The sequence below is a fragment of the Glycomyces luteolus genome (assembly GCF_027622875.1).
GTDB classification, from domain to species: domain Bacteria; phylum Actinomycetota; class Actinomycetes; order Mycobacteriales; family Micromonosporaceae; genus Glycomyces; species Glycomyces luteolus.
The window spans coordinates 150,593-207,148 of record NZ_JAPZVP010000009.1 but is presented as its reverse complement, the minus strand read 5'-3'; the positions used below and the strand labels follow the sequence as shown (position 1 = coordinate 207,148).

At 68.6% G+C, this 56,556-nt stretch carries 49 protein-coding genes, 3 tRNA genes and 1 pseudogene (1 of these 53 running past the window's edge); 10 read left to right on the top strand and 43 right to left on the bottom strand.

Annotated features, from left to right (window positions below; translation table 11 throughout):
* The 6 genes from O1R50_RS13565 to O1R50_RS13540 form a co-directional block, all read right to left on the bottom strand.
* On the bottom strand, positions 1-488 hold the 5' portion of the coding sequence (locus tag O1R50_RS13565; RefSeq protein WP_270110595.1) for an ABC transporter ATP-binding protein. It extends 436 nt beyond the left edge of the window; the window shows 488 of its 924 coding nt (coding positions 1-488); it begins with the start codon at positions 486-488; its stop codon lies beyond the left edge, outside the window.
* A 133-nt stretch (positions 489-621) separates the two neighbouring features.
* On the bottom strand, positions 622-1,650 hold the full coding sequence (locus tag O1R50_RS13560; protein WP_270110594.1) for an ABC transporter permease subunit: 1,029 nt from the start codon (positions 1,648-1,650) through the stop codon (positions 622-624).
* Positions 1,647-2,702, bottom strand: a complete 1,056-nt coding sequence (locus O1R50_RS13555; protein ID WP_270110593.1) for an ABC transporter permease — start codon at positions 2,700-2,702, stop codon at positions 1,647-1,649. Before O1R50_RS13555 ends, O1R50_RS13560 begins: the two co-directional genes overlap by 4 nt.
* Positions 2,699-4,219 carry a sugar ABC transporter ATP-binding protein gene (locus tag O1R50_RS13550; RefSeq protein WP_270110592.1) on the bottom strand — a complete coding sequence of 507 codons (1,521 nt, stop codon included), beginning with the start codon at positions 4,217-4,219 and terminating at the stop codon, positions 2,699-2,701. The genes O1R50_RS13555 and O1R50_RS13550 overlap by 4 nt, the downstream gene beginning before the upstream one ends.
* Positions 4,220-4,315: 96 nt before the next feature.
* Positions 4,316-5,302 (bottom strand): ABC transporter substrate-binding protein, encoded by a 987-nt coding sequence (locus tag O1R50_RS13545; protein ID WP_270110590.1) that lies wholly within the window; start codon positions 5,300-5,302, stop codon positions 4,316-4,318.
* A gap of 172 nt (positions 5,303-5,474) precedes the next feature.
* Positions 5,475-6,053, bottom strand: a complete 579-nt coding sequence (locus tag O1R50_RS13540) for a cob(I)yrinic acid a,c-diamide adenosyltransferase (protein ID WP_270110589.1) — start codon at positions 6,051-6,053, stop codon at positions 5,475-5,477.
* Between the two features lie 24 nt (positions 6,054-6,077).
* Here O1R50_RS13540 and O1R50_RS13535 point away from each other — a divergent pair.
* Positions 6,078-6,920, top strand: a pseudogene (locus O1R50_RS13535) (3-hydroxyacyl-CoA dehydrogenase family protein); the annotation flags it as partial.
* 74 nt (positions 6,921-6,994) lie between these two features.
* Here O1R50_RS13535 and O1R50_RS13530 read toward each other — a convergent pair.
* From O1R50_RS13530 to O1R50_RS13500, 7 genes are all read right to left on the bottom strand, one after another.
* Complete coding sequence (locus tag O1R50_RS13530; protein WP_270110588.1) at positions 6,995-7,417, bottom strand: MaoC/PaaZ C-terminal domain-containing protein; 423 nt, start codon at positions 7,415-7,417, stop codon at positions 6,995-6,997.
* Positions 7,414-7,782 (bottom strand): FAS1-like dehydratase domain-containing protein, encoded by a 369-nt coding sequence (locus tag O1R50_RS13525; protein ID WP_270110587.1) that lies wholly within the window; start codon positions 7,780-7,782, stop codon positions 7,414-7,416. Before O1R50_RS13525 ends, O1R50_RS13530 begins: the two co-directional genes overlap by 4 nt.
* A gap of 46 nt (positions 7,783-7,828) precedes the next feature.
* A complete protein-coding gene (rpmG, locus tag O1R50_RS13520) occupies positions 7,829-7,996 on the bottom strand; it encodes a 50S ribosomal protein L33 (protein WP_270110586.1) in 168 nt (55 codons plus the stop codon).
* 102 nt (positions 7,997-8,098) lie between these two features.
* A tRNA-Met gene (locus O1R50_RS13515) sits at positions 8,099-8,170 on the bottom strand.
* 69 nt (positions 8,171-8,239) lie between these two features.
* Positions 8,240-8,312, bottom strand: a tRNA-Thr gene (locus tag O1R50_RS13510).
* Positions 8,313-8,410: 98 nt separating this feature from the next.
* Positions 8,411-10,924 (bottom strand): putative bifunctional diguanylate cyclase/phosphodiesterase, encoded by a 2,514-nt coding sequence (locus tag O1R50_RS13505; RefSeq protein ID WP_270110585.1) that lies wholly within the window; start codon positions 10,922-10,924, stop codon positions 8,411-8,413.
* 37 nt (positions 10,925-10,961) lie between these two features.
* On the bottom strand, positions 10,962-11,195 hold the full coding sequence (locus O1R50_RS13500) for a hypothetical protein (protein ID WP_270110584.1): 234 nt from the start codon (positions 11,193-11,195) through the stop codon (positions 10,962-10,964).
* Between the two features lie 219 nt (positions 11,196-11,414).
* On the opposite strand from O1R50_RS13500, the gene O1R50_RS13495 reads away from it, so the two are divergent.
* Entirely contained in the window at positions 11,415-12,398 is a 984-nt protein-coding gene (locus tag O1R50_RS13495) for a biliverdin-producing heme oxygenase (protein ID WP_270110583.1), read from the top strand.
* 215 nt (positions 12,399-12,613) lie between these two features.
* Positions 12,614-13,393 carry a M23 family metallopeptidase gene (locus O1R50_RS13490; protein ID WP_270110582.1) on the top strand — a complete coding sequence of 260 codons (780 nt, stop codon included), beginning with the start codon at positions 12,614-12,616 and terminating at the stop codon, positions 13,391-13,393.
* Positions 13,394-13,501: 108 nt separating this feature from the next.
* Here O1R50_RS13490 and pcrA read toward each other — a convergent pair whose 3' ends face one another.
* The 4 genes from pcrA to O1R50_RS13470 all read right to left on the bottom strand — a co-directional run bounded on the left by pcrA (position 13,502) and on the right by O1R50_RS13470 (position 18,948).
* The gene (pcrA, locus tag O1R50_RS13485; protein WP_270110581.1) at positions 13,502-15,730 is read right to left on the bottom strand and encodes a DNA helicase PcrA; all 2,229 of its coding nucleotides are present in this window, start codon (positions 15,728-15,730) and stop codon (positions 13,502-13,504) included.
* Between the two features lie 54 nt (positions 15,731-15,784).
* Entirely contained in the window at positions 15,785-16,048 is a 264-nt protein-coding gene (locus O1R50_RS13480) for a chorismate mutase (protein ID WP_270110580.1), read from the bottom strand.
* A gap of 244 nt (positions 16,049-16,292) precedes the next feature.
* A complete protein-coding gene (locus tag O1R50_RS13475; RefSeq protein WP_270110579.1) occupies positions 16,293-17,405 on the bottom strand; it encodes a Cys-Gln thioester bond-forming surface protein in 1,113 nt (370 codons plus the stop codon).
* A 430-nt stretch (positions 17,406-17,835) separates the two neighbouring features.
* Complete coding sequence (locus tag O1R50_RS13470; protein WP_270110578.1) at positions 17,836-18,948, bottom strand: Cys-Gln thioester bond-forming surface protein; 1,113 nt, start codon at positions 18,946-18,948, stop codon at positions 17,836-17,838.
* A 238-nt stretch (positions 18,949-19,186) separates the two neighbouring features.
* Here O1R50_RS13470 and O1R50_RS13465 point away from each other — a divergent pair, with 238 nt between their 5' ends.
* Positions 19,187-20,437 (top strand): phosphatidylserine decarboxylase, encoded by a 1,251-nt coding sequence (locus tag O1R50_RS13465; RefSeq protein ID WP_270110576.1) that lies wholly within the window; start codon positions 19,187-19,189, stop codon positions 20,435-20,437.
* Positions 20,438-20,454: 17 nt separating this feature from the next.
* Here the strand turns inward: O1R50_RS13465 and O1R50_RS13460 are convergent, their stop codons facing one another.
* Together O1R50_RS13460 and guaA are read right to left on the bottom strand one after the other, a co-directional pair.
* Positions 20,455-21,372, bottom strand: coding sequence for an NUDIX hydrolase (locus O1R50_RS13460; RefSeq protein ID WP_270110575.1), 918 nt, complete (start codon positions 21,370-21,372; stop codon positions 20,455-20,457).
* Between the two features lie 31 nt (positions 21,373-21,403).
* Complete coding sequence (gene guaA / locus O1R50_RS13455; protein WP_270110574.1) at positions 21,404-22,948, bottom strand: glutamine-hydrolyzing GMP synthase; 1,545 nt, start codon at positions 22,946-22,948, stop codon at positions 21,404-21,406.
* 57 nt (positions 22,949-23,005) lie between these two features.
* Here guaA and O1R50_RS13450 point away from each other — a divergent pair, with 57 nt between their 5' ends.
* On the top strand, positions 23,006-25,084 hold the full coding sequence (locus tag O1R50_RS13450; RefSeq protein ID WP_270110573.1) for an FUSC family protein: 2,079 nt from the start codon (positions 23,006-23,008) through the stop codon (positions 25,082-25,084).
* On the opposite strand, the gene O1R50_RS13445 is transcribed toward O1R50_RS13450, so the two are convergent.
* The 3 genes from O1R50_RS13445 to O1R50_RS13435 form a co-directional block, all read right to left on the bottom strand.
* Entirely contained in the window at positions 25,081-25,377 is a 297-nt protein-coding gene (locus tag O1R50_RS13445) for a hypothetical protein (RefSeq protein ID WP_270110572.1), read from the bottom strand. The genes O1R50_RS13450 and O1R50_RS13445 overlap by 4 nt on opposite strands.
* 4 nt (positions 25,378-25,381) lie before the next feature.
* A complete protein-coding gene (locus tag O1R50_RS13440; protein WP_270110571.1) occupies positions 25,382-26,155 on the bottom strand; it encodes a Bax inhibitor-1/YccA family protein in 774 nt (257 codons plus the stop codon).
* A gap of 187 nt (positions 26,156-26,342) precedes the next feature.
* Complete coding sequence (locus O1R50_RS13435; RefSeq protein ID WP_270110570.1) at positions 26,343-28,073, bottom strand: bifunctional metallophosphatase/5'-nucleotidase; 1,731 nt, start codon at positions 28,071-28,073, stop codon at positions 26,343-26,345.
* A gap of 384 nt (positions 28,074-28,457) precedes the next feature.
* On the opposite strand from O1R50_RS13435, the gene O1R50_RS13430 reads away from it, so the two are divergent.
* On the top strand, positions 28,458-29,654 hold the full coding sequence (locus O1R50_RS13430; protein ID WP_270110569.1) for an acyl-CoA dehydrogenase family protein: 1,197 nt from the start codon (positions 28,458-28,460) through the stop codon (positions 29,652-29,654).
* A gap of 78 nt (positions 29,655-29,732) precedes the next feature.
* Here the strand turns inward: O1R50_RS13430 and O1R50_RS13425 are convergent, their stop codons facing one another.
* The 6 genes from O1R50_RS13425 to O1R50_RS13400 form a co-directional block, all read right to left on the bottom strand.
* Positions 29,733-30,326, bottom strand: a complete 594-nt coding sequence (locus O1R50_RS13425) for a GAF domain-containing protein (protein WP_270110568.1) — start codon at positions 30,324-30,326, stop codon at positions 29,733-29,735.
* Between the two features lie 11 nt (positions 30,327-30,337).
* Complete coding sequence (locus tag O1R50_RS13420) at positions 30,338-30,940, bottom strand: GTP-binding protein (protein ID WP_270110567.1); 603 nt, start codon at positions 30,938-30,940, stop codon at positions 30,338-30,340.
* The gene (locus O1R50_RS13415; RefSeq protein ID WP_270110566.1) at positions 30,918-31,289 is read right to left on the bottom strand and encodes a DUF742 domain-containing protein; all 372 of its coding nucleotides are present in this window, start codon (positions 31,287-31,289) and stop codon (positions 30,918-30,920) included. The genes O1R50_RS13420 and O1R50_RS13415 overlap by 23 nt, the downstream gene beginning before the upstream one ends.
* Positions 31,289-31,720 (bottom strand): roadblock/LC7 domain-containing protein, encoded by a 432-nt coding sequence (locus tag O1R50_RS13410; RefSeq protein WP_205324217.1) that lies wholly within the window; start codon positions 31,718-31,720, stop codon positions 31,289-31,291. Before O1R50_RS13410 ends, O1R50_RS13415 begins: the two co-directional genes overlap by 1 nt.
* A complete protein-coding gene (locus O1R50_RS13405) occupies positions 31,720-33,495 on the bottom strand; it encodes a sensor histidine kinase (protein WP_270110565.1) in 1,776 nt (591 codons plus the stop codon). The genes O1R50_RS13410 and O1R50_RS13405 overlap by 1 nt, the downstream gene beginning before the upstream one ends.
* Positions 33,496-33,866: 371 nt before the next feature.
* Positions 33,867-33,949 (bottom strand) — tRNA-Leu (locus O1R50_RS13400).
* A gap of 391 nt (positions 33,950-34,340) precedes the next feature.
* On the opposite strand from O1R50_RS13400, the gene O1R50_RS13395 reads away from it, so the two are divergent.
* The 3 genes from O1R50_RS13395 to O1R50_RS13385 all read left to right on the top strand — a co-directional run bounded on the left by O1R50_RS13395 (position 34,341) and on the right by O1R50_RS13385 (position 36,690).
* Complete coding sequence (locus O1R50_RS13395) at positions 34,341-34,847, top strand: hypothetical protein (protein ID WP_270110564.1); 507 nt, start codon at positions 34,341-34,343, stop codon at positions 34,845-34,847.
* Between the two features lie 20 nt (positions 34,848-34,867).
* Positions 34,868-36,169, top strand: a complete 1,302-nt coding sequence (locus O1R50_RS13390) for an HNH endonuclease signature motif containing protein (RefSeq protein WP_270110649.1) — start codon at positions 34,868-34,870, stop codon at positions 36,167-36,169.
* A gap of 149 nt (positions 36,170-36,318) precedes the next feature.
* Positions 36,319-36,690 carry a hypothetical protein gene (locus O1R50_RS13385; protein WP_270110563.1) on the top strand — a complete coding sequence of 124 codons (372 nt, stop codon included), beginning with the start codon at positions 36,319-36,321 and terminating at the stop codon, positions 36,688-36,690.
* Between the two features lie 32 nt (positions 36,691-36,722).
* Here the strand turns inward: O1R50_RS13385 and O1R50_RS13380 are convergent, their stop codons facing one another.
* The 14 genes from O1R50_RS13380 to O1R50_RS13315 form a co-directional block, all read right to left on the bottom strand.
* Entirely contained in the window at positions 36,723-37,241 is a 519-nt protein-coding gene (locus O1R50_RS13380) for a hypothetical protein (protein ID WP_270110562.1), read from the bottom strand.
* A 99-nt stretch (positions 37,242-37,340) separates the two neighbouring features.
* Entirely contained in the window at positions 37,341-38,375 is a 1,035-nt protein-coding gene (locus tag O1R50_RS13375) for an ABC transporter ATP-binding protein (RefSeq protein ID WP_270110647.1), read from the bottom strand.
* Positions 38,376-38,380: 5 nt separating this feature from the next.
* A complete protein-coding gene (locus tag O1R50_RS13370; RefSeq protein WP_270110561.1) occupies positions 38,381-39,523 on the bottom strand; it encodes an ABC transporter ATP-binding protein in 1,143 nt (380 codons plus the stop codon).
* Between the two features lie 2 nt (positions 39,524-39,525).
* Complete coding sequence (locus O1R50_RS13365; protein ID WP_270110560.1) at positions 39,526-40,437, bottom strand: ABC transporter permease; 912 nt, start codon at positions 40,435-40,437, stop codon at positions 39,526-39,528.
* Positions 40,430-41,455, bottom strand: a complete 1,026-nt coding sequence (locus tag O1R50_RS13360; RefSeq protein WP_270110559.1) for an ABC transporter permease — start codon at positions 41,453-41,455, stop codon at positions 40,430-40,432. The genes O1R50_RS13365 and O1R50_RS13360 overlap by 8 nt, the downstream gene beginning before the upstream one ends.
* A gap of 245 nt (positions 41,456-41,700) precedes the next feature.
* Positions 41,701-43,434, bottom strand: coding sequence for an ABC transporter family substrate-binding protein (locus O1R50_RS13355; RefSeq protein ID WP_270110558.1), 1,734 nt, complete (start codon positions 43,432-43,434; stop codon positions 41,701-41,703).
* 377 nt (positions 43,435-43,811) lie between these two features.
* Positions 43,812-45,512, bottom strand: a complete 1,701-nt coding sequence (locus O1R50_RS13350) for an ABC transporter substrate-binding protein (RefSeq protein WP_270110557.1) — start codon at positions 45,510-45,512, stop codon at positions 43,812-43,814.
* A 336-nt stretch (positions 45,513-45,848) separates the two neighbouring features.
* Complete coding sequence (locus O1R50_RS13345; RefSeq protein WP_270110555.1) at positions 45,849-47,570, bottom strand: ABC transporter substrate-binding protein; 1,722 nt, start codon at positions 47,568-47,570, stop codon at positions 45,849-45,851.
* Positions 47,571-47,808: 238 nt separating this feature from the next.
* A complete protein-coding gene (locus O1R50_RS13340) occupies positions 47,809-49,497 on the bottom strand; it encodes an ABC transporter family substrate-binding protein (RefSeq protein ID WP_270110554.1) in 1,689 nt (562 codons plus the stop codon).
* Between the two features lie 156 nt (positions 49,498-49,653).
* Positions 49,654-51,714, bottom strand: coding sequence for a HelD family protein (locus O1R50_RS13335; protein ID WP_270110553.1), 2,061 nt, complete (start codon positions 51,712-51,714; stop codon positions 49,654-49,656).
* A gap of 84 nt (positions 51,715-51,798) precedes the next feature.
* Positions 51,799-52,305: a histidine phosphatase family protein gene (locus O1R50_RS13330; protein WP_270110552.1), complete on the bottom strand. Its 507-nt coding sequence runs from the start codon at positions 52,303-52,305 to the stop codon at positions 51,799-51,801.
* A 175-nt stretch (positions 52,306-52,480) separates the two neighbouring features.
* Positions 52,481-52,771, bottom strand: coding sequence for a GNAT family N-acetyltransferase (locus O1R50_RS13325; protein ID WP_270110551.1), 291 nt, complete (start codon positions 52,769-52,771; stop codon positions 52,481-52,483).
* Between the two features lie 10 nt (positions 52,772-52,781).
* Positions 52,782-54,272: an MFS transporter gene (locus tag O1R50_RS13320; RefSeq protein WP_270110550.1), complete on the bottom strand. Its 1,491-nt coding sequence runs from the start codon at positions 54,270-54,272 to the stop codon at positions 52,782-52,784.
* Positions 54,259-54,915 (bottom strand): LppX_LprAFG lipoprotein, encoded by a 657-nt coding sequence (locus O1R50_RS13315; RefSeq protein WP_270110549.1) that lies wholly within the window; start codon positions 54,913-54,915, stop codon positions 54,259-54,261. The genes O1R50_RS13320 and O1R50_RS13315 overlap by 14 nt, the downstream gene beginning before the upstream one ends.
* Positions 54,916-55,119: 204 nt before the next feature.
* On the opposite strand from O1R50_RS13315, the gene O1R50_RS13310 reads away from it, so the two are divergent.
* Entirely contained in the window at positions 55,120-55,437 is a 318-nt protein-coding gene (locus tag O1R50_RS13310; RefSeq protein ID WP_270110548.1) for a DUF3817 domain-containing protein, read from the top strand.
* A gap of 65 nt (positions 55,438-55,502) precedes the next feature.
* Here O1R50_RS13310 and O1R50_RS13305 read toward each other — a convergent pair whose 3' ends face one another.
* Entirely contained in the window at positions 55,503-56,486 is a 984-nt protein-coding gene (locus tag O1R50_RS13305) for a glycoside hydrolase family 11 protein (RefSeq protein WP_270110547.1), read from the bottom strand.
* Between the last annotated feature and the right edge of the window lie 70 nt (positions 56,487-56,556).

The window sequence follows — 56,556 nt, the reverse complement described above, 5'->3', positions numbered from 1 at the left end:
AAGAGGAGCGCGGGGCGGCCGATGATGCCGAGGGCGACGTCGAGGCGGCGGCGCTGGCCGCCTGAGAGCGTCTGGACCCGCTGGGAGGCTTGGGCGGTGAGGCCGACCAGGTCGAGCAGTGCGTCGGCGTCCCAGGGGTCGGCGTACGGGAGGTAGTACTCGCCGAAGTGCCGGAGGAGGTCGCGGACCTTCCATTTGCCGTTGTCGCGCCATTCCTGGAGCACGATGCCGAGCCCGGCCCGCCAGGCCTCGCCGCCGTTGACGGGGTCGACGCCGAGGACGCGCACGTCGCCGCCGGAGCGGGCCCGGAAGCCTTCGAGGATCTCGATGGTGGTGGTCTTGCCGGCACCGTTGGGGCCGAGCAGGGCGGTGACGCCGCCGGGTTCGATCTCGAGGTCGAGCCCGGTGAGCACGTCCTTGTCGCCGTAGCGCATCCGCAGGTCGGATACGGCGATGGCGGGCCCGTCGCAAGCCGGGGGGTGTCCCATCTTCATCTCCGTCGCATGAGTTCATTCATTGATAGCACACATACTACATCTCGCCGCAGAACTCTGCCAATCCGTATAGCGACGAGGGCCGCCCACCATCGGTGAGCGGCCCTCGCGGTGCGGAGAGTGTTGCCTAGGTGCGCCGCTTCTCGCCCGAGCGGGCGAGCACGCGCTGCAGGAGGATGAAGGCGAGCAGGAGCACGCCCATCACGATCCGCGCCCACCACGAGGAGAGCCCCCCGTGGAAGGCGATGAGCGTGTTGAGCAGGCCCCAGACCATGACGCCGGCGACGGTGCCGAGCACGAACCCGGCGCCGCCGGTGAGCAGCGTCCCGCCGATGACCACGGCGGCGATCGCGTCGAGTTCGGCGCCGACGTTGGCGAGCGGGTTGGCGCTCTTGGTCGCGAACGCGGCCAGCACCCCCGCGAGGGAGGCGCAGAACCCGCTCACGGCGTATACGCCGATCTTGGTGCGCGCCACCGGAAGCCCCATGAGCAGCGCGGACTGCTCCGAGCCGCCGATGGCGTAGACGCCGCGCCCGAACCGGGTGTAGTGGAGGATCACGAACGCCACGATGACGACCGCGAACGCCACGAACGAGAGGTACGGCAGCCAGAAGCCGCCGTCGCGGACCTTTCCGCCGAACTCGACGTGGGTCATGCCCCACTGCCAGAAGTCGACCTCGCGCATGGAGACGTCGGTGTCGGAGATCTGGAGCGTCAGACCCCGGAAGAGGAAGAGCCCCACCAGGGTCGCGATGAACGGCTGCACGTTGAAGTAGTGGATGACCGCCCCGATGAGCAGCCCCCACAGCGTGCCGAAGGCCAGCACCAGCACCATCGCCAGCGGCGCCGAGATCCCCGCGTCCACGGTGAGCCACGCGCACGCCATCGTCGAGAAGGCCATCACCGAGCCCACGGAGAGGTCGATGCCCCCCGAGAGGATCACGAAGGTCATGCCGACGGCGATGACCAGCAGCGGCGCGTAGTCGATGAAGAGCCCGGCGATGACCTGGGCGCTGTCGAAGTTCTTGAAGTTGGCGATGCCGCCGAGGTACATCACGATCAGGAGCGCGACGGTGGCGCCGATCGGGATGTACTTGGTGAGGCCGTCGAACAGCGTCGAGCGCGCCGGGCGCTCGGTCAGTGTCTCGGTGGTCATTTGGCCGGGACCTCCTCGGCGGGCGCGGGCGCCGGCGCGGCGGCTTCCGGCTTCGGCTTGAACGGCTTCAGGATCCAGCCCCGGAACTCGGGGCTCTGCAGCAGCGCGACGGCGAAGACCACGATGGCCTTCGCGGTGAACTGCCACTGGCTCGAGAGGCCGACGTTGATGATGGTGTCCTCGAGCGTCCCGATGATCACGACGCCGATGGTGGTGCCCAGCAGGTAGAACCGGCCGCCGAGGAGCGCGGTGCCGCCGATGACCACGGCGAGGATCGCGTCGAGCTCGATCCACAGGCCGCCGTTGTTGGCGTCGGCGCTGCCGAGGTTGGCCGCGCCGATGAGCCCGGCGAGGCCGGCGCACAGCCCGCAGACGAGGTACACCAGGACGGTGATGCCCTTGGAGCGGATGCCCGCGAGGCGGCTCGCCTCGGGGTTGCCGCCGACCGATTCGAGCAGCAGGCCCAGGGCGGTCTTGCGGGTGAGCAGCGCGATCGCGACGAACACGAGCGCGGCGATCCAGATCGGCAGCGGGATCGTGAAGATCTCGCCGCGGCCGAGCTGCGTGAACGGGCTCGAGTCCTGGACCTTCGGGATCTGCCCGCCGGTGATGAGCTGGGCGATGCCGCGCCCGGCGATCATGAGGATCAGCGTGGCGACGATCGGCTGGATGCCGAAGTACGCCACCATGGTCCCGTTCCACGCGCCGATGACGGCGGTGACGACGAGCGCGAGGGCCACGGCGGAGAAGATGAGGCCCGCCGCGGACTGGTCCTCCTGGCCGATGATCATCTGGCAGGCGATGGCCGCGCCGATGGCGTACACGGCGCCGACCGAGAGGTCGATGCCCTTGGTGGCGATGACGAGCGTCATGCCGAGCGCGATCAGCATCAGCGGCGCGGAGCGGCGCAGGATGTTGACGAACGCGCCGCCGAGGCGGCCGTCGTTGACGCTCGGGATGATGAAGTCGATGCCGGTGGCGGCGATGTTGACGACGATGAGCGCCACCAGGATCAGGACCGGCCACATGAGGCGTTTCGCGTAGGAGTTCATCGCTCGCCGCCCTTCGCCACGATGGTGTCGACGATCTTCTCAGTGGTCATGTCGGCCTCGGATTCGAGCACGGCGATGAGGTCGCGGTCGCGCAGGACCGCGATCCGGTCGGACAGGCGCGTGACCTCGTCGAGTTCGGCGGAGACGAACAGGACCGCCATGCCATCGGCCGAGAGCTCGGCGACGAGCTTCTGGATGTCGGCCTTGGCGCCCACGTCGATGCCGCGCGTGGGCTCATCGAGGATGAGCAGCTTCGGTTCGATGAGCATCCAGCGGGCGAGCAGCACCTTCTGCTGGTTGCCGCCCGAGAGGTTCTTGACGGGCATGTCCGGGTTCGCGGGCCGGATGTCGAGTTTCTCGATGAACTCGGCGACGAGCTTGTCGCGGCGGGCCACCGGAATCGACCGGGCCCAGCCCCTCGAAGCCTGCATCGCCAGGATCATGTTCTCGGCGACCGTCAGATCGCCCACGAGGCCTTCGGTCTTGCGGTTCTCCGGGCAGTACGCGATGCCGCGGGCGGAGGCGGTGCGCGGGTTGTGGCCGCCCACCTTCGCGCCGTCGAAGGACAGCGACCCGGAGTCGGCGCGGTCGGCTCCGGCGATGAGCCGGATGGTCTCGGTGCGCCCGGAGCCGAGCAGACCGGCCAGGCCCACGACCTCGCCGCGGCGGACGTCGAGGTCGTACGGCGCGATCGAGCCCTTGCGGCCCAGGCCGACCGCTTGGACCAGCGGCGTCTCGTCGGCGACGTGGTGCGCGGCGGCGGCCCGCTCGATCTGCTCCAGGACGACGGCCTCGCGGCCGAGCATGTGCCCGATGAGCTCGTTCTCGGGCAGGTCCGCGGTGGCCCATTCGCCGACGAGCTTCCCGTTGCGCAGCACCGTCATCCGGTCGGAGATCTCGTAGACCTGCTCGAGGAAGTGGGAGATGAACACCATCGCGGTGCCGTTCGCGGCGAGGCGGCGCATGACGCCGAGGAGGACGGCCACCTCGTCGCGGTCGAGCGAGGAGGTCGGCTCGTCCAGGATGAGGACCTTCGCCTCGATGTCGACGGCGCGGGCGATCGCGACCAGCTGCTGCATGGCGATCGAGTAGGACGACAGCGGCGCGGCGACGTTGAGGTCGATGCCGATGTCGTCCAGGAGCGCTTTGGCCTTGCGGCGCATGGCGCGGAAGTTGATGAACGGGCCGAGCCGCGGCTCGCGCCCGGCGAAGAGGTTTTCGGCCACCGACAGGTTGTCGGTGAGGTTGACCTCTTGGTAGACGGTGGAGATGCCGGCGGCCTGGGCCGCGCCCGGGGAATGGAAGCGGACGCTCTTCCCGTCGAGCAGGATATCGCCGGCGTCCGGAGTGTGGACGCCCGTCAAAACCTTGATCAAAGTGGACTTACCGGCACCGTTCTCACCCATGACGGCGTGGATCTCTCCTGGCCTGAGGGTGAAGTCCACGCCGTCGAGGGCGCGGACACCGGTGAAGTCCTTCCTGATCCCGGTCATCTGGACGATCGGGTCGTCAGACATGGGATTCGACCTTCGCTGTGCGGTTGGAGGGTGGCTCTGGGGATGCCTGCGTCCGGGCGGACCTCGCGGCCCGCCCGGACGTGGGGAGAGTGCCGATTAGAACTGGCGGTTCGGGAGCTCGGCCTCGAACTGGGTGGCGTCGAAGACGCCCTCCTCGACCGGGGTGAACTTCTCGACCTCGTCGCCGGCCACGACCGACTCGAGGACGTCCATCAGCTGGGGACCGAACGCGGGGTTGCACTCGACGATGTAGTTGACCTTGCCGTCGACACCGGCCTGGAAGCCGGCCTTGGAGCCGTCCACGATGATGATCTGGATGTCCTTGCCCGGGACCTTGCCGGCCTCTTCGATGGCCTGGATGGCGCCGAGGCCCATCTCGTCGTTGTGGGCGTAGAGCAGGTCGATGCCGTCGAGGCCGTGGGTGGTGATGAAGGTTTCCATCACGGCCTTGCCCTCTTCAGCGGTGAAGTTGCCCGACTGGGAGTCGACGATCTCGTAGTTCAGGCCCTCGGAGTCGAGGACCTCGAAGAAGCCGGACTTGCGGTCGTTCGCGGGAGCCGAGCCGGTGGTGCCCTGCAGCTCGAGGATCCGGGTGCCGTCGGCGTCGGCGGCGAACGTCTCGGCCGCCCACGCGCCGGCCTTGCGGCCTTCCTCGGCGAAGTCCGAGCCCAGACGGGTCACGTACAGGTCCTCGTCGGCCGCTTCGACGCCGCGGTCGGCCAGGACGACGGGAATGCCGGCGTCTTCGGCCTCTTGGAGCACGTCCGTCCAGCCGGTTTCGACCACCGGTGCCAGGACGATGACGTCAACCTGCTGGTTGATGAAACCGCGGACGGCTTCGATCTGCTTCTCCTGGTCCTGCTGAGCGTCGTTGAACTTCAGTTCGTGGCCCGCGGCCTCGGCCGCGTCCTGGATCGACTTCGAGTTGGCGGTGCGCCACGCGGATTCGGCGCCGACCTGGGCGAAGCCGATGACGAGGCTGCCGTCGTCGCCGCCGTCGGAGCCGCCGTCACCGCCTCCGCAGGCGGTGAGACCGAAGAGGAGCGCACCGGCGCCGATGCCGGCAAGAGCTTTCTTGAACACGTTGGGGGTCGCCTTTCAAGCGTGTTGAATACGAGGGTTCTGGATATTTGCGTGAACGCATGTTACCGCTCATATCCTGGCTCGTGTTATCGCTATCGTCAAGCTGTAAAGGTGTTGTCAAGGGGTAACGATTTCGCAACACGGCGGAGAATCCGCAGGTTGGATAGCGGTATCAGGCCGAGCCGCGGGGCCGCCACAGTACGTCCCCGCCCGGATTCGACTTTCGGGCGAGCACGAACAGCAGGTCCGAAAGCCGGTTCAAGTAGGTGACCGGCACGGCGTGCGTAGTGTCCGGCTCGGCGTCGAGGAGCGCCCACACCGAGCGCTCGGCCCGGCGCGCCACCGTGCATGCCTGGTGCAGCAGCGCCGCCCCCGGGGTGCCGCCGCGCAGGATGAACGACCGCAGCGCCTCCAGATCGGCGTTGCACTCGTCGATCCAGCCCTCCAGACGGGTCACATAGGACTCGTCGATGCGGAGCGGCGGGTGCTTCGGGTTCTCGGACACCGGGGTCGAGAGATCCGCGCCCACATCGAACAGATCGTTCTGGACCGCGAGGAGGATCTCCTGCTCGCGATCGCCGATCGCGCCCGCGTGCAGCGCGAGCGCGGATCCGATGACCGCGTTGACTTCGTCGACGTCGCCGTAGGCCGCGAGCCTGACATGCGTCTTGGGGACGCGCGAGAAGTCGGCGAGACCGGTAGTGCCGTCATCGCCCGTCTTCGTATAAATCCTGGTTAGATTGACCGCCATGCACCGACCATATAGCCTCGCCCCATGGCAAAAACCACGGTTATCGGTTCGGGACTCATGGGTTCCGGGATCGCACAGGTCACGAGCCTGGGCGGTTGGGACGTCACGTTGATCGACACGGACCTCGGCGCGCTGGACCGCGCGCAGGCCGCGATCCGCAACTCGCTGGACCGCTTCGTCGCCAAGGAGAAGGTCTCCACCGCGGAGGCCGAGGCCGCCCAGGAGCGGATCACCGTCTCGACGGACCTCGAAGCGGCCGCCGGCTCGGCGATCGTCGTCGAGGCCGTCTTCGAGCGCCTCGCGGTCAAGCAGGAGGTCTTCCGGAAGCTCTCCGCGGTCTGCTCGCCCGAGACCGTCCTCGCGACGAACACCTCGGCCATCCCGATCACGGAGATCGCGGCCGCCGCGACCCATCCCGAACGCGTCGTCGGCACCCACTTCTTCTCGCCGGTGCCCATGATGCAGCTCTGCGAACTCGTGCGCGGCATCCACACCAGCGACGAGGCGCTCGCGACCGCCCGCCGCTTCGCCGAGTCCGCCGGGAAGACCTGCGTGGTCGTCAACCGCGACGTAGCCGGGTTCGCCACCACGCGCCTCATCTGCGCCTTCGTGAACGAAGCGGCCCGGCTCGTGGAGGACGGCGTGATCTCCCCCGAAGACCTCGACACCGCCTGCCGACTCGGCTTCGGCCACCCGATGGGCCCGCTCGCCACCGCCGACCTCACCGGCATCGACGTGATCACGCACGCGACCGAGAACATCTACGAGGACACGGCCGACCCGAAGTTCTTCCCGCCCGCACTGCTGCGCCGCCTCGTCGCGGCCGGCGAGATCGGCCGCAAGAGCGGCAAGGGATTCTTCGACTACAGCGAGTTATCCACAGGCCTGTGGATACACCAAGACGGCGCTGACCTGCTGGTCAGCGCCGATTTTTCGGTGGCTTACCCCTTCGCGACGAGTGTCGCGCGGGCCGGTGCCAGCACCTTCTCGCCGGCGCTCGTCACGGTCATCGCGAGTTCGACCGAGGTCTCGTCGAGCTTGCGGACCTTGCCTTCCACGACCACTTCGGCACCGCCGTCGGCGGGCACGACCACGGGCTTGGCGAAGCGCGCGGAGAAGTCGGTGAGGGTCGCGTCGATCCCGGCGCCGCTCGCCCACTCGCGCACCGCGCGGGAGACCAGGCCCATGGTGTACATGCCGTGGGCGATCACGTCGGGGAGCCCGGCGGCCTTGGCCGCGGCCTCGTCCTGGTGGATCGGGTTCTGGTCCCCGGAGGCGTCGGCGTAGACGACGAGGTCGGCCCGCGTGACGGGGAACGTCGCGGTGAACACGGTCTCGCCGACGGTCAGTCCGCTCAGGCTCATACGGGGTCTCCAGCCACGAACAAGGTGGTCCACACCTCGGCGGCCAGGCCCTCGGCATCGGTGACGTCGGTGCGCAGCGCGAGGAGGTCGTTCCCGGCGACGGACTTGATCGACTCGATCGTCGAGGCGCACGACACGGCGGCGCCCGCCCGCAGCTCGCGGTGGTACGCGAAACGCTGCTCGCGGTGCAGGACGCGGCTCCAGTCGAGCCCGAATTCGGGGTCGTCGATGAGCCGCTCCGCCGCGGGCAGCGTGAGCGATATCAAGAATGTAGGCGGAACCGTTCCGTCGTCGTCCAGACCGAGGGCCTGGGCGAAACGGGTCACCGAATCGGGGGTGATCACCACCGGTTCAGTGGGCGGCAAGGACCGGCCTGCATACGAAGCGTTGAGCATGTACCGGGAAGCGGGTCTAGCGGGTCTCTTTGTGAGTCCGCGAAACCTTGCACTTCGGGCAGTACTTCTTGAGCTCGAGCCGGTCGGGGTGGTTCCGCCGGTTCTTCTTCGTGACGTAGTTGCGCTCCTTGCACTCCACGCACGCCATGGTGATCTTGGGGCGGACGTCAGTAGCCTTGGCCACGATGAGTGCCTTCCTCTAACTCGACCCGCCGGAGTGCGGACCGTTCCTTGAACAAAACAAAGCGTCGACCAGCGTATCTCGGTGGTCGACGCTTTACAAAAGTAGCGATGGGCAGGATCGAACTGCCGACACAACGATTATGAGTCGTTTGCTCTACCACTGAGCTACACCGCCGTGCGCTCACTGCCTACAGATGGCTCTGTGTGAGCAGTACAGCACTCGAATGGTTCTTGAGTGCTTCCGAGCCCCCATGCGGAATCGAACCGCAGACCTTCTCCTTACCATGGAGACGCTCTACCGACTGAGCTATAGGGGCGTTCGCAAGGCTTCCCTCGCGGCCTTGACAAGAGTACATGACGGGCCGCCCAGAACGAACGCGGGGCCTGCCTTGCGGTGCGGGCCACAGTAGTGCGGTCACACCGCCCGCAGGCGGGTCCGACCCCTGCCTCCGGGCTGGTTGTGGAGCCACGCGGCGAAGCGGTCGGCCGGCAGCGGACGCGAGAAGTAGTAGCCCTGACCGGCCTCGCAGTCGAGTTCGCGGAGCTGCTCGACGGTCTGGTGGGCCTCGATGCCCTCGGCGACGACGTCGATGGCGAAGTGCCGGGCCAGGCCCAGCACCGCCTCGACGATCGCGCGGTCGTCCGCGTCGGTGGCCATGCCCTGCACGAACCGCAGGTCGATCTTGATCTCCTGGACCGGCAGCCGCCGCAGGTACGCCAGCGAGGAGTACCCGGTGCCGAAATCGTCCACGGACAGGCGCACGCCCATCTCGTGCAGCCGGTCAAGCGCCGGCGTGAGGCGCGGCTCGCCCGAGACCACGTCGTCCTCGGTGATCTCGAACGTCAACCGGTCGGCCGGGACCCCGTGCCGATCCAGCAGCGCGGCGACCTTGTCCGGGAAGTCCGCGTCCGCGAGCGTGCGCGGCGACAGGTTCACCGCCATCGGCAGCGGCCCGTCCTCCCCGTCCCACTCGGCCGCCCGCCGCAGCGCCTCGTCGAGCACCGTCTCGGTGAGCTGCCCGAGCTGGCCCGTCGACCCTGCGATCGGGATGAACTCCTCCGGCGCGACGAGCCCGAACGTCGGGTGCGGCCAGCGCACCAGCGCCTCCGCGCCCAGGACCGCCCCGGTGTCGAGCCGGACCTTCGGCTGGAAGTGCACTTCGAGCTGGCCGCGGTCGAGGGCGCGGCGCAGGTCGGCGGCGAGGCCGATGCGGCGCAGGCTCTCGGATTCGAGGCCGGAGTGGTAGAGCTGCACGCCGTCGGCGGCGTTCTTGGCCTGCCGGGTGGCGCCGTCAGCGCGTTTCAGGAGCTCGTCGGCGTCGGCGGCGAAGTCGGGGTGGGTGACCACGCCGACGGCCGCGGACAGGCTGACGGCGACGCCGCCGACCTCGAACGGGCCCTGGACGGCGGCCCGGAGGCGCCGGGCGGTGTCGAGCGCTTCGTCGGTGGAGGCGAGGCGGGTCTGGAGGATGAACTCGTCGGAGTCGATGCGGCCGAGGAAGGACGCGGCGGGCGCGTGATCCTTGAGGCGCTTCGCGAACTCTTGCAGCGCGGTGTCGCCGGCCTCGTGGCCGAGGGCGTCGTTGATCTCGTGGAGGGAGTCCACATCGAACATGAACACCGCGACCACTTCATTCGGCACCGTGATCGACAGGGCTTCCTGGAGTGCGGCGAGGGACCGGCGGCGGCTGGGGAGGCCGGTGAGCGGGTCGTGGTAGGCGTCGTAGCGGAGCTGGTCGACCAGGCGCGAGTTGTCGACGGCGATGCTCACGTGCGCGGCGAGGGTCTCCAGGAGTTGGAGGTCGAGCGGCAGGAAGTGCGACATCTCGCCGCCGATGCGGTCGGCGACGGAGAGGCAGCCGTAGGTCTCGTCGCCGGAGCGGAGGGGCACGAGCATCGCGCCGCGCAGGCCGGCGCTCTGGAGCGCGGCCTTCTCGTCGCGGGTGCCGTGCCTCGAGCCGATGAGGATGGGCCGGCCGGTCTCGATGACCGCCTGCTGGAGTGCCTCGGGGACCGGGTCGAGGTCGGTCAGTCCCATGTCGTCGACCGCGGACGTGAGCCGGATCTCCGGGTAGCGGCCTTCGGCGGGGACCCAGACCGTGGCGGATTCGGCGGAGAGGATCTCGCGGAGCCGTCCGAGGCTGGCGTCGATGAGCCGGTTGGAGCGGACGGAGTCGGCGACGAGCTGGGTGAAGTTGTTGAGCTCGTTGAGGATGTGGCGCTGTCGGCGCAGCTTGATGTAGCTGGTGGCGAGGACCACGATGGTGAGGAGCAGGAAGGCGATGAGGATCCACGCCCACGGCGTGGCCTCGAGCAGGACGAGGAAGATCAGGCCGACGCACGCGGCCATGATCGGCCCGGCCACGGTGAGCGAGAAGCCCATCCAGGCCTGGACCATGCTGCGCCAGCCGCTGATGATCCACAGCAGCAGTGAGAGGAGCGCTGTGGTGAAGAGCCCGGCGGCCACGACCGCTGCGACGAGGACGATCCAGGTGCGCGGGTCGTTCGCGGTGCCCAGCCCGGCGAACAGGACGACGAGCGAGGCGCTGACCGCGCCCGAGGTCGACATCGCGATGTTGAACAGCGGTTTGAAGACTCCGGCGTCCTGGCTGCGGAGGTAGCGCCCGGAGTAGTAGATCAGGGAGGCCGCGATCCGGACGGCGACGACCAGGAACGGGTCGAGGTAGAACAGCGCCAGGACCAGTGGGATGTCGGCGAGGTTGAAGGAGATCCGGTGGCCTCTGACATGCTGCTGGACCAGGAGGTTCTGGGCCAGCACGAAACTGGCGACCAGGAGCAGGCACTGGGCCACCGGGTAGGACTGGGGCAGCCCGAAGTAGACGATGCCGAGGATGTCGGCACCGAAGAGCAGGACGAGCAGCGCCCATGGCAGCACCGCGAAGAGGCGTGGGTGACGTTCGCGGATCACGGGTGCGCTCGACTGCCGGCCGGTCCCCCTGCGGGGGTCAGCCGATGTCCGACGAGTTCCCGGCGAGGGAGAGGAACTCGGCGGAGCTCGAGTCGTGCGACCCGATGTCCGACGAGTTCGCCTGCGCGGCCGCGGCAGTGCCTGCGACGATGCCGAGGGCGAGAAGTCCCGTGGCGACTGCGACGCCGAGCTTCTTGAAAAGTTTGACCGGTTTCACGAGGCCTCCCGTGAGGTTCGAGTAGGTGCTGTCAAGGGGACCAGTAGAGCCCATGGTGCCACAGTCGCCTCTCCATGGGGAAGGCTTGTGACCGTGATTCTCGTGCCCTTTCTGGTTCAGCCGTACGGGTGGGCACAGCTCACATCATTCTCTCCGATGCCCGGGGAGGTCCCGCTCACGGGTCGGTCGTTCGCATGCCTACCCGTGATCGATCATGTAGGTTAGGCTCGCCTTACTCAAGAATGCGGTCGTCGATCGATAAGGAATGCGCACATGCCTGCAGACACCGCCGCCGCGAGCGGCTCCGCCGACACCGGGGCGCCCCTGTTCTCGGGCCGGATCCGCGAAGCCTCCTGGTCGCGCCACCAAGGGCTCGACCCGTCGGCCGGCACGGAGGCCGAGCAGGCTCCGGGCGTGTTCGACAGGCTTTTCGACGGTTCCCTGAGCGTCGGCGACTACACCCGTTGGCATGCCCAGCAGTACTTCGTCTACCAGGCGATCGAGGCCGCGGCCGCGCGTTTCGCCGACGACCCGGTGGCCGGTCCCTTCGTGTTCCCCGAGCTCGCCCGCGTGCCCGCGATCGAGGCCGACCTGCGCTTCCTGATGGGTCCGAAGTGGCGTTCGGGGATCGAACCGCTCCCGGCGACGAAGGCGTACGTGGACAGGATCGAGGCGGCCGCGGCCGACTGGCCCGGCGGCTATATCGCCCACGCGTACACCCGCTACCTCGGCGACCTCTCGGGCGGACAGGCCTTCGGCAAGGCCGCGCGGCGCAACTACGGCTTCGAGGACGAGGGCGCGTCATTCTATGTCTTCTCGGACATCAAGAGCCCCAAGGCGTTCAAGGACGAGTACCGCGCCCGCCTCGACGCGGTGGACCTGGCCGAAGCCGACAAACAGCGGGTCGTCGAGGAGATCCTCCTGGCCTACGACCACAACGGCGCGGTGCTCGCGGCCCTCGGTGAAGGCCTGGGCCGCAATCCGTTCGAGCCGAAGGTCATCGCCGCGATCTGCCACCACATGAACACCGACCATGCGGCCGACACGCTCGTGATCTGCCAGGGCGCGGGCGGCCGGCGCGGCGCCGAGTCGGCCCGCATGACCGGGTTCGACGGCGAGGGCGCGGATTTCGCGGCGGTCGTCGACGGGACCGAGGTGCCGATCCGTATTGCTTGGGCCGCACCGCTGTCGGAGCGTGCCGAAGTGCGCCCGGAGATCGTGCGGCTGTTCACCGAGTCCAAGGCCGCCCTGTCCTGACGAAGCTCGCGGGTCTTGCATTCGTACGGCAAAGGCCTGAGCACTCGCTTCCGGTCATGGCCTGATTGTCGCGACACGCCGCTCGGTGACGAATCTCGCGCGTCCGGCGTTCGCGGCGCTACCGTGTGGCGGTTGCCAAGCCCACGGTCGGCCCCCCAGAACTCACCCGGTTCTCCGACGCCGCCGATGGGCACCGCCACTATCTCGGAGCTCGAATGTCCGATTCCGGACCGGTAGCCGCCTCAGCTATCAGGCGTCACGCCGCCCGGCCGCACCGCACGAGGGGCCAGCACCGCGCCTCGTGGGCCGCAGAACTCTCCCCGCTCTTGGCGGGGACGCAACGCCGCTACACCGCCGTCGTCGGCTCGGCCGTCGCCGGGGCGTCGATCGTCGCCATGGCGACCGGGGCCGGTTTCTCCTCAGGTGAGGAGCAGCCCGGCACGTCGCGCGCGGTCGCCGACATCGCCGCGCTCGCCGCCGAGGCGAGCGCCCCGCCGGCGGGCTCGGACGGTGTGTCCACTGCGGACGCACCGATCGGTACCGCGACCGCCACGGAGGTCGCCTCCGCGGAGCGGACCTCGCCGGTCACGGGCCAGGACGCGCAGATCAAGTGGACGCCGATGCTCGACGAGATCACCATCACGTCCCTGTTCGGACAGCGCTGGGGCCGCAACCACAACGGGGTCGATTTCGACGCCGAGACCGGGGACCCGGTGTACGCCGCGTACCCGGGCACGGTCACGCACGCCGGCTGGGAGACGGGGTTCGGGAACCTCGTCGTCATCGACCACGGCGACGGCGTCGAGACCTACTACGCCCACAACTCGGAAGTGCTGGTGAGCGAAGGCGACTGGGTCGACGCGGGCGGCCAGATCGCGAACGCGGGCAACACCGGCCGCTCGTTCGGCTCGCACGTCCACTTCGAAGTGCATGTGAACGGCGAGCCGGTCGAGCCGTTGAGCTACCTCTCCGAGGTCGGACTCGACCTTCGGTGAGGGCGGATCCGCGGGCATACGGGTCGCCCCGGGTACCCGCCCGATCCCACCTTCACCACTACCAGTGAAAAGGACACCGCCCCATACGGGTACGACACGTGACGGGCGTCATAGCTTGCTCACCGGGGCGAGGCGGAGGATGACCCACTTCGGTTCGCCGTCACCGAAGTCGATGCGCGCCTGGGCCCTCGGGCCCGAGCCCTTGAGCTCGACGACGCGGCCGAGGCCCCACTTGTCGTGGGTGACCCTGTCCCCCACGTCGAGTGAAGGAATGTCGGCGGCGCTGCGCATGACGATCGGCGAGCCGAAGTTCGCCGCGGTCTTCGGCTTCACGACCCGCGGCGGCGGCGCCGACTCGCTCCATTCGATGAGGTCGCCGGGGATTTCGCCGAGGAACCGGCTGGCGGCGTAGTACTGCGGCTGCCCGAAGATGTTGCGGGTCCCGGCGCGGGTCAGGTGCAGGTGCTTGCGCGCCCGCGTGAGGCCCACGTAGGCGAGCCGCCGCTCCTCCTCCATGTCGCCGGGCTTGTTCATGGACCGCTCATGCGGGAAGAGGCCGTCGTCGAGGCCGGTGAGGAACACCGTGTCGAACTCCAGGCCCTTCGCGGTGTGGAGGGTCATGAGCGTGACGACGCCGCCCTCCTCCGCTTCGGGGTCGGGGATCGAATCGGCGTCAGAGACGAGGGCGACATGCTCGAGGAAGGACGGCACGTCGGCGGTGAGGTCGGCTTCGTCGTCCTCGGTCGTGCCGCGCATGACCGACTCGGTGAACTCGTGGGCGACGGCCACGAGTTCCTGCAGGTTCTCGATGCGGCCCTCGTCCTGCGGGTCCTTGGACTGCTCGAGGCCCTCGAGGTATCCGGAGTCGCCGATGAGCTTGTCGAGCACTTCTTCGGGCGGCGCGGACCCGGCGAGCGCGGTGGCCTCGTCGAGGATCTCGCAGAACCGCTTGATGCCGGTGCGGGCGCGGCCGGAGACCCCGGGAGCTTCGTCGACGCGGTGCAGCGCAGCGGGAAAGGAGATCCGCAGGCGCGCGGCGAGCGCTTCGATCTCGGCCACGGCCCGGTCGCCGACGCCGCGCTTGGGCACGTTGACGACCCGCATCGCGGAGACCGTGTCGTCCGGGTTCGCGGTGAGCTTGAGGTACGCGAGCATGTCGCGGACCTCCTTGCGCTCGTAGAAGCGCACGCCGCCGACGACCTTGTAGGGAATGCCGCGGCGCACGAACACTTCTTCGAACGCACGCGACTGCGCGTTGGTGCGGTAGAAGATCGCCGAGTCGCCGAAGCTGGTCTCGCCGGCGTCCACGAGCTCGTCGATCCGGTTGGCGACCCACGCGGCCTCGTCGTGCTCGTTGTCTCCGGTATGCCCGAGGATCGATGAGCCGGGGCCCTCGTCGCTCCACAGTCGCTTCTCGCGCCCGCGTTCGGTGTTGTTGCGGATGACCCCGTTGGCGGCGTCGAGGATCGTCTGCGTGGAGCGGTAGTTCTGCTCCAGGAGGATCGTCTTCGCGTCGGGGAAGTCCCGCTCGAACTCGATGATGTTGCGGATGGTCGCGCCGCGGAAGGCGTAGATCGACTGGTCCGCGTCGCCGACGACGCACAGCTCGGCGCGGTCGTCGCCGGTGCCGACGAGCTCGCGCACCAGCGTGTACTGGGCGTGGTTGGTGTCCTGGTACTCGTCGACCATGACGTGCCGGAAGCGCATCCGGTAGGACTTCGCGACGTCGGGGAACGCCTGGAACAGGTGCACGGTGGACCCGATGATGTCGTCGAAGTCGACGGCCTGCGCCAGGCGCAGCCGCTCGGTGTACTGCGCGTAGACGTCGGCGACGAGCTTCCCGCGGGCGTCGTCGGCCTTCGCGGCCGCCTCCTCCGGGCCGATCAGCTCGTTCTTGAGCCGCGAGATCTCGGCGGCGAACCAGCGCGGCGACTGCTTCTTCGAGTCGAGGCCGAGGTCCTTGACGATCTGGGTGAGGAGCCTGCGGGCGTCGTCGGTGTCGTAGATGGTGAAGCTGGACTTCCAGCCGAGCCGGTGCGCTTCGCGGCGGAGGATGCGCAGGCACGCGGAGTGGAAGGTGAGCACCCACATGGCGCGGGAGCGCGGGCCGACGAGGGCGTCGACGCGTTCGCGCATCTCGGCGGCGGCCTTGTTGGTGAAGGTGATGGCGAGGATCTCGCCGGGGTGGGCGCCGCGCTCGGCCAGGAGGTGGCCGATGCGGTGGGTGAGGACGCGGGTCTTGCCCGAGCCCGCGCCCGCGACGATGAGCAGCGGGGACCCGGCGTGCTCGACGGCTTGGCGTTGCGGTTCGTTGAGGCCGGTCAGAAGGTCGTTCATCGCCTTCAATTATGCCGCGCCGGGTACGACACGCTATCGGCGCGGCATCACTCTTTAGAGGGGTCCGCGGCCGGAGCGCAGGACGAGCATCGCGATCTGGATGCCGTCGTCGCCGAGGGCGGCGCGGTACTTCTCGAGGATGGCGCGTTCGCGGTCGAGGACCAGGCGGGTCCCGCCGTTGGCCATGCGGATCTCGCCGACGCGCTTGGAGACTTCGGCGCGGCGCTGCCACAGGCGGATGATCTCGGCGTCGAGCGAGTCGATCTCCGTGCGGAGCTCTTGCAATTCCTCGGTCGCGACCTCGGTGCTGGCGGTCATCAGGGCTTCTCCTTAGAGCGATCTTGAATCGAACTCCGGGCGGGTGAGCCCTGGGCGTGAAAAAAGCCCCGGGCTGTTCGCCCGGGGCCTGTAGGTCGGTGTGTCAGCGCGACGACCTACGGCTCGGACGGTTCCGGCCGTAGTAAAAGTAAAATCGCGCGCTCTGAGTCACGCGGCAAGTATGCCACACGCCCGCCGGTCTGACCAGCGGGCGTGTGGCGGTTATCGCAGTGTTCGGCTGCTGTTAAGCGTCCGATCCCCAGTCCGCGCGGGCGGCGCGGCGGCGCATGAGCACCATCGCGACGACGCCGGCGAGCAGGACCCCGCCGCCGACGGTGGCGACGGTGGTCAGGCTGGAGCCGGTGACGGGCAGCTGCGGCTTCGGCGATTCGCTCGGGACCTCTTCGACGGCGATCTCGAACTCGACCTCGGCCGTGTACTCCTCGGTGTACTCCTCGGCGAGGATGAGGCGCTGGCCCTCGACGTCGGCGCCTTCGGCGTCGACCGGGACGAAGGTGCGCCCGGCCGGGGTGGTCCAGGTGAAGGTCTCGGTGACGAGCGTGACCGAGGAGGTCTTGGCCTCGTCGAACTTCACGTAGAAGACCTGGCCGTCGGAGAGGGAGGTGATCTCCTCGCCGTTCTCGTCGACGATGGTCGCGCCCTCGGGCTGCGCGAAGCTGATCGAGTCGATGTTGGTGGTGGCGGTGAACGGACCGACGGTGCTGCCCTCGGTCTTGGCCTCGGAGTCGTCGACGTCGAAGTACGGCTCGAGGTCGGGTTCGTCGACGGGCTCGGAGTTCTCGAGCAGCCAGGCCTGGAGCTCGGGAACGATCGTGTCGGCGACGTCGTCGCCGGTCGGGTCGTCGGTGTCGAGGACCCAGCCGTCGGTCAGGGACCAGATGGCGGACTGGGTCGCGGCGTAGGCGAGCTGGTCCTGGGTCACGTCGCCGTAGTCGTCGCTCGCGAGGCCGGCCTCTTCGAGGAGCTCACCGGCATTGGTGCCGTCGTAGCCGTTGAGGAGGACGCCGAGGACCTTGGGGAGGTCTTCGACGGGGACGTCGTCCCACGGGCGCTCCTCGTGGAGGTACTGCTCTTCGAGGTTGACTTCGAGCTGGATGCAGTAGACCGTGCGGAGGTCGCCGTCGCCCGTGTCGAGGGCGATCATCGAGGCGTGGGGGCTCTTGTCCTTCCCGTTGGCATCGCCGAACAGCTGAATGCCGTCGTCCTCGATCACGACGTTGCCGGCGGCGAGGGTGCTCGCCTCGTCGTCCTGCGCCTGTGCGGCAACCGCACCGGTGAGGCCGAGCGCGACGCCCGCCGCAGCGGCCAGCGTCCCTTTCAGGGCTTTGCTCATCATTGGTAGAAGTCCCTTTGCTTTTCCGAGGGATTGACGCGTTGATTCTTCATGCGACACGTTAGCGGTCCGCTGCCGGTTGCATTACAGCGCGAGAATTCCTCAACCTGCACTTCGGCTGGGAGGCAAGGGAAATGGCGCGGCCTGGGAGAGCCGCGCCACTGTAACGATTCGGTATCGACCGCGATCTCGCGGTTGGACGGTGACGTCTGGACACTGGAGTGACCAGAGTGGCCGGGACCGGAGGGAGATCGCTGCAGAGCGCCTCTACGGCTCGCAAGCGTCGCCAAGACCCCGGTCCCGGCCGCACCATGCACCGGGCATTGTGTCGAGCCGAGGAGCGCGCCCGGCTCCGGACCGTTCGACGTGGTCCGGAACGCTCCTGCGGCAGCGGGCGCTCGCCATCGGCAAGCGGCGCCCGCATCCATCAGGTCTAAAGGTCGGCGGCAGCCTTGCGGCGCTTGCCGAGCACGATCACGGTCATGCCGCCCACCATGAGCGCCAGGCCCGCCGCGAAGGCGATGCTCAGGCTCGATCCGGTGGCCGGGAGCTGCGGCTTCGGTGCCTCGCTGCTTTCGGGGGCGTCGAGGGCGAAGCGCCACTCGGCGGGGATCTCGCCTTCGCGCGGCTGCGCGAGGATGAGCTTCTGGGAGTCGCCGACGGTCATCGGGTTGGCCGGGTCACCGGTGAGCGCTTCGTCGTCGGTGGCCATGAAGACCCGGCCCACCGGGAGGTCGTAGGCCGCGGTGCCCTCGACGGTGATCTCGTTCGTGCCCTCGTCGAGCACGATCCAGAACTGCTCGCCGTCCTTCAGGGACTGCGCCTCGTCGCCGCTTTCGGTCTCGAGGCGGCCGCCTTCGGCGCTGAGCTCGACGGGCCCGGCGTTGGAGCGGATCGTGTACGGGCCGAAGCGCTCGTCCTTGAAGCTCGCGGACTCCTCGCCTTCGAGGTCCACGGTGAACTCGGACGGGTCCGGGACGCGCCCGGGCTCCTCGGTGAGGTGCTCGTAGACCGCGAGCACGGCCTCGTCCTCGCCGTTGTTGCCGCCCTTGACCGGGTTGTCCTCCAACAGGTCCCAGCCGTCGGTGAAGTGCCAGACGGCGGCCTGCGTGCCAGCGTAGGCGACCTCGGCGGCCTCCTCGTCGGACCAGTCGGGGTTCACTTCGGCGCCGGCGGCCTCGATGAGGTCCGCGGCGCCGACGCTCGGGTAGCCGCTGAACAGGACCCAGCGGACCTCTTCGAGGTTCGCGACCTCCGACTCCTCCCAGTCGCCCTCGGCGTACGGGCTCTCGGTGTCGAGCGGGGTGTGGATGTCGATGCAGTAGACGACCAGCGTCTCCTCGCCGCCGTGCGGCTTCAGGCCGAGGACGTTGGCCCACACGTCGTAGCGCTCCTCGGCGAAGCGCCCGCGCAGCTCCAGGCCCGGGGCGGCGACGACGTCGCCGGAGACCGGCTCGGTCTCCTGGGCGTGTGCGGGGGCGCCCGCCAGTACTGCGAGGAGCGCGGCCGCCGCGGCGAGCGGAGTGCGGATCGTCTTGAGTCTCATCGTGGTTCGGTCCTCCTGGGAGTCGGACTTGAGGTGGCAGGTCGTGAGTGGAGTGCCGGGTCGGCCTGACATGAGAGGAAACGAGAGGACCGCGAGCGACGGCGCGGCCACTCGGCCGAACGATATGTAGAACCCTCCGAAAGTACGAGCCCAAATCAGGACAAGCATCGCGTCCCGGTCGCAGGCAACACGCGAGCGCGACCCGGACCCGTCAGCGCGGCGCTCTATAGTCGGAGTCATGCCGATCTCGAAAGCCGCCGCTCGCGGCATCACCGACGAATTCGCTCGCCGGAGGGGCCCCAAGACCGGCCTGGTCGTGGGCGCGGCCTGGGGGAACCCGGTGCTGACAGCCGCGCTCGAGGCGCTCATGCCCGCCGACCGGCTCACCGTCGTCGCCGATCCCGTATCCATTGAGGACCTGAAGGTTTCGCTGGCGGCCGAAGGCTCCTGGACCGCCGGGAACGTCACCGCCGTCGCCGCGCTCGCCGACGCCGAACCGGCCGAAGAGGTCATGCTCGCCTCGCCGGTCACCGTCGAGGCCGAGGCGTTCATCGCCGACATCGAACTGCTGCGCGACAAGGTCGAGCCCGGCGGCGTGCTCTCCTTCGCCGCCACCCTCACCGCGCCCGCGCGCGAGGAGATCGCCGAACTCGTGGCCGAGTACGGCATCGGGACCGACCTCATCGTGCGGTCGCTGCCGCCCGTGCGCATCCACAAGCTCCGCATCGGCTCCGCCGCGAAGCGCGACGGCGAACCGCAGGCGATCGCGCCCGCCGAAGACCTCGCCCCCGCGTGGCGCGCTTCCTCGGTCGCCGTCACGCCCTCGATGCACCTCGACTCCAACGGCGTGATCGCCGCCGGGCTGCTGCTCGGGACCGCTTGGGCCGCAAAGAAGATCCGGCCCTCATCGAAGGCCTGGATGCTGCCCGCGCTCGCCGCCGTCCCCGTCGCCGCGTTCTTCCGCGACCCGCAGCGCGAAGCGGACCTCCGCGGCGAGGACGACGAACCGGAAGCGGTGCTCGCCGCCTCCGACGGACGCATCATGGGCGTCGAGACGGTCGTCGACGAGCGCTTCGGCGCCGCGACCGGCACCGCCGGCTCCGAATGGCTGCGCATCAGCGCGTACCTCTCGGTCACCGACGTGCACATCAACCGCGCGCCCGTCGCCGGTGAAGTGGTGGACGTGTTCACCGAACGCGGCGGCTACTCCAAGGTGAGCGCGCCCGAAGCCGAGCACAACGCCGCCTGCTACACCGTCCTGTCGACGCCGCGGGGCCGCGTCGTCGTCGCCCAGCGCACCGGGGCGCTCCTGCGCCGCATCGTGAACCGCACCAAACCCGGTGCGGCCGTTGCGAAGGGTGAACGCTACGGCCTGATCAGGTTCGGCTCCCGCACCGACGTGTACCTGCCCGCGGGCGCCGCCGAAGCCGCGGTCGTCCCCGGCGAGGCGATCCGCGCCGGAGAGACCGTAGTGGCGCGTTGGCGTTAGGGGGTGCCCAGGGGCCCCTAAGCCCGCGCGGCGAGGTTTTTCAGGTCGACTACCTGGAGCGCGTCCTCGACGGCCGCCGACAGCGGCAGGTCGTCGAGGGCGTCCGCGTCCCACCAGCGGGACTCGCTGGTGGAGCCGCCCGCGGCCTCGACCACCTGCGCGGCGGACGGGTCTTCGACGGTGGCCGAGTAGATCGCGCGCACGCCGTGCCAGTCGAGCGGGTAGCCCTCGGGTCCGATCGCGCGGCGGTGCCGGAACGACGTGACGTTCAGCAGCTCCCCGACGAGGGCCTCCTGGCCGGTCTCCTCGTAGATCTCGCGGGAGACGGCCGCACGCGGCGACTCGCCGAAGTCGACGCCGCCGCCGGGCAGGTGCCAGGTGCCGCCGCCGGGGTAGCCCTCGGAGATGCGGGCGAGCAGGATGCGGCCGGCGCCGTCGGCGACGACCCCGTACGCGCCGAAGCGCTGGCCCCTTCTGCGGCGGCCCTTCTTGGCCTTCGCGGGCGGGACCGGCCGGGTCTCCTGCGGGGCCTTGTCGACGCGTCCGGCGAGCCGGTCGTCGGCGAGGCGCAGGCACGCCGATACGAACGGCGAATGGGATTCGGCGGCCGCGCGGGCCGGTTCGACCCATTCGGCGGCATCGCCGTCGAAGTCGCCGCCGGGGCTTCCGGCCACGGTGGCGGCGTAGATGATCGCGTTGGTGTGGACGCCGCGCCTGGCGACGGCGACCGCTTCGAGGGGCGCTCCGACGGCGACCTCGTAGCCGGTGTGCTCGCCGACCAGTCGCCCGGCGGCGCGCTTCGGGGGCTCGCCGTGGTCGAGCACGCCGCCCGGCAGATGCCAGGGGCCCGCTTCGCGTCCCCGGGTCCTCCTCGTCAGCAGGACCCGGCCGTTCTCGTCACGGACCTCCCCGTACGCAGCTATCCGGAATTGCATCCCTCAACTGTACGGCGTGATCACCGAACGACTATTCCCATTCGATGGTCCCCGGGGGCTTGCTGGTGACATCGAGCACCACGCGGTTGACGTCGGCGACCTCGTTGGTGATGCGCGTGGAGATCTTCGCCAGCAGCTCGTAGGGCAGGCGGGACCAGTCGGCGGTCATCGCGTCCTCGGAGGAGACCGGGCGCAGCACGATCGGGTGGCCGTAGGTGCGGCCGTCGCCCTGGACGCCCACGGAGCGGACGTCGGCGAGGAGGACCACCGGGAACTGCCACACAGAGCGGTCGAGTCCGGCGGCGGTGAGCTCGGCGCGGGCGATCGCGTCGGCGGCCTTCAGCAGGTCGAGACGCTCGCGGGTGATCTCGCCGACAATGCGGATGCCCAGGCCGGGGCCGGGGAACGGGTGGCGCCACACCATCGCCTCGGGGAGGCCCAGTTCGAGGCCGATCGCGCGGACCTCGTCCTTGAAGAGGGTCCGCAGCGGCTCGATGAGCGCGAACTGGAGGTCGTCGGGGAGGCCGCCCACGTTGTGGTGGCTCTTGATGTTCGCGGTGCCGGTGCCGCCGCCGGACTCGACCACGTCCGGGTACAGCGTGCCCTGGACGAGGAAGTCGATGCCCTGCTCTTCGGCGATCTCGCGCGCGGCGGCCTCGAAGGTGCGGATGAACTCGCGGCCGATGATCTTGCGCTTCTCCTCGGGGTCCGTGACGCCCTTGAGGGCGGTCAGGAACTGCTCCGAGACGTCCACGGCTCGCACGTCGATGCCGGTGAGCTGCGCGTAGTCCTTCTCGACCTGCTCGGCCTCACCGGCGCGAAGCAGCCCGTGGTCGACGAACACGCAGGTCAGCTGGTCCCCGATGGCGCGGTGCACGAGCGCCGCCGCCACGGAGGAGTCCACGCCGCCCGAGAGGGCGCACAGGACGCGCTTGTCGCCGACCTGCTCGCGGATCGCGGCGACCTGCTCGTCGATGATCGCCGAGTTCGTCCAGTTCGGCTTGATCCCGGCGATGTCGTGCAGGAAGTGGCGGATCACGGCCTGGCCGTGCGGGGTGTGCGCGACCTCGGGGTGGTACTGGACACCCGCGAGGCGCTTGTCGAGGTTCTCGAACGCGGCCACGGGGGCGCCGTTGGTGCGGGCCACGACCTCGAAGCCCTCCGGGGCCTCGGTTACCGAGTCGCCGTGGCTCATCCACACCGACTGGTGCTCGGGCAGGCCGTCGAGCAGCTTGGAGGCGCAGACCACGTCGAGTTCGGTGCCGCCGTACTCCGACAGCCCGGTCTTCGCCACGGTCCCGCCCAGGGCGTTCGCCATGGCCTGGAAGCCGTAGCAGATGCCGAGCACCGGCACGCCGGCCTCGAACAGGGACCGGTCCACCTGCGGGGCGCCTTCGGCGTACACGCTCGAAGGACCGCCCGAGAGGATGATCGCGGCCGGCTCCTTGGCGAGCATCTCGCTCGCGGGCATCGAGGAGGGCACGATCTCCGAGTAGACGTTGGCTTCCCGGACGCGGCGCGCGATGAGCTGCGCGTATTGGGCCCCGAAGTCGACCACCAGCACCGTTTGTCGCATGACACCAGCGTAACCGGTAGTCGGCCTCACACTGAAAGGCGCAGCTAGGCTTTTGACGTGCTCAACCCTGGGGTCCGCGAATCGCTGCGCCGGGTCGGCCGGGACCTGCGGTCATGGACCCCGGGCGAGGCCGCGCCGGTGCTGGCCGTACGCGCCGCGTTCGGCATCGCCGCCGCGATGAGCGCCGTCGCGCTCTCCGGCCAGCCATCCTGGGGCCAAGCTGCGGTGATGGGCGCCTGGCTCGGGGGCGTCGCGATGCTCACCCCCGGCACCCGCACCGGCCCGTCGCTGCCGCTGCTGGTCGGCGCGGCCGGGTCCCTCGGGGTCGTCCTCGGCTCGATCGACCAGCCGGTCGTGCTCATCGCCGCCGCGGCCGCCTATGCGTTCACGCTCACGTTCATCGGCTCGGTCACCCACGTCGCGGGCGTCACGTTCACGGTCTCCGGCATCATGTTCTTCCTCGCCGACCACCTCACCGCTCACGCCGGCGTGCTCGTCGCCGCGCTCGCGGTCGCCGCGGGCGGGGCCGTGCAGGCCCTCACCGCGCTCCTGCCGCCGTACTACCGGTGGGCCGAGGACCGGCGCGCGCTCGCCGACGCCTGGCTCGCGCTCGCGGCCGAAGCGGACGCGCTCGGCGCCGACCCCGACGCGCCGTTCCGCACCGAACCGCTCTTCGAAGCCGCGCGGGACCTCGACCGCCGCCGGGCCCTGCCCGCCGCGATCCTCGAGGCCCGCCGCCAGCTCTACGCCGTCTCGACCTCGATCGGCCGCACCGCCTCCGCCCGCGCACGGGCTGACGCGCAGGACCGCGACACCGTCGAGTTCTATTCGGAGGCTTTGGAACTCGCGGCCCGGCTGCTGAGCCACTTCGCCGAGCAGATCACCTCCCGCCCACCCGCCGAGCTCGACTGGGACGCGCTCCTCGACGGACTCTCCCAGAACCCCATGGCGACCGCCACCGGCACCATGCCCACCGAGATCGGCGGGCTCCTGCGCACCCTGCACGAGACCGGCGGCTACGCCGAGCGCATCACCGCGGGCGGCGACGACGTCATCGCCGACCCCGCCATCGCCCACGCCACCAGCACCGCCCGCCAGGCCATCGGCCAGCTCCGCACCCGCCTCCACCGCCGCGACCCGGTCATCCACCACGCGCTGCGCCGCGCGGGGGTGATCGCGCTGGCGATGACGATCGGCCTGGCCTGGCCCACCGGCCACGGCTACTGGATCCCGCTCACCGCCTGGCTGGTGCTGCAGGCGGACTTCTCGGGGACGCTGACCCGCGGCGTCACGCGGGCGGTGGGCACCACCGGCGGCGTCGTCCTCGCCTCGCTCCTGGGGCTGGTGCTCCCGCAGGACCAGTTGTGGCTCAGCCTGATCGTGCTCTCCTACGCGCTCATCGCGTACCTGACGCGACCGGTGTCGATGCTCGCGTTCGCGGCGGCCGTCTCGGGGTTCACGGTGTTCCAGATCGACCTCGCGGGCGAGAGCCCGGTGATCGCCGCCTTCGACCGGGGCGCCTGCACCCTGGTGGGCGCGGCGCTCGCGATCGGCTTCTACGTGCTCGTGCCGACCTGGCAGACCCGCCGACTCGGGGATCTCCTAGGGGACCTCGTGGACGCCTACCGCGACTACGCCCGGCTCTCCCTGGACCGGCAGGCGCACCCGGCGGACTACGACCGGAAGGTCATGCACGCCGCGATCGACCGCATCCGCGCCCGCCGCGCCGCCCTCACCAGCGCGGCCGACCAGGCGAAGGCCGAACCGGTCGCGGGCCCGGGGCCGCTCTCGGCGGACGTGCTCGGCGCGGAGGCCGCGTTGTCAAGGGCGGGAAGGGCACTCGTGGCGGTCAACGCAACGCTCGGCCGCGACGAGAAGGCGAAGGGCCTCGCGGGCGTGGACGCGTTCGCGGATTCGCTCGACACGGCGTACCTGCGGCTGGCGGCGCTGGCCCGCGGCGCGGCCCCGCCGCGCGGCATCGACCTGAGCGAGGCCGTGCAGCGGCTCGACCTCCGCCTCGCCGCGATCGAGGACCGCGATACGCGGACGCGCCGCAGCGTGCTGCGCTGGGAGTCGGACAACATGGTCGAGGCGTTGGACGACGCGGCGCTGCTCATGGCGGACTGGAACGACTAGAAGAGGATCGCGCGGGCCTTGCGGATCGCCTCGTCGGCGGCGGCGCGCTGCTCGTCGGTGAGGTCAGCTTCGAGCAGGTCGAGGCCGATGACCTGGAGCTGGTCGGGCAGCTGCATCTGGTTGGGGAGGTGCGGGACCGGCCTGCGCGGTTCGCCTTCGGCGTCGGCGGTGATGTCGGCGAGGGCCTGGACGAGGGCGTGCATCGTGTCGGCCCGGGAAGACCAGCGAGCGGGCGACCAGTGGCGCGTGCCTTCGACGACACGCCCGATCGCCCGCTCGAGTTCCGAACTCAAGGGATTACTCGCCTTGGAAGTAGGAGAGCAGTCGCAGCAGGTTCCAGTACAGGAAGATGAGGCCCGCGGTGAGGCCGAAGGCGCCGGCCCACGCGTACTTCTTCGGGGCGCCGTTGGCGGCGGAGTACTCGATCATGTCGAAGTCGAGGATGAACGAGAACGCGGCCCAGAGGGTCAGGGCGATCGCGATGATCCACTGGAGCGTGGTCGGGTCGCCGCCCGGGGTCGCGAACAGGCCGAGGTTGACACTGAAGAGGCTCGCGACGAAGTTCACGAGGAGCAGGCCGGCGATGCCGAAGCCCGCTCCGACGATGACCTTGGTGAACATCGGGGAGTTCTTGAGGATGCGGAACTTGTATAGCGCGAGCATCCCCGCGAACACGAGCACCGTGCCGAGGAGGGCGTTCACGACGATGCCCTCGAACTGCGCCTCGAAGATCGCGGAGACGCCGCCGAGGATGAAGCCCTGGCCGATCGCGTAGGCGAACGCGACGAACGGGTTGGTGATCGGCTTGAACATCGAGAAGATCATGATGCCGATGCCGACCACGGAGCCGACCATCATCAGCAGCCCGGCGAGGCCCAGCTGCGACTCGTCGCCGCTGACGAACATGCCCCAGGTGAGCATGGCGGCCACGAAGGTCGCGCCCACAAGGGCCACCGTGCGCACGATGACGTCGTCGATCCGCATGGTCTCAGCCTGCGGAGCCTGGGTCATCTGCCCGTAAGGCCCGTACGCGGCACCCATGTGCTGCTCGTTGTACTGGGTCTTCACCATATTTCGAAGGGATGAGTTCCTGCTCTGCATTGCCATGACCTGCGGTCCTCCGTTGGAATTTCAAGGGTGATTCCGAGCTTATCCGGTCGTTGCCTGAAACACGACACAGCGGCGGAGCATTCCCTGCTCCGCCGCTGTCGGCCCTGCTTGCGAGCCGTGAATGTGTCCTGTGAATGTACTCAGATACCTAAGAGATCACTGTGACCCGGCCGAGCTCCGGCGCCTCGAGCGGCGCCGCGGCGGTGCCGAACTCGGCGAGGTAGTCCTCGAACGCGTCCACATCGAGCTCGCCGAAGAGCCGGTTCGTGCCGTCCTTGAAGGCGGTGAACGAGTCGCCGCCCTCGGCGAGGAACGAGTTCATCGTGACCCGGTAGGTCTGGTCCATGACGATCGGCTCGCCGTTGAGCATGAGCGAATCGGCCACGATCTGGTCCGTGCCGGTCTTCGTCTTGTCCCATGTGTACGTGAAGCCCTCGGAGACCTGGAGCTGCAGCGTCGTGGAGCGGGCCGCGCTCGGCAGCTGCTGCTGGAGCCCGGCGAGGATCTGCGCGCCCGTCAGGTCGAGCGTGACCACGTAGTTCGCGAACGGCTGGACCTCGAACACCTCTTTGTACGTGACCTCGCCGGGGTTCCCGGCGTTGAGGAGCAGGTCCTGGCGGACGCCGCCGGGGTTCATGAGCGCGAGCTCGGCCCCGCCGGTGTCGGCGCCGGAGGTGTTCCACAGCTGCGCGTCGGCGATGAGGCTGCCCAGCGGGAACTCCTCCGCGCGGGTCGCGCCGCGCTTGATGTCCTCGGCGATGTGGCAGACGAGGCGGTTGGCGACCTCGTCGTAGCCCTCGCCCATGTAGGACGCGATGATGTCCTGCTGCTCTTCGTTCGGGTCGACGTCGCGGGTGACGACCGTGTTCGAGCCCGTCACCGACGAACGCACGATGTCCTTGGTGCGCTTGTCGTACGTGGCGTCGATCTGCGTGAACACGCGGCCGTACGAAGAAGCGGAGGTGACCATGCGCGGGTTCCCGGCCGGGTCGGGCACCGAGCACACGTACTCGTTGTGGGTGTGGCCGGTGACCAGGACGTCGACGAGCGGCGTCATCGTCTCGGCGATGTCGACGATCGGGCCGGACATGCCGACCGCGGTGCCGTCCAAGGACTCGCACTCGTGGCCGGTGTCCTGCGCGACCGGGACGCCGCCCTCGTGCAGCAGCACCACGATCGCGTTGACGCCCCGGCGCTTGAGCTCCTTGGCGTACTTGTTCGCGGTCTCGACCTCGTCGGTGAACTCCAGGCCCTCGATGCCGGACTGCGAGACGATGTCGCCCGTGCCCTCGAGGGTCATGCCGATGAAGCCGACCTTGACGCCCTTCCCGAAGTCCTTGACCCAGTACGGGTCCAGGACCGGCTGACCGGTCGCCTCGTCGACGACGTTCGCGCCGAGGTAAGGGAAGTCGGCGCCCTCGAAGTCCTCGTCGCCCTCGATGATGCGGTTCAACTCGTCGATGCCGGCGTCGAACTCGTGGTTGCCGACCGAGGAGACCTCGACGCCCATCGCGTTCAGGGACTCGATCGTCGGCTCGTCGTCGTACACGGCCGACAGGAACGGGCTGGCGCCGATGAGGTCGCCCGCCGCCACCGTCGTCGAATAGCGCTCGCCCTCGCGGGCCTGCTCCAGGTGCGTCGCGAGGTACTCGGCGCCGCCCACAGGCGTGTTGACGCCGCCGATCGCCCAGGTGTTGGAGGCGCTGGCCTCGATGTAGCCGTGGAAGTCGTTGAGAGCCAACAGCTGGAGGTCGACCTCGCGGTGGCGGTCCTGCTGGCCGGCGTTGGCCGACCAGGCGCCGACGGCGAGCGTGGTCGCGGCCAGCGCGGCGGCGGCGCCGACAGCCACGGCACGGCGCTTCCTTCTGATGGTGAACATGGCACTCCGTTGGGGGTCGATGGGTAGCGGGCCGGGGTTGCCCCAAGCTGATCCAATCATGGGACGATTGCGCCCGAGTCAACGCAGCATAACGCCTTGGCAAAGCCCCCATAACAGTAAGTGCCGCTTCTCCGTAGCACACGGCGACGGTTCGCGCACCCTCACTCTCGGGATTCGGGATTCGTGTTTGCGCACGTGATCCCTTGCAGCACAGGAGCTTGTTACCGACCCGTCACAACCATGTGTCCACATTGTCGAACCTTGCCCCATCCGAAAACGGTTGCTACAGTCACTGCGAATACAACTCGCATATACAGCTCGTCACTGGTGGGGACTGCTGAGGAGCGGTCATAGGCGAGCGACACGCCCACAGGGGGTTACCCGTTGACGACCGGTTACTTCACCAATGAACAGCACGACGCCCTCAGAGCCGAGGTCCGGGCCTTCGCCGAACGCGAAGTGCGCCCGCGCGTCCCCGAGATGGAGACCAAGAAGACCGTCCACCATGAGCTCTCCCGCCTCATCGCCGCCCAAGGCTGGCTCGGAGTCACCATCCCCGTCGAATACGGCGGGATGGGCATGGGGCACTTGGCGAAGACCATCATCATCGAGGAACTGGCCCGGGTCTCCGGTGCCATGGGTGCGATGGTGCAGGCCTCCCAGCTCGGGGTCGCCAAGATCCTCCACTTCGGCTCGGACGAGCAGAAGAAGACCTGGCTGCCGAAAGTCGCCTACGGCGACTGCCTCCCCACTATCGCCGTCACCGAATCCGCCTCCGGCGGCCACGTGCTCGGCATGCGCGCCCGGGCCGTCCGCGACGGCGACGACTACATCCTCAACGGCCACAAGGTCTTCGTCGGCAACAGCCATGTCGGCGACGTCCACGGCGTGGTCGTGCGCACGGGCCTGGGCCCCAAAGGACTCACGGCGTTCCTCGTCGAGTCCGACCGGCCCGGGTTCGCGCTGGCCCCGCAGCAGTCCACGATGGGCCTGCACGGGTTCAGTTTCGGGGAGCTCCTGTTCGAGAACTGCCGCGTGCCGGCCACGAACCGGCTCGGCGACGAGGGCCAGGGCCTCTCGGTGGCCTACTCGTCCTCGATCCTGTACGGGCGCTCCAACCTGACGGCGGTGTCGCTCGGGATCCACCAGGCGATCCTCGATGAGACGGTCGCCTATGCGTCCCAGCGAGAGCTGTACGGGAGGCCGATCGCCGAACTCGACAACATCAAGCAGAAGATCGGGCAGATCACCTCACGCCTCATGACGGCCAGGATCACCGCCTACCATGCGGTGCACCTGCTCGACCGGGGCATGCCCTGCGACATCGAGCTGATGAACGCCAAGCTCGTCAACGTGGAGTCCGCATTGGACTCCGCGCGCGAGGCGATGGAGATCCACGCCGCCATCGGTCTCACCACCGAGCGGCCGATCGAGCGGTTCCTGCGGGACGCGTACCACATCTTCGCGCCCGCAGGCACTTCGGACGTGCAGCGCCTTCGCCTCGCCGAGGCGGCGATGGGACGGACCAAGGGCCAGTGGTCCGAGCGCATCGTCAACGGCGAGGCGATCGCGGTGCACTAGAGCGCGAAATCCGGAGGATCGGCCGGAGGATCGGGCTTGCGAAAACGAGGAGGCAGCGTCAGCCGCCTCCTCATTCGTTTACCCCTGCAGCGGATCGTCGGACTGGATCCCGGCATTGCGCTCCCGGATCCGGTCCATCACCTTGGCGGCCATGTTCTTGATGATCTCCAGACCCGGGCGGCCCCAGTCGTGGGTCTCCGTGTCGACCACGCACACCGTCCCCAAGGTGTTCCCCTCGTCGTCGATCAGCGGCGCCCCGAGGTAGGAGCGGATGCCGATCTTGTCGACCACCGGGTTCCCCGCGAACCGGGGGTAGTCGCAGACGTCCCCCAGGACGAGTGCCTTGCCGCGCACCACCACGTGCGGGCAGTAGCCGTGGTCGCGGTCCATCTCCCGGCCCACCTCGGGGGTGTCGGAGGCCCCCGCGATGGCCTGGCTGGCCGCGTCCGGGGTCGGGGCCGCGAGGCCCGCGAAGTACTGGTGCTCCTCGTCGATGAAGTTCACCATCGCGTAGGGCGCGCCGGTGAGCTTGGTCAGCTCTTTGGCGAGCTCGTCGAACTCGGGGTCGGGCAGGTTGCCGATCCCGAGGTCGCGCAGGCGCTTGGCCCGCTCGGTGGCCCCCGGGTCGTCGGGAGTGATCGTGAGTCGGAACTCGTTCTCGGGAATGGACATGCTGGGCTCCTTCACCGGACGCTGGAAGCAGCGGCCGATATCAGGTGCTTGGTCAACGTGACCAGCACCAAGGTCGCGGAACGTGGATCGCGTGCGTCGCAGCAGACGATCGGGATATTCGGTTTGAGATCCAGTGCGGCCCTGACTTCTTCCGGCTCGTAGTGGTAGCCGGATTCGAACTCGTTGACCGCCACGATGAACGAGGTGCCGCGCCGCTCGAAGAAGTCGAGCGCCGGGAAGCAGTCCTCCAGGCGCCGCGTGTCCGCCAGCACCACCGCGCCGAACGCCCCGTCCGAGAGCTCGTTCCACATGAACCAGAACCGGTCCTGGCCGGGCGTGCCGAACAGGTACAGGATGTGCTGCCGGTCCAGCGTGATGCGGCCGAAGTCCAACGCGACGGTCGTCGTCACCTTGTCCCCGACCCCCGTGAGGTCGTCCGTGCCGATCGAGGCCATCGTGATGGTCTCCTCGGTGCTCAGCGGCTCGATCTCAGAGACGGCCCCGACGAAGGTCGTCTTGCCGACGCCGAAGCCCCCGGCGACGAGCAGCTTGATGGCGGTGGGCAGGACTTGTTGTTGTGCGGGCGAGTGGTCAGAGTCGCCGTTGTAGGCCATTGAGGAGTGCCTCCAATACGGTTTTGTCAGTGGGGTCGACGGCCGGGTCGGGAGCGTGGGTGATGATCGCGCCGCAGTCGACGAGATCGGACAGGAGGACCTTGATGACCATCGCCGGCAACCGCATGTGCGCCGAGACCTCGGCGACCGAGATCGGCTCCTGGCACAGGAGCAGGGTCTCGGCGTGCTCCGGCTCCAACTGCGCCGGCCGCATCTGACCGGTCGACCGGACCAGCGACAGCAGATCCATCTTCTTCGTCGGCGTGGTGCGGCCGTTCGAGACGGTGTAGGGCCGCACCAGCGGCCCCGCATCGTCGTCGAGCAGCGGATGATGCTCGAAGTCGGACATCAGCCGACCATTTCACCGCTGGCGGCCGCGGTCCTGCGCACAGGCGTCTCCAGATACGGGCGCACACTCTTGACCAGAATGGACATCTCGTAGCCGAGGACCCCCGCGTCCGCTTCGCGCCCCGCCGCCACGGCCAGGACCGCGCCCTGGCCCGCGGTCGACACGAACAGGAGCGTGTCGTCCAACTCCGCCACCACCTGGCGGACGCCCGCCGACGAACCGAACTGGACGCCCGCGCTCCGCGCCAGCGAGAACATGCCCGACGCGATGGCCGAGAGCTGGTCGGCCTGGTCGACGCCCATGCCGTGGAAGGCCTTCTTGATACCGTCCGAGGACAGCAGGAGCGCGCTTCGCGTGTGCGGAACCTTCCTCACCAGCCCGGCCAGCAGCCAGCTGAGATCTGATTGCGCGCCTGCCTCATCGCCTGCCATTAGAACTCCTCATTCCTGTACGGAGAAACGGAACCATTGGATGCGGGGATCTGCGGATCGATGTCCGCGCGCTGTTGGCCCTGCTGGAACGCCTTCATCAGACCCGGGTCGTGGCCCGTCTCCGAACCCCGCGCCCCGTGCTGCGGCGCATCGCGCAACTGCGGGGCCAAGTGCGTCTGCTTGGTGCGCTTCGGAAGCTCCGGACGAGCGTCCGAATCGAAGCCGCCCGGCCGATCAGGCTCCACCTCGGGGATCTCGGCCGTCACCGGCAGGGCACCGGTGTCGACCCTCATTGCTGCGGTGCTGTGGCCGTTGACGGGGCCGTCCATGCGAGCTTGAGGCACAGAACCACCGTAGTGGCGGGTACCGGCGGTCGGCAAGGGGCGCAACTGCACCGAAGGAAGTTGCGGCGGCGTTCCGGCCCCGGGCTGGCGCACCGGCATCGCCGGCACCGGCGGGGGCGAGGGCAGCTCACGAGGTTCGGGGGCCTTCGGCGTCTCGTCGCCCAGCAGCACCTCGGGGATCACCAGGATCGCCTGGGTGCCGCCGAAGATGTTGGACTGCAACTGGACCGTCAACTCGTGGCGGTGCGCCAGCGACGAGACCACGTACAGGCCGATGCGGCCGTCCGCGAGCAGCTCGTCCAGGTCCACCTGGTCCGGCGTCGCCAGCATCTTGTTGAACCGGTCCCGTTCGTGCGCCTCCATGCCCAGGCCGCGGTCTTCGACCTCCACGGCCAGGCCCGTGCGCACCCGGGCGACCCGGATGAGGACCTGCGTGTTCGGCGCCGAGAACGTCGTCGCGTTCTCCACGAGCTCCGCCACGAGGTGGATGACGTCCGCGACGGCATGGCCCTTGAGCGTGCCGTCGATGGGGCGCACCAGCTTCACGCGGGCGTACTGCTCCACCTCCGCGACGGCGCTGCGGAGCGCTTCGTAGACGTTGACCGGACGCGACCACTGCCGGTGCGAGGTCGCACCGCCCAGGACCGCGAGGTTCTCCGCGTGGCGGCGGATGCGCGTCGCCAAGTGGTCCACCGAGAACAGGCCCTTGAGGAGATCGGGGTCCTCCACCTGGTTCTCGAGCTCGTCGAGCTGCTCGATCTCCCGGTGCACCAGCGACTGCAGGCGCCGGGCCAGGTTCACGAAGATGCCCACCCGCGAGTGCGGGCTCACCGCGTCGATCGGACCCGAGGTCGGCATCTGCCGCGGGCCGCGGGCCGGCGCTTGCGGCGGCGCGGGGCGCCCGCCTCGGGCGGCGACCGCCTCGGCGGCCGCACGGAGCTGCCGGGCCTCCGCGGCGAGGAGCCGCACCGCCTCGTCGGTGGTGGCGGCGTTGGTGGAGGGATTGGGGAGAGGGACGGACCATCGCTGGTCAGCGGGCAGATCCCGCTGCAGGTCGTCGAGGACCTGCCAGACCTTGTAGTGCGTCTCGACAGTGGCTCGACGGACCGCGAGCACCTGACGGCCCAGATCGGCGTCGACCTTGGAGGCGGCGCCGGCGGACAGGTAGGCCACGAGCGCGATGAAGACCGCGGCGAGGCCGAGCACGACCGGGGCAGTCCATGTCGGACTGTCAGCGGGCGCGTATTCGAAGAAGACCACGACGCCGACGCCCAGCAGCACGGCGGCGACGAGGGGCAGCAGCGCGATGCGCAGCAGACGGGACTTGAGATCGGCCGACGTCCCAGATCCCTCTGCGGCAATGGAACCGGAGGGAAAGGGCGGACCGGCGGGCTGGAAAGTATGGGTTGTGGACAGAGGTGTTTCGGGCATCGCCATCCTCACGACACTGGCCTTCGGCTTCCGCGATACCGGGAAGTGACAAAGTCGTTGCAGCAGAAGGGAAAGCCATGTCCCCACCGGCTGTTTCGACAGAATGGTATCAGCGCTCGCCTCCCTGGATAGCACGGCGGCCCTGGGCAGTCAACCTGTCGATGCAGTCCGTACCGAGTCCGAAACGCCCGGTTCACAGACCTAACCGGGCAGGTCACCGACGGTGCGAACACGGAGCGTGAGAACTCCTCGAAGACTTGCGGCCATCACCCGTTCGGAAGACGATGCCGGAAATGCGAGGAACGACACTCTCGGGTCGGACGGCCCCACTCCGTCCGATCCCGTTGGCCCACAGGTCCATCCCACCACCGTGCCCGAGACGGGATTTGAACCCGCAAGTCTCACGACGGCCGGTTTTAAGCCGACTGTGTCTACCAGATTCCACCACTCGGGCCCGTATGCTGCCACGCTAGCGGGAATCCGGTAGCCGTGGTCACCCCAAGTTCCGCCTTGGGCCCCTTCACCTCTGCGAACGCCAAAGTGTCGTGATCCCGACAATTGCCAGTCTGTTCGCCCACCGGTTCAGGCGGCGGCGACGGGGTAGGAGTGCTTCCATTGTCCCACTTCGACTTTCAGTGGTCTGTACACAAGGTTCAAGCGGCAGCGACAAAGAGGCAGTAAGAGCCCTCCTCGGATTCCGGCCCGCGGGCTGGAACGGGGCGGCCAGAAATCCACATTAGACTTACATTCACCCCTTCTAGTGATGACACCAATACCGAAACCTGTCATCATGGATCTATAACGGTCAGACGAACAATCGGATAACTCTCAAGGGGGTGAGCAGGATGAAAGGCACAGATCGAAACACACAGGCAGCCACCCTGCGCCCCCAGATCGACTCCCTCGCCACTCAGCTCCGCGCAGTCGAGGCCAATCTCCTGCAAGCGGTCATCACCTACACTTCCCAAGGGCTCCACAAAGAATGCGACGGCTTCTCCGGCATTCGCGACTGGATCAAAGAGTCCTTCAATCTCAACGAGGCCTGCGCCGGCCAGATCGCCTCCATTGCCCGCCTGGCTCCGAAGTTCAAGCACCTCACCGAAGCGGCCCTCTCAGGGACCGCCCGCATCGACGCCATCGCCTACGCCGTGCGCCGCCTGGAGCGAGAAGGCCTGGCCGTCTGCTCCCGGGTGCCCTACCCCACTCCGGTCGAATCCCCCTACAGTGCAGCGCTCTGCGGCACACCCGAGGAGCTGATCCGGGAGTACTGCATCCACTCCACCCGCTCCGAGCTCGCCGAGCACCTGGACCGCATCTGCGCCGCGACCAGCAGTCCCTGCTCGATGAACTGAGCCAGCAGTCCCTCGCCTGACTGGAGGTCAACCAGCGCGCTGATGGCATGTGGGACATCGAAGGCCTGCTCACCGATGACACCGGGAAGCTCATCAGCAATGCCCTGAAGACCGCCGTTCCCCCTCCCCGCCAGGACGAGGCCGACGAAGACGGTCTGCTCCCCCGCGTCTCCGGCCGCAATGCCGAAGCGCTGCACCAGATGGCGGCCGCCTACGGCACCGGCCCTTCAGCTCCCGAGCGGCACGGCCACACCGCCACTCTGAACCTCACCTGCGATGTCGAGACCCTTCGCGGCGAGAAGACCGGGCGGCTCCCGAAGCTCGACGGCAAGACGATCTCCCTCGCCAAGGCCCGCCTGCTCGCCTGCGAAGCCGGGGTCATCCCCTCGGTCTTCGACTACAGCACCGGCGAGGCGATCGAGCTGGGCCGGGCGAAGCGCCTCCCCAACGCGGCCCTCCGCCGCAAACTGGAGCTCGAGCAGACCGAGGGTTGCGCCTGGTCCGGCTGCCGGGCTCCGATCTCCTGGACCGAGGCCCACCACCTGGAGCACTGGGCGGACGGCGGCTTGACGACAGCTGAGAACCTGATCCTCCTTTGCCGATTCCACCATGGCCGGATTCACACGGGCGATTGGGACATTGCAAAGACCGGTCCCGGTCAGGTGGCCATTCGGCACAAGCGCACCGGCGCAACGGATGCCGAATGGGAAGCCGACTCCGATCTTCCGAATGGGCAGGGAGCCGAGGAGTTCTCACGGAGCCTGAAGCGCCAGCTCGATGAGTATGCGAACTGGCTCGTACATAAGCGCATGGAAGCGAGCATCGCACGGACCCGGGAGCAGTTCCGGGAATCCGATGCCGCAGAAGTCAAGGCCTGCAGGGTGATCGAACCTGCCCTTGCGGCAAAGCCGGCAACTCCGGTGGTTCACAGGGAAGACTCGGGAGGTCCTCCGTTCTTAACCTGCCCTCAGCGGGCGACTGCTGGGGGGAGCGCAGGTCAACGCCAGCGCAGCCCGATTCCCAAGGGGGACCGGGCCCCTCAGCATGTCCGGGGTCGGGAGGGAATCGGAGGAGTTCAGCGGGGAGGCACGCCGCCTCGGGAAGTCCCGCCCGCCGGCCGCAATGCGGCCTGGTCAGGAGCAGACCTCTTTGTCGCTGCCCGCCCGAAGCAGGGGCCCAGACGAGCGGGGAAGCCGCAGTCAAGGCTCGTTCCTCCCCCACCTCGTTGTCGCTGCCAGGTTGCGGCAAGACCCCCCCGAGACCCGCGTCGGGGCCCGCCCCTCCCCCACCCCTCCGTCGCTGCGAGGTTGAACCGCAGGTAAGTCCATCTCCTGAAGCCACTGTGGAGCCGACTCCGCCAAATCCGCTCTATCGTCTTTCCGATAAGCCCGGCCCCGTCGATTCCGTCCACCCGACACCCCTTCCTCTGCAAGCATGAAGCGGCATTGTCGTCCTACAACGAGGTGGTCAAATGCGACGAATTCTGGCCAGTGCGGCCGCGGCCCTGGCGATCGGGGCGGTTTGGGCCGCTCCCGCTGCGGCAGGGCCGGTCGAGTCCGAAGCGCCGGTGGTTCAGGCGGCCGAGGGCACCGAGAGCGTGTACTGCAGCGCCACGTTCAGTGCGCCGACCGTGGTGCGCGAGTACCCGAACGCGAGCGCGGCGCAGATCGGGCCGGAGATCCCGGCGGGGACCTGGGTCGACGGGTCGTGGTGCGCGCCGTTCACCGACGGCGGCAAGCACACGACCTGCGGGTCCTGGTCGAAGGTCTGGGTCGTGGTGGACTGGAACGACACGTGGGGCTTCGCGCACGTCGGCTGCATGCAGGCCTACCACATCGACTGACCCGAGTCGTTCAAGGCCGGGCCGCGGGACGCTCAGCCGCGGTCCGGTCCCTTGCTGCGGGTCGACTTGGCGTCGTAGTAGACGGCCTCGCACAGGTCGTCGATGTCGTCGTCTTCCCGCCAGTCGTCGAAGTCGGCGACGAACACCATCTTCGCCTCCAGCTGCCGGTCGCCCTTGAGCAGCTTCAGAATCTTCTTCCACTCCGCCAGGTTCGGGTGGTCGTAGGCCCTGCAGGCACCCGCCGGTTCGAGCAGGCGGATCGCCTGCTGCAGCGTCGCCGCGTTGATCTCGTACGACTTCGAGCCGCCCTCGTGGCCGAGGATCGTCGCCATCACGACCGCCGGAAGCGGATGCTCGCCGACGTTCTTCACGCCGAAGACCAGCTCGCCCGAGACGTCGTACATCCCGAGTCCGTAAGCGGCCGGGGTCTTCCAGCCGGGGAGGTCCGCGATGAGGCGCTCCTTGACGGCGGCGATCTTCTCCGGGGTCGCCCACCGGTCGCCCAGTTCGGCGAGCAGGGCGGACACGGTGGCGCTGGCAGATGCGGTCATGGCCGAAGTCTCGCACTGCGCGGCCCCGGCGTGCGAACCGATGAGGCGGAAAGAGACGGGGCCGCCCCACCCGAAGGTGGAGCGGCCCCGCGGTATTCGCTAGACGAGCTGCTTCGGCGCCGCGTAGTGGCAGGCCGCGCGGGTCTGGCCCGCGTGGTCGGAGCGCAGGAGCGGCTCGACGTCGATGCACTTGGCCTGCTCCGCCTCCGACAGCTCCTTGAACAGCGGGCAGCGGGTGCGGAACCGGCAGCCCGAAGGCGGGTTGGACGGGCTCGGCACGTCGCCCTGGAGGACGATCCGCTCGCGGGTCCGCTCCTTGCGCGGGTCCGGGAGCGGGATCGCCGACATGAGGGCCTGCGTGTACGGGTGGGCCGGACCGGCGAAGAGCTGGTCGGTGGTGCCCTCCTCGACGATCTTGCCGAGGTACATGACCGCGACCTTGTCCGCGATGTGCCGCACCACCGAAAGGTCGTGCGAGACGAACAGGTACGACAGCCCGAGCTCGTCCTGCAGGTCCTCCAGCAGGTTGATGACGCCGGCCTGGATCGACACGTCGAGGGCCGACACCGGCTCGTCGAGCATGAGGACCTTCGGCTGCAGGGCGAGCGCGCGGGCGATGCCGATGCGCTGGCGCTGGCCGCCGGAGAACTCGTGCGGGTACCGGTTCCGGTGCTCCGGGTTCAGGCCGACGATCTCGATCAGGCTGTTCACCCGGTCGCGGCCGCCGTTCTTGAACATGTTGTGCACGCGGAGCGGCTCGGCGATGATCTCGAAGACCGTCATGCGCGGGTCGAGCGAGGCCATCGGGTCCTGGAACACCAGCTGGAGGTCCCGGCGGATGGGCCGCATCTGGTTGCGCGAGAGCTTCGTCAGGTCGCGGCCCTCGTAGAGGATCTCGCCCGAGGTCGGCGGGATGAGGTTCATCATCAGCCGCGCGGTCGTGGACTTGCCGCAGCCGGACTCGCCGACGAGCGCGAGGGTCTCGGTCTGGCCGATCTCGAGGGTCACCCCGGAGACGGCGTGGACGGCGCCGACCTTGCGCCGGAGGATCCCCTTGGAGCGCACGGGGAACTCCTTGACCAGGTTCTTCCCGGCGATGACCGGGTTCGCCGCGGTCTGCGGAGTGTCGAGCATGGCGTTCACTTCTCTTCCTCCTCATGCAGGGCGGCGGCCTCGGCCTCGGCGGCTTCGACTTCCGCTTCGACCGACAGGTCGGTGGCCACGGGCGCGAACACGTCGTCGGGGGCCTTGCCCTCGAGCTGGTCCTGGAAGTGGCAGGCCGAGACGTGGCTGGACGAGTTCACCGGCAGCAGGTCCGGCTCGACCTCCGAGCAGATGTCCTGGTGCATCGGGCAGCGCGGGCGGAACGGGCAGCCCGGCGGCAGGTTGAGCATCGACGGCGGCGTGCCGTGGACGGGGGTGAGGCGGTGGCCCCGGTCCTCGTCCATGCGCGGGAGCGATCCGATCAGGCCCAGGGTGTAGGGCATGCGCGGCTCGTAGAAGATCTCGTCGACGGTGCCCTGCTCGACCGGCTTGCCCGCGTACATGACGAGGACGTCGTCGGTGTGCCCGGCGATGACCCCGAGGTCGTGGGTGATGAGGATGAGCGCGGCGTTGACCTCTTCGCGGGCCTTCTCCAGGGCCTCGAGGACCTGGGCCTGGACCGTGACGTCGAGGGCCGTGGTGGGCTCGTCGGCGATGATCACGTCCGGGTTGTTCGCCATGGCGATGGCGATGACCACGCGCTGGCGCATACCGCCGGAGAGCTCGTGCGGGTAGGCGTCGACCCGCTGCTGCGGGTTCGGGATGCCGACCGAGTCGAGCAGGTCGATGCAGCGCTTGCGGGCCTCGGACTTGTTCACGTCCGGGTAGTGGACGCGGATGGCCTCGCCGAGCTGGAAGCCGACCGTGTAGACCGGGTTGAGGCTGGTCAGCGGGTCCTGGAAGATCATGGAGATCTTCTTGCCGCGGATGCGGGAGAGCTCGGCGTCGCCGAGGCCGAGGAGCTCTTCGCCCTCGAGCTTGGCGGAGCCGGTGATCTGGGCGGTCTTGGGCAGGAGGCCCATGATCGCCATGGAGGTCACCGACTTGCCGGAGCCGGACTCGCCGACGATGCCGAGGCTCTGGCCGCGGCGCAGCTCGTAGGAGACGCCGCGGACGGCGTGGACGAGCCCGTCCTCGGTCGGGAACGCGACGTTGAGGTCGTTGACCTCGAGGACGCTGTCGCCCTTGGCGCCCGTGGAGCGCTTGGCCCCGTTGGTGCTCACTGAGATGTTCGACAACGCTATCGCCTCACCATCGTCTGCCGCGGGTCCATCGCGTCGCGCAGGCCGTCACCGATGAAGTTGATGGTGAGCGCGATGAGAATGATCATGAGACCCGGGATGTAGAACAGGAACCAGTGCTCGTTGAAAGCCGACGCGCCCGCCGCCTCGATGAGGAGGCCCAGCGACGTGTCGGGGCTCTGGATGCCCAGACCGAGGAAGGACAGGGTCGTCTCCGACAGGATGGCGAAGGCGATCTGGAGCGTCACCGAGACGATGATGACGCTCATCGTGTTCGGGATCAGGTGCTTCACGATGATGTGCCAGTCGGAGCCCCCCGCCGAGCGGGCGGCTTCGATGAACTCCTTCTCCCTCAGGGATAGCACTTCGGCGCGCACGGCGCGCGCGATCGAGGTCCATCCGAAGATCGCGAGGATGAAGGCCATGTGGTACCAGCGGACGCTGGTGTCGATGGCGCCCGCGAGCGCACCGGTGATGACCAGGAACGGGATCACGAACATGATGTCGAGGAAGCGCATCATGACCGAGTCGATCCAGCCGCGGTAGAACCCGGCGACGGCGCCGTAGAGCGCGCCGAGCACCGTGGAGCCGATCGCCACGACGAGCGCGACGTTGAGCGACTGCTTGGTCGCCTGCATCATCGCGCCGAGCATGTCGCGCCCGGCCTTGTCGGTGCCGAAGGGGTGGTCCAGGCTCGGGGCGGCCCACGAGGGGATCTCCGAGTGGATCTTGTAGTCCCACTTCCACAGGAAGGGCCCGACGTAGGCGAAAAGCACCACGAGGATGAAGACCACGAGGCTGATCACGGCCGCGCGGTGGCGGAAGAAGCGGCGGCCGACCATCTCCCACTGGCCGCGCTCCTTGCTGGTGATGGCCTCGGCGTCGAGGCGGGGCGATGCGGTGTTACTCATAGCGGATCCTCGGGTCGAGCACGCCGTACAGGATGTCGGAGATCAGGACGCCGACCAGGACGACGACGCCGGAGATGAGCACGTAGGCCATGACGGCGAAGGTGTCGCCGGCGTTGATGGCGTCCAGGGAGTACACGCCCAGGCCGCGCCAGCCGAAGATGCTCTCGGTGACCATCGCGCCGCCCATGGCCCCGGAGAGCGCGAGGGGCGCGAAGGTCGCGACGGGGATGAGCGCGGTCCGCAGCGCGTGGCGGCGCATGACGGTGCGGTTGCGCACGCCCTTGGCGCGGGCGAGCCGCACGTAGTCGGAGTTCATGACCTCGAGCATCGAGGCGCGCTGGTACCGCGAGATCGCGGCGTAGCCGCCGAGCATGAGCACCAGGGTCGGCACGATGAGGAAGGGCAGGGAGTCCATGAAGACCTCCCAGCCGTTGCCTCGGAAGCCGGTGGAGCCGGAGCCGTAGGTCTGGAAGACCGTGGAGCCGAGGATCTTGTTCAGCTGCACGGCGCCTTCCTTGAACAGCGAGCCGAGCCAGAAGATCGGCATGGCGAGGAACAGGAAGCCCAGGAAGGTCAGGGTGTAGTCGGTGCGCGAATACTGCTTGACCGCGCTGACGACACCGGCGAGAATGGCGATGCCGATGGACGCGAGCGTCGCGAACAGGACCAGCCGGAGGGTGATCCAGAAGCGGGTCGAGACCTCGTAGCCGATGTCCATGGCGGAGCCCTCGATGGAGGGGCCCCATTCGCCTTGGAGGAGGCCGATGTCGCCGTTGGTGTCACCGAAGCCGGTGAGCCAGATCCAATAGCGCTCGGGGATGGACCGGTCGTAGTACAGCGACGACTCGAGGGCGTCGATGGTCGACTGGGGAACCGGCTCGCCGGTGGACTGGGAGATCTCGAAGATCTTGTCCTGGACGGGGTCGTTCGCGACGTCGACCAGGACAAAGCACAAGATAGTGGCGCCCAGCAGCACCGGGATCATCAGCAGGATGCGCCGGATTATGAATACAACCATAATGCCTCGTTAACGGTTTCTCTGGTGTGGACCGGTTCGCCTGCCGACCGGCCCCGCCGCGTCGCGACGCGGCTTCTCCTACGGCTCACTGACTCCCCATTCTGCGGCCGGGTCCGTGAGCCCCTGGCACTTCTCCAAATACACTGCACTGTTCTTCATTGCACCGCCCGGGGGCGGGGCGCCTGCTGCTCCTCGACATCGCTCAGCGGTCACGCCCCGTTCGGCGGGGAAGCCGTCGCAGATGATCACTCACCCTCGACCCCCCACTCGGCGATGTTGTAGGCGGCTCGCTGCTGCGACGCCCAATTGTCTCGGACGTTGACCAACCTATCGGAGACCATCACGGCGACCGGTGTGTCCACGATAGGCAGCGAGTAGGCGTCCTGGACGACCTGCTGGACCGCGGCGTTGGCGCGCACGGCGGCCTCGTCGAGGTCGAGGGTGCCGTTGACCTCGGCGATGAGCGCGTCGAGCGCGGGGTCGGAGAGACCGCCGAAGTTCGAGCCGGAGCCGGTCTCCCAGTACTGGGAGGCAATGGAGACGAACACGGGATCGGAGCTCCAGCCGAAGTCGATCATGTCGAAGTCGCCCTCGCCGAGGACCGTGCCGAGGTCGGCGTCCGGGATGGACTTCAGCTCGACGTTGATGCCGAGGTCGGCGAGGTTGGCCTGGACGAGCTCGCCGGTGATGCGGCGGTTCTCCTTGGACTCGGAGTAGCGGAAGTCGAGCTCGACGGGCTCGCCGTCGGGGGTGTGGAGCACCCCGTCCTCGACCTCGTACCCGGCCTCGGTGAGCAGGTCGTAGGCGAGCTCGATGTCGCCGGTGCCCTGGCCGGTGGCCGAGAGGTAGTCCGTGTAGTACTCGGAGCCGTTGCGGAAGAGGTGGTTGCCCTTGCGCTCGATGTCGGACTGCACGTACGCGTAGGTGCGCGAGATGATGTTCTCGACGTCGATCGCGGTGAACACGGCCTGGCGCAGTACCGGGTCCGAGAGGAACTCGTTCTGGGTGTTCAGGTCGATGTGCTCCCAGGAGGGCCCGCCCGCGACCTGGTATTCGAGGCCTTCGGTGCCCTGGAGCTGGGTGATGGTCTCGGCGTTGACCGAGAACGGGGAGGCGCCGTCGATCTCGCCGTTGCGCAGGGCGGTGGTGATGTTGTCGAGCCCGTCGATGACGCGGAAGGTGATCTTGTCGAGCGTCACCTCGGTCTCGCCGGCCCAATCCTCGTTGGGCACGTAGATGACGTGCTCGCCGACCTTCGCGTCCGCGATCTTGAAGGGGCCGGTGGACCAGCTCGGGATCGTCTCCGAGAAGTAGTCCTCGGCGGCCGCCATCTCCTTCGGGTCGTTCTTCCAGTCGAAGCCCTGGTCCTCGGCCACGTGCGCGGGCTCGGAGAGCACTTCCTCGTACTGCCATTCCGCGGAGTGGTAGGTCTCCTTGTAGACCACGGTGACGGTGGAGCCGTCGCCGGTGATGGACTCGACCTGGGAGCCGCGGGTGATGTTGGCGGGGTCGCAGCCCTCGCAGAGTGACGCGTCGCCGGAGGTGGCGTACCAGTGGTAGATGAAGTCGTCGACGGTGATGTCGGTGCCGTCGCCCCAGTTCGCGCCGGTCTTGAGGGTGTACTCCACGGTCACAGGGTCCTCTTTGACGAGTTCCGGAGCGCGGGCGAAGATCCCCTCGTTGACGATGTACTCGCCGTTCGGGTCGAACTGGCCGGTGAAGGGCCACAGGCCGACGAGCGCCATGGACACGTACGCGTTGTTGCCTTCGGAGGTGTTCTGGTTCCAGGTGCCCCAGGAGCCGTCGAGCGCCCAGGTGATCTCGCCCCCGTCGGCCCGCTCGCCGCCGTTGCAGCCGGCCGGGTCGGTGAGGCACGCGTCGAGGCTGGACGAGGAGGTGTCCTCGCCCTGTCCGCATCCCGCGAGCACCAGGGCGGTGCAGGCGAGGGCGGCGACGGCCGCCTTGTGGTGTCGCTTCATGGTTCCTCTCGAAGGTTTGCGTCACCGACCGGTCGGCGGGGGCACCTTGATGGGTCGGTGGCCCCGGGCCGGGCCGCCGGGCTCGCGCGCGGGCGCGGATTCGGCGGCGGGTCGGGTGACGCGAGGTACAGCCTTCCACGGGAATCCCGGGTTTCGGACAACCGAACACGAGATGAGTTTCGTTCGTTATGTTCCCGTGACGTTCATTCCCTGAATGGCGCCGTTAAGTGGAAAATTCACCGTCTGCCAGCGCGAACTCAAGGGTGGAGGGGTTGTCGACGGTCGTTCATCAGTGAGCGACATCGGCGAAATCCGGGTCTTGAAAGCGGCAAGCGGCGAGGCCCCGGAAGGGCCCCGCCGCTCAGCTCGGTGAGCCCTTACTTGAGCTTCCACTCCGCCGCGTTGTAGAGCGGTCCGCCCTGGGTGTTGCCGTTGGCGACGACGCCATCGACGGTGTTCTTGTTCCAGACGATGCTCTGCGGCTCGTCGAAGAGCGGCAGGGTCAGCGCGTTGGCGACGGCCAGCTCGACGACCTTGTTAGCGGCCTCGGCGGCCTCGTCGATCTCGAGGGTGGCCGAGATCTTGGCGATCTCCGCGTCGATCTCGGGGTAGGAGTAGTTCCCGAAGTTCTGGTCGGTGCCGAACTGCTGGGCCACGCTCGCCGCGAAGGCGGGGTTGCCCGACCAGCCGAAGATGACCAGGTCGAAGTCGCCCTCGGAGAGCACGGGACCGAGCTCGCCGTCGGGGATGGCGACGAGTTCGAGCGTGATGCCGATGAGCGCGAGCTGGGCCTGGGCCAGTTCGGCGATCGTGGTGCGGGTGGCGTCGCTGCCGCCGTAGCGGAAGACGAGCTTCGGGACCTCGGTGCCGTCCTTGGCGAGCTTCTGCCCTTCGGCCGCACCGGTGTAGCCGGCCTCAGTGAGGATCGCGGCGGCGGCTGCCGTGTCGCCGGAGCCCTGCTTGCTCGGGGTGATGTAGTCCGTGAAGTACGGGCTGTTCACGCCGAAGAAGTGGTTCATGCGCTGCGACACTTCGGTGCTGGGGAAGACGCGGGAGATCGCGTCCGGCACGTTGATGGCGGTGAAGATCGCCTGGCGCAGGGCCACGTCCTTGAGCGGCTCGGAGTTCAGGTTGGTGTCGATGTGGAGCCAGATGGAGCCTTCGAAGACTTCCTGGCCGATGGCCGGGTCGTCCTTGACCTTGTCGAGCTCTTCCTGGCTGAACTCGCTCGGCCACGAGCCGGCGATGGTGCCCTGGCGCAGTTCGGTGATGATCGCCGGGGTGCCCTCGACGAACTTCATCGTGAGCTTCTTGATGGAGGGCTTGACCGAGCCCTGGTACTTGTCGTTGATCTCGTAGACGATGTACTCGCCCATCTTGGAGTCGACGGGCTTCCAGGGGCCGGTGCAGACGTCGCTGAGGTTCTTGTTGAACCAGTCGATGGCCTGGCCCATGACGGCGGGGTCCGTCTGCCAGTCGGCGAAGCCCTCGGCTTCGGCGACGTGGCTGGGGAGGTAGACGGTGGCGGAGTACTTCCACTCGAAGTCGAGGTGGCCCTCGACGAAGGTGACGACGATCTTGCCGGCCTCGGGGGACTCGATGCTGGCGATCTTGGAGCCGACCGAGATGGAGGCGGGGAGGGCGATGGTCTGGTCGGCGTGGGCCTCGTTGCCGGAGGTGGAGTACCACTGGAAGATGAAGTCCTCCACGCGGACCGGCTTGCCGTCAGACCACTGGGCGTTCTCCTGCAGGGTGTACTCGACCTGGAAGGGGGCTTCGCTGATGACCTGCGCGTCGGCGAAGACGGCGTCGTTGAGGTAGTAGTCGCCGTTCTCGTCGAAGTCGCCGGAGGCGCTGCCGTCCAGGCCGTAGCGCATGGGGTACATCGCCTGGTGGCCGTAGGAGTTGTTGCCGGACTCGGTGTTCTCGTTCCAGGACTCCCAGGACGAGGAAACGGCCCAGGTGAGCTCGGTCGCGCCGGAGCCGCCGTTGCCTTCGTTGCCGCCGCATGCGGCGAGGGTGAAGGCGGCCGTACCGCCGATGGTCAGGCCGCCGAGAGCTCTACGGGTCAGAGCCATGAGTGTTCTCCTCCAGGTATCGATGCCGAGGGGCCTTTGCGAAGGCGCCGATGCCTCGCGTCCGGGTGCCGGTCCTTTCGGACCGGGTGGGGGAAGGCGTCAGGTCGCCCTCGGCGGTGTTGTGACAAACACTTGCACAGACGTGAGGGGATTGGCATGGTCGCGGCCTCAACTGGAGTTTATTCGTGATGTATTCGTGACTTTGCGCCGTGAAGGCAGTGCACAGAATGGACCGTGGGGCCGATGTGGCATCGGCCCCACGGGGGAATTCAGTGAATTATCAGGACGGATGGTGCCGTATTGACTACGGCTTCATGCGCTCCGGGTATCGGCGCTTCAGCCTTCCCCGCCGGCCGTCCACTCCACGAGGTTGTAGATCGGGCCGAGCTGCGCCTGGCCGTTGGTCTGGATGTTGCCGACCATCGTGGTGTTGTAGGCGTGCGAGAGCGGGCTGCTGTAGAGCGGCAGCGTGAAGGCCGCGTCGACGACCGCCTTCGAGATCTCGTTGGCGTAGCCGGCGGCCTCGTCGAGTTCCAGGGTGGAGTTGACCTGCGCGATGAGCGCGTCGACGGCCGGGTCGTTGAACTTGCCGTAGTTCGAGGACGAGCCGGAGCCGAAGAACTGCTCCGGGGAGCTGGTGAAGGCCGGGTTGCCCACCCAGCTGAAGATGCAGGAGTCCCATTCGCCGGCCTCGATCTTCGAGAACAGCTCGTCGCCGACGACGCCGTTGAGCGTGACGTCCCAGCCGAGCTCGGCGGCGTAGGCCTGGATCAGCGAGGCGGTGTCCTTGCGGACGACGTTGTCGGCCGCGAACAGGAAGTCGGTGGTGACGACCTCGCCGTCGGGGCTGACGAGCTTGCCGTCGCCGTTCCAGGTGTATCCGGCGGTGGTGAGGGCCGCACGGGCCGCCTCGATGTCGCCGGAGCCGTAGCCGACCTCGGAGGTGTAGTCGACGTAGTAGGGGCTCTCCTCGGTGAAGAAGTGGTTGCCCTTCCACGGGATCGGGATGCCCTGGAACATCTTCTCGGTGATGTCGGCGATGTTGATGAGCGTGAACCACGCCTTGCGGAGCGCGATGTCCTTGAAGAACTTCGCGTTCATGTTGATGTCGATGTGCGACCAGGTCGCGCCCGCGTACGTCTCGTACTTCATCGCCGGGTCCTCGTCGAGCTGCGCGAGGATCTCGACGTCGAAGTCGCTGGGGGCCGAGCCCGCGACGGTGCCCTGGCGCATCTCGGTGACGATCGCCTCGAGGCCGTCGACCATCTTCATGGTGAGCTTCTTGAAGATCGGCTTCTTGTCGCCCTGGTAGTGCTCGTTGGGCTCGTAGATGACGTATTCGCCGAGCTTGGAGTCGACCGGCTTGTACGGGCCGAGGCCGACCGGGGAGAGGTCGTTGTTGAAGAACAGGATCGCGTCGCCCATGGTCTCGGGGTTGGTCGCCCAGTCGGCGAAGCCGTTCTCCTCGGCCACGTGGCTCGGAAGGTAGACGCCGCCGATGAAGGCCCACTCGGCGGAGACGTACCCGGCCTTGTAGGTGGTGACGATCGAGCCGTCCTCGGCCTGCGTGATCGACTCGACGTTGGAGCCCCAGTCGGTGTTGGTCGGGGTGGCCTTCTCCTGGTTCGCGTGCTCGGGCAGGCCCGACAGCGCGTGCCACAGGAAGATGAAGTCCTCCAGGCGGACCGGCTTGCCGTCCGACCACTTGACGCCCTCCTTCAGAAGGACCTTGGTGGCCAAGGGCTCCTCGGTGACGATCTCCGGCGGGCCGGAGAAGAGGTTGGTGTCGTAGAAGACCTTGCCCTCGGGGTCGAAGTCGTAACCGGCGTTGCCGCCGCCGCCGCCGACCGGGTTCATCGGTGCGGTCGCCTCGTTGCAGGAGCTGGTGTTGCCGAGGGCCGTGGTCTGGTTCCACGCCTCCCAGGGCCAGGAGACGGCCCACACGAGCTCGTCGTTCTGCGCGCCGCCGCCGTCGTCGTTGCCACCGCAGGCTGCCAGCAGGACAGCGGAAGAACCGCCGATGGTGAGTCCGCCGAGTGCTCTACGAGTCAAAGCCATTGCTTGTCTCCTCCATGGGTGTCCGGCCGAGGGGGTCGCCCGATGCGCCGCTGGGGCTTCGTCGCCGTCACGGGGGTCGCGGAGGGGCCAGGCGGCCGCTCGGCAGTGCTGGGTGCCACAGTGCCACGCGCCACGGCGGAAGGGAACGCATCGGTACGAATTTGGCGGATCATTGTTACCGGAGCGATACGCAACGAGGGCGGCCCGAAACGGGCCGCCCTCGATCGGAGCCGTTGCCCTACGCGGGCTTCCACTCCTGGATGTTCCACATCGGTCCCGCCTGGCTGTTGCCGTTCGCGACCAGCCCGTCGAGCGCGCCGTTCAGGTACACGACCGACTGCGGCTCATCGAAGACCGGCAGCGTGAACGCCTGCGGCATGACCATCGACTCCACATCGTTCGCGAACTGCGCGGCCTCGGCGATGTCGGTCGTCGAGCGCACCTTCGCGATCGCCTCGTCGAGCCCGTCCAGCCGGTACTTGCCGAAGTTCGAGGACGAGTCCGAGCCGAAGTACTGCGCCGGCGCGGTCGTGAACGCGGGCGTGCCCGACCAGCCGAAGATGACCATGTCGAAGTCGCCCTCGGAGAGGACCGTGCCGAGCTGGCCGTCGGGGATCGCCTCGAGCTCTACGTCGATGCCGATCTCGGCCAGATAGGACTGCACGAGTTCGCCCGCGAGCGTGCGGGTCGCGTCGCCCTCGCCGTAGCGGAAGTTCAACGTGACGGGCTGGCCGTCGGGCGTCATCAGCGTCTCTCCGGTGGTGTAGCCCGCGTCCTTGAGCAGCGCGTTGGCCGACGCGGCGTCGCCGCCGCCCTGCACCGGGGTCGTCTCGCCGAGCGCGTCCACGAAGTACTCCGACTGCTCGTTGAAGAAGTGGTTCTTGCGGGCCGTGACCTCAGTGTCCGGGTAGGCCTTGGAGATGATGTCCGCGTTGTCGATCGCCGCGAACACCGCCTGGCGCAGCACCTGGTCCGCCAGGAACGGGTTGTTCATGTTCGTGTCGATGTGGAGCCAGATCGAGCCCTCGTAGACCTCGGTCGTCACGGCGTCGTCGTTGGCGACCTTGTCGAGCTCCTCCTGGCTGAACTCCGAGGGCCAGGAGCCGTCGATCGAGCCCTGCCGCAGCTCGGTGATGATCGCCTCGGTGCCCTCGACGACCTTCATCGTCAGCTTCTCGAGGGCCGGCTCGGTCGAGCCCTGGTAGTTCTCGTTGCGCTCGAACGTGACGTACTCGCCGGCGACCGCGTCGACCGGCGTGTACGGCCCGGTCGACCACGTCGGCGGGTTCTCGGTGAACCAGGAGGCGCTGGCGCCCATCTGGGCCGGGTCGGTGGCCCAGTCGGTGAAGCCGTTCGCCTCGGCGATGTGGGCCGGGTACATCGGCGTCTGGAGGTACTGCCACTCGGGGTCGAGGTAGCCGTCCACATAGGTCATCGTGACGACGTCGCCCTCCTGGGTGATCGAGGCGACGTTCGCGCCCCAGTCGGTGGAGGCGGGAAGGCACATGGTCTGGTCGCAGTGCTCGGCCTTGCCGGACATCTGGTGCCAGAGGTAGGTGAAGTCGTCGACGCCGAAGGCCTCACCGTCGGACCACTGGGCGTTCTCGTTGAGCGTGTAGGCCACGGTCATCGGCGATTCGCTCACCAGCTCCGGGGCCTTGGCGAGGAGCGCGTCGTTGTGGACCCACTCGGCGTCCTGGTTGAAGTCGCCGAGCGCGGTGGTGGCCGGCGACAGGGCCTGGTGCAGGTACGAGGTGTTGCCGTCGGCGGTGTTCTCGTTCCACGACTCCCAGCCCGAACTGATCGCCCAGGTGACGTCGGTGTCGCCGCCGCCCGAATCGCTCCCCCCGCCACAGGCGCCGAGCGCCGCGGCGGCCAGCAGCGCCGTTCCGGCGAGGGCGAAGGCCCTCGCTTGTGCAGGTCGCATATGACCACTCCCCGTGTGTGAATCCACTGTGGGCCGCTAGAGCCCGCGACTGGATCATCGTTACACCTGGAAGCGCCGGTTTCGGGAAGTTCCGGACAAACGGCGGGGCGCGGTGGAGCCTCAGGCTCCCTCCACGCCCCGGATCCGGGGCGGGCCTCAGGCCTCCATTTCCGGCGGGAGCGCTCGGGAGTGGACGACGGTGAGGCGCGAGACTGCGCGCGTCAGGGCCACATAGAGGTGGCGGAGGCCGACGCTCTCGATGGTCGCTCCTCCACCCTCGGCGAAGCTTGTCGAGCCGTCGATTCGCGCAGTCGGCGCTGCGACGATCTCGGCGGGCTCCACCACTACGACGTGGTCGTACTCGAGGCCCTTGGCGAGGCTCGCGGCCACGACCTCCAGCCGCTCGGTGCCCTCCAGGAGGGACCGCAGCTCCTCGGCGCGCTCGTCGGCGGCGATGACGCCCACCAGGCCTTCCTCGGCGAGGGCCTTCGCGACCGCTTCCCGGACACCGTCACCGAGATCCGAGGTGGCGATCGTGTCGAGCGAGCCGTCGGAGCGGATGGAGCGGGCGGGGGCCACGTCGACGCCGAGGTGCGGCAGGACCCGGTTGGCGAGCTCGATGATGACCGCCGGGACGCGGAAGCCGGTGGTCAGCTCGGTGTGCTCGACCTGCTCCTTGCCGAGGTGGCGCATCTGGTCGGTCCAGGACGAGGCCGCCCACGGGGTGGTGCCCTGCGCGAGGTCGCCGAGCACCGTGACCGAGCCCTTGCCGGAGCGGCGCGCGATCACCCGGCACTGCATCGGCGAGAGGTCCTGGGCCTCGTCGATCACGATGTGGCCGAAGGACTCCGAGGGTTCGCGGAGCTTCATGTGGGACTCGATCTCGTCCGAGATGAGCAGGTCCCCGGCGGTGGGCTTGGCGGGCTTCCCGGCGAGGAGGGCGGCTTCGGCCTCGGTGAGGATCCCCCGGGTCGCGTCGGCGCGGAAGGCCGCGTCGCCGTAGAGCTTCTTCATCACGGTCTTGGTGTTGAGCTTGGGCCACACCGCGTCGAGGAAGGCGCGCACCGACTCGGTGCGCTTGAGCTTCGTCGCCCACTTGTTGTCCGGGGAGTGGCCCGAGCGGATCTCGGCTTGGCGGCGGGCGCCCTGCACGATCGCGTCCTCCACGGCCTTGCGCCCGGCCGTGTACGTGCGGGTGTGCTTGCGGGCGTTCGAGATGGCCTCATCGAGGTACCTGAGCCCGAGCCGCCAGCGCCAGCCGCCGTCGGTGATGAGGAGGCCTTCTTCCGCGGTGACGCCGTCGGCGGCGGTGCCGACATGCCCCCAGACGGCGCGTTCGCAGACGAGGGCCATGCGTTCGTCGTGCTTGAGGAGGGCCGCTTCGTGGGTGTCGACGGCCAGGGCGGTGTGGGCGCCGGTGAGCTGCTGGACGGTGACCTGCCAGACGGAGGATTCGCCGAGGGTGGGGAGGACGCCGGAGATGTAGGAGAGGAAGCCCTCGTTGGGGCCGACGACGAGGACGCCGGCCTTGTCGAGCTTCTCGGTGTAGTTGTAGAGGAGCCAAGCGGCGCGGTGGAGGCCGACGGCGGTCTTGCCGGTGCCGGGGGCGCCCTGGACGCAGAGGTTGACGGCGGCTTCGCGGCGGATGAGCTCGTCCTGCTCGGGCTGGATGGTGGCGACGATGTCGCGCATCGGGCCGGTGCGGGGGCGTTCGATCTCCTCGGTGAGGATGTCGGAGGCGACCTCTTCGCCGAGGAGGAGGTTCTCGTCCTCGAAGCCGGTGATGCGGGCGCCTTGGAAGCCGAAGCGGCGGCGTTTGGCGACGTCGCGGCGGTTGTGGGCGGAGGCGCGGTAGTACTGCTCGGCGAGCGGGGCGCGCCAGTCGAGGACGATCGGGTCCCCGTGCTCGTCGCGGATGTGGCGGCGTCCGATGTGGAAGTCCTCGCCGTCGTCCATCCAGATGCGGCCGAAGAAGAGGGCGATGTCGCGGTCGGAGAGGTCGGCGAGGCGCGGGACGGTGTAGTTGGCCATGGCCCAGCCGAAGAGGTGGTCGGATCGGACGTCGCCGAGGCCGAGGTTCTTGGTGGACTCGTTGAAGTCGCCGGAGTAGATGCGGTGGATGCCTTCGGTGAGGTCGCGCATGGCGGCCATCTGGGCGCGGGCGTGCTCGTGGTGGTCGAGTTCGGCTTGGAGTTCGGTTTCGGCCGAATTGGCCATAGCTTGTCTCCCGGTGGATTCGGACAGGATTGAAGCAGACGAACCGTCGAGCTTACTCAGACCTGACCTGCGGGAGCAATCGATTTAGCGGGCGGCGAGGGGTTTGACGTCGACGAGGCGGCCGTCGTCGCGGTGGAGGACCCATCCGGCGCCGGGCGGGGCGGTGTCGGGGCCCTCGAGCGGGAGGGTGAGGCCGTGGCCGGCGAGGTCGTGGCCGTCGCGGGCGGCGACGGCGACGAGGAGCGCGGCGAGCACGGGGCCTTCGGCGCAGACGACGGTGGTGCGGCGGGGGTCGGGGAGGGTGCGGATCGCCTTGGCGGCCAGCCAGGCCGCGGTGTGGGCGGGTCCGGGGAGCGGCGGGGTGGCGGCGTTGAGGTCCTCGGTGACGGTGACGTGCAGGCCGAGGCGGCTGGCGAGGGGCGCGAGGGTGTCGGCGCAGGCGCGGCCGGGGCCGCAGAGGAGTGAGGTGGGGTTGTAGAGCTGCAGGAAGTCGGCGAGCGCCCACGCGCGGCGGGACTGCTCGTCGGTCAGCGGGGCGGGTTCGGCGGCCGGGAGGGCGACGTGGCGCAGCAGGATGAGGGCGGACAGCATCAGCGGCCCCCGTTCACGCGGAGGCGGGACGAGGGCCGGGGCTCGGCAACCGGGAGACGCATATTGAAGATGCTTCATCCACAAGTGAACTGCGGATGAACCCGAAGTTGAAGCGGAGGTGAACAGTCCGCAGCAGTGGTGCCGCGCTTGGCAACACGGGTGCGCGGCAGCGCTGTCAGGCTTGGTAGCGCAGGTCCTCGTACTCGTCGTGGCGCTGCATCCAGCGGTCCACGAAGGGACAGGTCGGATAGGCCTTAGCGTTCTTGGCCCGCAGATCGTCGAGGGCGTGGCGCACGAGCCGGTCGCCCCAGCCCTGGCCGCGCAGCGAGCGGTCCACTTCGGTGTGGGGCAGCACGACGAAGTCCTCCCGGTTGAGGTACTCCAGGTAACCGAGCACGGCTCCGGCGTCGTCACGCAGCTCGTACCGGTTCTCGTCGACATTCTCGATCACAGAAAGATCCGCCATGCGGCCAACACTATCCAGGCCCGGCACCGGTCAGCGAGGATCTGCGGGCTCGCACACGTCCGGGAATAGCCAGCGACACCACCGCGGCGGCGGCGCAGATGGCGGCCGCCGCGGTGAACACCTCGGCGTATTGGGTGGCGAGTGCCGCGTTGAGCGCTTTGAGATAGTCGGCTTGGAGGGCAAGGTATTCGGCTTCGGGGATGCCGAAGGGCAGGGGCGTGTCGAGGTCGGCGGTGGCGTTCTGGAAGCGGTGGAGGCTCCAGGAGGTGAGGGCGGCGACGCCGACGAGCATCCCCATCATGCGGGCGACGACGACCGCGGCCGAGGCGGTGCCGTGACTGTGCTCGGGGGTCGTTCGCAGGGCGGCGGAGGAGAGCGGGGCGATCGTGATGCCGAGGGCGGCTCCGGCGAGGGCGAGGCCGGGTTCGATGTCGGGCACTGACCGGCCGATCCAGAAGTAGGCGGCGGCAGCGGCGGCGAACCCGATCACGGCGGGGAGTCGCTCGCCGAAGCGCGAGGCGATGAACCCGCCGAAGAGCGCGCCGACCGGGAGGCCGATGAGGAACCAGAGCAGGAGCAGCGCTCCGCCGGCTGAGTCGAGGCCGCGGAGGGTCTGGGCGAGGAGCTGCACGTCGACGAGGGTGACCATGAGGACCGCCCCGGCGCCGAGGCTCGCGGCCAGCCCGGCCGAGAAGGGCCGCCAGGCGACCCCGGCCGGGTCGAGGAGGCGCGTGGAGGACCGCCACTGCTGGAGCCCGAAGGCGACCAGGACGACGGTGCCGATGAGCACTGTCGGCAGGCCCCAGGACGGCAGGACGGCGGCCTCCGGGTCGGGGTTGTAGAGCCCGATCGTGAAGAGCCCCAAGGCGGTGGCGAGGAGCAGGCCGCCGAGGACGTCGACGCGTCCGGCGCCGCGCCGCGCCGGGGCCCTCGGCAGCGCGAAGTGGATCGCCAGCGCCGCGAGCAGCGCCAGCGGGACGTTGATCCAGAAGATGCCGCGCCAGCCTACGAGGGCGGCGACGGCGGCGCCGAAGAGCGGGCCGAGGACGGCCCCGAGTTCCTGTGCGGCGCCGACCCAGCCGAGCACGGCGGGCCGCCGCCGGGCGGCGAAGAGGTCGGCGGCGAGGGCCATCGTGACGGGCAGGAGCGCGCCTCCGGCGAGGCCCTGGAGGGACCGTCCGGCGACGAGCGGCCACAGTTCGGTGGCGGTGGCGCTGACGACGGAGCCGACGGCGAACGCGGCGAGGCAGGCGTAGATGATCGGCTTGCGGCCGAAGCGGTCCGAGAGCCGCCCGAGGAGCGGCATCCCGGCGGTGTAGCCGAGGAGGTAGCCGGTGACCAGGGGCGTGGCCCGTTCGAGGTGGTTGACGGGGATGTGGAACTCGTCGATCATGTCGACCAGGACCGAGACGAGCACGTAGGCGTCGATCGAGCCGATGAGGACGGCGGCCCCGGCCGCGCTGACCGCGAGTCTTCGGCGGGTGGCGTCAGGGGGCGTCAATCGTCACCGGTTCGTCGTAGTCGGAGAGCAGCAGCGTCACGATCGCGTCCCCTTGGGAGAACTCGGCTTTGACCACGCGCGAGGTCTCCTGGTCGAACCAGACGGTGGCGGCGTTCCAGTCGCCTTCGGCGGGGATGAGGGTGGCGAAGGCGGCCGGGTCGAATTCGACGGCGTAGCGGTAGGTCTCGACGCCGTCGATCTTCTCGGTGTCCTCGGGTTCGGCCGACTCGACGGCCTCGAGCAGGGTGGCGACGCCCGCGTCGGGGTCGAGGAGGAGGGTCGGGTCGTAGGGCAGCAGGTCGTCCCCGACGGGGATCTGCTGGAATCCGCCGGTGGGGCCCTTGACCCAGGCGTCCTCGCCGATGATCACGTACTCGGCTTCGATGTCCATGCCGAACGCGGTCAGGGTGCCGGTGCCTTCGGCGGAGCCGTCCGCGGTGACGACGCCGTCGGCGGCCTTGACGTCGAGTCCGGGGACCTCGCCGTCGACGGCGAGGTCGAAGCGGACGCTCTCGACCTCGCGCATCGCGGTCGCGGCTTCGGGGATGAATTCGTCGGCGGCGGGCAGGTCGCCGCCGTTCGAGCAGGCGGCGGCCGCGACGAGGGCGAGACCGGCGGTGACCACGAGGGGTATCGATCGCATGGCCCGATCCTATGCCGTCGTCGGCTCCCGCAGGAGGCACCGAGACCACGTGGCCCTGCCGTTATGGGCGGCGCGCGGGAGCCGGACGTGACGGGGCCCGGGCCGCCGAAGACCTCAGCGGCCGTTCGATATCCCGGTGTTAGTGTCGGCCGCAGGAAACCCCATGTGACACCCCGTGGAACGCCGTCGAAAGGACACCCTGCCGTGCTCGCGAACCCCGTCTTCCGCTACCGCATGCTCACCCTGGCAGAGGGGTGGTCGTTCGTGCTGCTCCTCGTCTTCGGCTCCCTGCTGAGCCGCGTCTCGGACATCGACCTGGTCATGCCCCTCGGCATGCTGCACGGCGTCCTGTTCGTGCTCCTGGTCCTCGCGACCCTCCTGATCCGCCGCCGCCTCGACTGGGGCTTCGGCACCACCCTCGTCGCACTCGTCTGCTCGGTGATCCCGTTGGCGCCGTTCTTCTTCCACCACGCGAAGAAGGACGAGTTCCTGGAGGCCGAGCGCGCCTCGCAGCCCGCTTAGCGGCAGCGAAAACGGCGCGGCGGCCCGATGCCGCCGCGCCGTCCCGGGGTGTCGGAGGACGGGTCCTAGGCGCAGCCGACCGTCGGCCAGTTCCAGTTGCCGTTGGCCTGGATGGTGAGGCCGAACGTGTTGCCGCTGCCGTTGGGGGTGGCCACGAGCTGCTGCGCCGTCGGGTACGAGGCGTTGCAGTTCCAGGTGGCGATCACCTTCGCGGGCGAAGGGATGTTCAGCGTGGTCCGCCAGTCGCTCTTTCCGGAGACCGTGACGTTGAGGTTGTAGCGGTCGCTCCAGCGCTGGCCGGCCGAGAGCGTCGCGGTGCAGGCGCCGCCGCCACCGCCGCCGCCGCCTCCGGTGCTGCCGACGGTGATGTTGGAGCTGCCGGTGGACTGGTAGCCCTCGGTCGCCATGATCATGTAGTAGCTGAAGGCACCCAGGTTCATGCCGGCCCGGGCCCACGCGTCGAAGTGAGCGCCGGTGTCGATGGTGCCGGAGGTGCGGGCGCCCTGGCGGACGCTCCAGTACTGGTTGAAGGTCTTGGTGCCCTCCACCGACGGGGCGTTGTAGCGGGTGGACTGGCCGAGCCAGTACGTGCCGCCGTTGATGTTGGCGGTGCCGCGGTTCGAGGCCCCGCTGCTGGGGTTGTACGGGCCGTGCGATTCGACGATGTAGTACTCCACCAGCGGGTTCGAGGTCCAGCCGTAGAGCGCCAGGTAGCCGTTGCTGCCGTGGTTGACGGTGCCGTTGTAGTCGACGATCCGGCGCCCGCCGTTGGCCCAGCCCTTGCCGCCGACCCAGTTGTTGGCGCCGTTCCACTGGGAGCTGTAGTTCCCTCCCGAGCCGAGGGTCATCGAGGCCCGGCCCTGGGAGTCGGTCCAGAACGAGTAGTAGTACCCGTTGTGGGTGCCCTCCTGGTTGGTGGTGATGACCTGCTGCGCCTGCGCCGCACTGGGAAGGAACATCCCGGTGGCTCCGAGCGCGAGCGCGCCCGTGCCGCCGAGCAACAGGTTCCGGCGGCTGAAGATGCTGGGGGGAGGGTTGAAGGTGGACATCCTGACTCCTTGGAAGGGTGCCGTCCGGTCTGCGATTCGCGCAAACCGAATCGAAAGCTATCTATCTTTC

Bases quoted from the DNA above. Each gene is read 5' to 3' on its own strand.
- O1R50_RS13560 (WP_270110594.1), bottom strand. From the start codon at position 1,650: ATGACCACCGAGACACTGACCGAGCGCCCGGCGCGCTCGACGCTGTTC.
- O1R50_RS13555 (WP_270110593.1), bottom strand. From the start codon at position 2,702: ATGAACTCCTACGCGAAACGCCTCATGTGGCCGGTCCTGATCCTGGTG.
- O1R50_RS13550 (WP_270110592.1), bottom strand. From the start codon at position 4,219: ATGTCTGACGACCCGATCGTCCAGATGACCGGGATCAGGAAGGACTTC.
- O1R50_RS13540 (WP_270110589.1), bottom strand. From the start codon at position 6,053: ATGGCGGTCAATCTAACCAGGATTTATACGAAGACGGGCGATGACGGC.
- O1R50_RS13530 (WP_270110588.1), bottom strand. From the start codon at position 7,417: ATGAGCCTGAGCGGACTGACCGTCGGCGAGACCGTGTTCACCGCGACG.
- O1R50_RS13500 (WP_270110584.1), bottom strand. From the start codon at position 11,195: ATGGGCTCTACTGGTCCCCTTGACAGCACCTACTCGAACCTCACGGGA.
- O1R50_RS13495 (WP_270110583.1), top strand. From the start codon at position 11,415: ATGCCTGCAGACACCGCCGCCGCGAGCGGCTCCGCCGACACCGGGGCG.
- O1R50_RS13490 (WP_270110582.1), top strand. From the start codon at position 12,614: ATGTCCGATTCCGGACCGGTAGCCGCCTCAGCTATCAGGCGTCACGCC.
- pcrA (WP_270110581.1), bottom strand. From the start codon at position 15,730: ATGAACGACCTTCTGACCGGCCTCAACGAACCGCAACGCCAAGCCGTC.
- O1R50_RS13480 (WP_270110580.1), bottom strand. From the start codon at position 16,048: ATGACCGCCAGCACCGAGGTCGCGACCGAGGAATTGCAAGAGCTCCGC.
- O1R50_RS13475 (WP_270110579.1), bottom strand. From the start codon at position 17,405: ATGATGAGCAAAGCCCTGAAAGGGACGCTGGCCGCTGCGGCGGGCGTC.
- O1R50_RS13470 (WP_270110578.1), bottom strand. From the start codon at position 18,948: ATGAGACTCAAGACGATCCGCACTCCGCTCGCCGCGGCGGCCGCGCTC.
- O1R50_RS13465 (WP_270110576.1), top strand. From the start codon at position 19,187: ATGCCGATCTCGAAAGCCGCCGCTCGCGGCATCACCGACGAATTCGCT.
- O1R50_RS13460 (WP_270110575.1), bottom strand. From the start codon at position 21,372: ATGCAATTCCGGATAGCTGCGTACGGGGAGGTCCGTGACGAGAACGGC.
- guaA (WP_270110574.1), bottom strand. From the start codon at position 22,948: ATGCGACAAACGGTGCTGGTGGTCGACTTCGGGGCCCAATACGCGCAG.
- O1R50_RS13440 (WP_270110571.1), bottom strand. From the start codon at position 26,155: ATGGTGAAGACCCAGTACAACGAGCAGCACATGGGTGCCGCGTACGGG.
- O1R50_RS13435 (WP_270110570.1), bottom strand. From the start codon at position 28,073: ATGTTCACCATCAGAAGGAAGCGCCGTGCCGTGGCTGTCGGCGCCGCC.
- O1R50_RS13425 (WP_270110568.1), bottom strand. From the start codon at position 30,326: ATGTCCATTCCCGAGAACGAGTTCCGACTCACGATCACTCCCGACGAC.
- O1R50_RS13420 (WP_270110567.1), bottom strand. From the start codon at position 30,940: ATGGCCTACAACGGCGACTCTGACCACTCGCCCGCACAACAACAAGTC.
- O1R50_RS13415 (WP_270110566.1), bottom strand. From the start codon at position 31,289: ATGTCCGACTTCGAGCATCATCCGCTGCTCGACGACGATGCGGGGCCG.
- O1R50_RS13410 (WP_205324217.1), bottom strand. From the start codon at position 31,720: ATGGCAGGCGATGAGGCAGGCGCGCAATCAGATCTCAGCTGGCTGCTG.
- O1R50_RS13405 (WP_270110565.1), bottom strand. From the start codon at position 33,495: ATGCCCGAAACACCTCTGTCCACAACCCATACTTTCCAGCCCGCCGGT.
- O1R50_RS13395 (WP_270110564.1), top strand. From the start codon at position 34,341: ATGAAAGGCACAGATCGAAACACACAGGCAGCCACCCTGCGCCCCCAG.
- O1R50_RS13385 (WP_270110563.1), top strand. From the start codon at position 36,319: ATGCGACGAATTCTGGCCAGTGCGGCCGCGGCCCTGGCGATCGGGGCG.
- O1R50_RS13380 (WP_270110562.1), bottom strand. From the start codon at position 37,241: ATGACCGCATCTGCCAGCGCCACCGTGTCCGCCCTGCTCGCCGAACTG.
- O1R50_RS13375 (WP_270110647.1), bottom strand. From the start codon at position 38,375: ATGCTCGACACTCCGCAGACCGCGGCGAACCCGGTCATCGCCGGGAAG.
- O1R50_RS13365 (WP_270110560.1), bottom strand. From the start codon at position 40,437: ATGAGTAACACCGCATCGCCCCGCCTCGACGCCGAGGCCATCACCAGC.
- O1R50_RS13360 (WP_270110559.1), bottom strand. From the start codon at position 41,455: ATGGTTGTATTCATAATCCGGCGCATCCTGCTGATGATCCCGGTGCTG.
- O1R50_RS13355 (WP_270110558.1), bottom strand. From the start codon at position 43,434: ATGAAGCGACACCACAAGGCGGCCGTCGCCGCCCTCGCCTGCACCGCC.
- O1R50_RS13350 (WP_270110557.1), bottom strand. From the start codon at position 45,512: ATGGCTCTGACCCGTAGAGCTCTCGGCGGCCTGACCATCGGCGGTACG.
- O1R50_RS13345 (WP_270110555.1), bottom strand. From the start codon at position 47,570: ATGGCTTTGACTCGTAGAGCACTCGGCGGACTCACCATCGGCGGTTCT.
- O1R50_RS13340 (WP_270110554.1), bottom strand. From the start codon at position 49,497: ATGCGACCTGCACAAGCGAGGGCCTTCGCCCTCGCCGGAACGGCGCTG.
- O1R50_RS13335 (WP_270110553.1), bottom strand. From the start codon at position 51,714: ATGGCCAATTCGGCCGAAACCGAACTCCAAGCCGAACTCGACCACCAC.
- O1R50_RS13330 (WP_270110552.1), bottom strand. From the start codon at position 52,305: ATGCTGTCCGCCCTCATCCTGCTGCGCCACGTCGCCCTCCCGGCCGCC.
- O1R50_RS13325 (WP_270110551.1), bottom strand. From the start codon at position 52,771: ATGGCGGATCTTTCTGTGATCGAGAATGTCGACGAGAACCGGTACGAG.
- O1R50_RS13315 (WP_270110549.1), bottom strand. From the start codon at position 54,915: ATGCGATCGATACCCCTCGTGGTCACCGCCGGTCTCGCCCTCGTCGCG.
- O1R50_RS13305 (WP_270110547.1), bottom strand. From the start codon at position 56,486: ATGTCCACCTTCAACCCTCCCCCCAGCATCTTCAGCCGCCGGAACCTG.